Below are 56,206 nucleotides of genomic sequence, written 5' to 3' on the forward strand. Positions count from 1 at the left end.
GCTTCCACGCCGAAATCACAGTCTTCGAGAAAGGACTTGCCTCCCGCTCACAGCGCTAAACGCAACGGCGTTGACATCCTGGTTCGAGCACGATCTTGGCGCGGGGCGCGGGGCGCGGGGCGCGGGGCGCGGGGCGCGGGGCGCGGGGCGCGGGCGCGGGGCGCGGGGCGCGGGGCGCGGGGCGCGGGGCGCGGGGCGCGGGGCGTTCGGACAGAAAAAGCCGGCCGGAGACACCCTCGGGGTGCCTCCGGCCGGCTATGTCGGTTTGCGGATTTAGTTCGCCATCAGGTCGGCGCCGCGCCAGCTGAAATCGGGCTCCGTTGCGAACCGCTCGGTGATCTTCACGAGATCCTCCGCGTACTTGTTCGCGTGGTGCCCGCAGAACACCAACTCGCTCCCACCCGCCAGAGTGATCCGGAGCTTCCCGGCAGCATTGCAGCGGTCGCACCGTTCATCGGCGGCTGGGGGAGCCGCCGTCACGGGCGGCGGCGTGAGGGTCGGGGTCATCGCCTTCCTCCTCTGGTCGTCACCGATGAACAATCTCTTCGGTCGTTGCTCACCTATCGTGCAACACCCTTACTAGGCACTGCCTTCCCTGTGTGCCCGCGGGGGACCGAGGTCACACCTGGAAGGGACAGTGTGCCGTGCACCAAGGGTGCCACGTCAACGATCACATTCGTGCATCCGGACGATCACCATCTGGTGTTGCACACCAGGTGGTCAAAACGACACGTTCGGTTGACGAAACCCGCTCAGTCCAGGTAATCCCGGAGGACCTGCGACCGGGACGGGTGACGCAGCTTGGACATCGTCTTGGACTCGATCTGCCGAATCCGCTCCCGGGTCACCCCGTAGACCTGGCCGATCTCGTCGAGCGTCCGAGGTTGGCCGTCGGTCAGGCCGAAGCGCAGGCGTACCACACCCGCCTCACGCTCGGAGAGCGTCTGCAGCACCTGCTGGAGCTGGTCCTGCAGGAGCGAGAACGAAACCGCGTCGACCGCGACCACGGCCTCGGAATCCTCGATGAAGTCGCCGAGCTGGCTGTCGCCCTCGTCGCCGATGGTCTGGTCCAGTGAGATGGGCTCCCGAGCGTACTGCTGGATCTCCAGCACCTTCTCGGGTGTGATGTCCATCTCCTTGGCCAGCTCCTCCGGAGTGGGCTCGCGGCCCAGATCCTGGAGCAGCTCACGCTGTATGCGGCCGAGCTTGTTGATGACCTCGACCATGTGCACCGGGATGCGGATGGTGCGGGCCTGGTCGGCCATGGCGCGGGTGATGGCCTGCCGGATCCACCAGGTGGCGTACGTGGAGAACTTGTAGCCCTTGGTGTAGTCGAACTTCTCCACGGCCCGGATCAGACCGAGGTTGCCTTCCTGGATCAGGTCGAGGAAGGCCATGCCGCGGCCGGTGTAGCGCTTGGCCAGCGACACCACCAGCCGGAGGTTCGCCTCCAGGAGGTGGTTCTTGGCCCGCTCGCCGTCCCGGGAGATCCAGCCCAGGTCACGGACCATGTCCCGGACGAGCTTCTCCTCGCCCTCGTCGGCAGCCCGCAGCCGCTCGGCGGCGTAGAGCCCGGCCTCGATCCGCTTGGCCAGCTCCACCTCCTGCTCGGCGTTGAGCAGCGGAACCTTACCGATCTGCTTCAGGTACGCGCGGACGGAGTCGGCGGAGGCGGTCAGCTCGGCGTCGCGTCGCGCCTGCTTGAGGGCCTCGGACTCTTCGTCGTCCCACTCGAAGTCGTTGTCGGTCGCCGAGGCGGCGGCGTCGGTCTCGGCGGCCTGGGCCAGCTCGGCCGGCTCCTCGACCACCACGTCCTCGATCGCGGCGGCCAGCTCCTCCGGGTCGATGTCGCCCTCGGCGCCCTCGCCCTTGGCCTTGCCGCCAGCCTTGGTCGGCTTGGCTCCGGCAGCCGCGGCCACCGTCGCCTTGGTGGCTCGGGTCGACCGGGTCGCCTTCGTCGGCGTCGCCGCGGCGGCGGCGGTGCCGGTCGCCTTGCGGGCGGCCACCTTGCTCGGGGCCGACGTCGACGGGGCGTCGTCGGCGGCGGGCGCCTGCTTCGGGGCTGGCGCGGCGGCCTTCTTGGTGGTCTTGGCGGTGGTGGCCCGGGACGCTGGCGTGGTCGAGCGGGCCGCGGCGACGCGGCGGCGGGTGCTCGCCGAGCCGTCCACCACGACGGTCACTCCCGCCTCGGAGAGCGCCCGCAGGATCTTCTTGGCCTGGGCCGGAGTCACCTCGGCGGACTCGACGGTGCGCGCGAGCTGGGCCGACGTGAGCTGGCCACCAGCGCTCTGCGCGTGGGCGATCAGGGTGTCGGTGAGCGAGCGAACGTCGGCGCCGGGCTGGCGGGGTTCTGTCACGAATGACCTTCCGGAGGCGAAGAGCGGGCACGGCGGGTTCGTCCAGCGCAGCGAGGGTTACCGCGCCGGGCGATGTGGTTGAGGGACCCTCGTGTCACGGTCCGGCCGGTGGTCGGCGGTCCGTGCCGCGTGGGCAGGGGTGAATTGTAACGCCGTCTGCGGCGATCATCCTGCTCCGCACCGCGTACCGCCGGTGGGGACCGTCGGTGCGGCGGAGATGTGGGCTTCCCGGTAATGATAGCCGCGCGGCCGGCGAAGGGTGCCCGCCGTCGAGCCCGACGCCGGGCAGATCGTGTCCGAACTGCCGTTTGAGCAGCCGGTACGAGGTCAGCGTGGCGGTAGCGAGGGGGGCGCGTGTGGATCACCCAGGTCGTTGACGGTCCGGCCGGTGGCGTCCCCACCAGGTCGCGGTTGGGCAACGGTTGTGAGCCGAGCATGGCCGGGGCGGTAAGCATTTAAGCGACAATACCGGATCTAAAGGTGCATATCGGCGAAGGTTGGCCGGTCGGATCGCGTGGGCGGTGCGGGGGCACCCACCTCGCGGCGGATTCCGCGTACCAAAGATCCTGGGTCTGGTGCCGTCGTGCGGTGTCCGGAACGATGATCTTCGGAAGCCGGGTCGGTAGTTTTCACCATCCGCTTGCACCCGGAGCGCGGAAAGAGGCGAATCATGACTAACTCGGCGACGACACCATCGGACCTGCTGAGCATCGCGGTGGAGGTGGCTCGGGACGCGGCGGACACCGCGTACCGGATGCGCGCCGAGGGGGTCGTCGTCGCCGCCACCAAGAGCACCGTCACCGACGTGGTCACCGCCGCCGACCGGGCGGTCGAGCGGCAGATCCTCGACGCGCTGGCCGCGCTGCGCCCGGACGACTCGGTGCTCGGCGAGGAGTACGGCGAGGGGGCCTCCGGCGCGACGCGCAGCGGGGTGCGCTGGATCGTCGACCCGATCGACGGCACGGTGAACTACCTGTACGGGCTGCCGCACTCCGCGGTCTCACTGGCCGCCGAGGTGGACGGGGTGGTGGTCGCGGGCGTCGTGCGCAACGTGAGCACCGGCGAGCAGTGGACCGCGACGGCCGGCGGCGGCGCCTGGCGCGACGGTGTCCGGCTGCGCTGCTCCGGCGAGGTCGACCTGGGGCAGGCGCTGGTCGGCACCGGCTTCGGCTACGACGCCGCCCGGCGGGCGCACCAGGCGCAGGTGGTGGCCGGGCTGATCGCGCACGTACGGGACATTCGGCGGTTGGGCGCCGCCGCGCTGGACCTCTGCCTGGTCGCCGAGGGGCGGCTGGACGCGTACTTCGAGAAGGGTCTCGCGGCCTGGGACCTGGCGGCGGGCGGGCTGGTGGCGGCCGAGGCGGGGGTTCGGGTCGCCGGCCTGGCCGGTCGGCCGCCGGGGCCGGACCTGGTGGTCGCGGCCCCACCGGCGCTCTTCGCGCCGCTGCACGACCGGCTGGCCGCCCTGGACGCCGCCGGTGGACCCTGACCGTGCCGACCCGGGGCGGCGGTTCCTGACCTGTGGACCAGGTCGGTGCCCGGTCGCCGACCTGCCGCTGCGAAGGGCCGGTTACGCCGTCACTTGGCCGGTGGGGACGGGCAGGCGCCCTTGGGCGCCTCCGGCGGACCCGAGTCGCCGAGCGACTGGTTCACCTCGGTCGTGGTGGCGAGCTGCTGGAAGCGGTTGCCCAACACCACGTCCACCGTGTCGTCGGCACGGTTCGGGTCGTAGCCGGGGGTGGCGTTGTTGAGGAAGTACGCCTGGAGCAGGTGCGCGGAACCGACGCCCTTCGGGCCGTAGCGCAGCACCGCGACGCTGTCGACCCGCTTCTCGTTCCCGGTCTTCTTGACCTGGAACTGCCGATTGCTGAACTCGTCGGCGACGGTGTGCGCGAGGCCAGGTTGATCCGTGGCGTTGAACACGTTGATCTTGACGTCCTTGCGCTCGCGCAGGGTCAGGTCCGCCAGTGGCCAGCCCTCCGGGCAACCCGCCGCGGTGCCCGCGTTGCCCTGGCTGTCGCGGACCACGGCCACGACGACGAAGACCAAGGCGATGACCGCCAGCAGGCCGACGACGACGAGTGCTCGCACGCGCGCAAAACTCATCAGGGCACTCCCCGGACCTCAGGTGGGTGGCGACGGCCAGAAACGATCGCTCAGGCCGGCGGCCGTCGAATACGCCGCTGAGGTTAACGGTTGTCCGGCCGTCGCGTGGAAACAGCCCGACATGCCGGCGCGGCGACCGCGAACCGGGTACTACTACCCCTATCTTCGTGTCGCCTGAATCACATTGGGAACAACTTCGCGTGCGGGGGCGTACATCTCAGCCGCAAGGGCGGTATACATGCCTCGCCCAAGGGGGGGTAAGGTTCCGCGCTCGCAGGGGAGTCGCCCCGGCGAGCTCGACCCGTTCGGTCCTCGGGTCGGGTGCCCGACACAAGTGGTGGCCGGCCAGCGGAACCGAAACAGCGTCGTCCGGCGTTACAACCGGAAGCGACAACATCGATATGGGAGAGTGAAACCGATGGCCACCGACTACGACGCCCCGCGTCGCGACGAGGTCGACCTCGGCGAGGACAGCCTGGAAGAGCTCAAGGCACGGCGCGTCGACTCACAGTCGGGCGCGGTGGACGTCGACGAGGCCGAGGTGGCCGAGAGCTTCGAGCTGCCCGGTGCCGATCTGGCCGACGAGGAGCTCACGGTCAAGGTGCTTCCGATGCAGCAGGACGAGTTCCGGTGCGCCCGCTGCTTCCTGGTCCACCACCGTAGCCAGCTGGCGGTCGAGCGTAATGGCGAGCTGATCTGCCGCGAGTGCGTCTGACAAGCACGACACCGGCGGCGGCCTCCTGAACGGGGCCGCCGCTGCCGGTGTAGGCAAGCGGCAGCGGTGGGTACCTGCTTGACTCGTAGCGGGTAGCCACAGCACCGGGAGGTCCGATGAGCGATCGAGGCGGCACCACCGACGGCGGCACGGATGACCTCGGTGCCACCGGTGGCACGGATGACCTCGGTGCCACCGGCGGCACGGATGACCTCGGTGCCACCGTCGCGGCGTTGACCGCGGACGACATCGAGCCGGCCCGACGCCGCCAACTGCTGACCCGGATGGTCGGGCAGGCCCGTGCGCGTGGCATCACCGACCTGTTCAAGCCCCGCGCCGCCGTGCGCTGGATGGTCGACACCGTCACCGAGATCGCTCCGCACGTGCCGGTACGGGACCTGGACACTCTGCGCCGGCACTTCCCCGGCCTGGACGACGCCGCCCTGGCCGACAGGCTCATCCGCAACGCGTCGAGGACCACCGCCGCGATCGGCGCGGCCGGTGGGGGCGTCGCCGCCGTCGAGTGGGCGGTGGCCCCGACCCTGCTCTCCGCGCCGGTGCTGCTCGCCGCCGAGACCGTCGCCGTGGTGGCGGTGGAGCTGAAACTGGTCGGCGAGCTGCACGAGATCCACGGAGTGGCGCTACCGGCCGGCGGCAGCCAACGGGCGGTCACACTTGTGCACTCCTGGGCCACGCAACGCGGCGTCAACCCGATGCTGCCCGGCGTGGGAGTGGGGGCCGTGCTCGGCACCGCCGCCCGCAAGGAACTGCGGGACATGCTGCTGCGACGTTTCGGTCGCAACCTCACCACGCTCGGGCCGTTCCTGACCGGTGCCGCGGTGGCCAGCTTCCTCAACCGCCGGGCCACCCAGCAGATGGCCGACCAACTCCAGGTCGACCTGCGTCGGCGGGGCATCGCCCGGCCCGCCCCACCAGCGGCCCTCCCGGGCCCGCAAACCGGCACCTGACCGAGGCTGTGCCGTCGGACCGGCACCTGACCGGCCGTCGCCGTCGGGCCGGCCCTGAGCGGGCCGTCGCCGTTGGATCAGCCCGGCTCGCCCGCCGTCGGGTGGGAGGCCGCCAGGGCGTCCCGCGCGGTCAGCACCGCCTCGGCCAGCTCGACCGGGTGGCGGGTGCTCACCACCCAGAACGGGGTCGGATCGGCGGGGTCGTCGAGGATCACCTGCACGGCGCCGCCGATCCACGGCCGCTGCACCACGAAGGCGAGCGGGTCCGCGCCGACGCCGAGCACCTCACGTCGGCCGGCCACGTCCAGCGGCACCACGTCGGCCACGAAACGGACCGGCAGGCGGGCGTCGTCCACCCGCAGTTCGGAGTCGGCCACCCCGACCCGGATCCGGCCCAGCCACCACAGCCCGGCCGCGGTGAGCGGCACCAGCACGGCGAACGGCAGCCAGGCCCGGACGCCGGAGGCGCCCATCCAGATCTCGACGGCCAGCAGGGCGGCGGCCACCAACCCGGTCAGCCACAGCCACCAGGGCAGATCCAGCCGCTCGGCGTACGTCGGGCGGGCGGCGACCGGCGGCTGAGCGGCGGACGGGGAGGGCGACATGCTCACTCCTGCGAGGGTACGGCGCACGGCGGCTCGACGAACCGGCAGGATGGCAGGGTCACCCCGCGAACCGGACGGAAGAGGGGACCCGTGACCGACGTCGTACCCGTGCCCGTACAGCTGCTCGACCCGGAGCTGCCGCTGCCCACGTACTCCCATCCCGGCGACGCCGGGGCCGACCTGGTGGCGGCCGCGGACGTGGAGCTGCCACCGGGCGGCCGTGCCCTGGTGCCCACCGGCGTGGCCATCGCGTTGCCGGAGGGGTACGTGGGCCTGGTCCATCCCCGCTCCGGTCTGGCGGCCAGGCTCGGCGTGACGGTGCTCAACGCGCCCGGTACGGTCGACGCCGGCTACCGGGGTGAGATCCTGGTCAACCTGATCAATCATGATCGGGATGTGCCGGCGAAGATCTCCCGCGGCGACCGGATCGCGCAGCTCGTGGTCCAGCAGGTCGCACGGGCGCGGTTCGAGCCGGTGGTCGAGCTGCCCGCGTCCCGGCGCGGGACCGGTGGGCACGGGTCCACCGGTGGGCACGCCGGGCTGGTGCCGTCGCCGACGGGCCAGGACCGGGTCGAGCGGCGGCCGAACGAGCCGGGCCGCGGGCAGACGGAAGAGGTGGCAGGGTGAGTGTGAACAGCGGAGGGCAGGCGCAGTGATCTTCTCCCGAAAGCGGGCCGATGCCGAGCGGCAGACCCGTGACGAGCGAGCCGCCCAGGTCTCGGACCAGGGCGAGGCGGCGCCGACGCTGGAACGCGGCCCGTACGACATCTCCGAGAGCTACGACGACGTGCAGCGACTCGACCTGGGCAGCCTGCACATCCCGGCGATCACCGACGTCGAGGTGCGGGTGCAGGCCGACCCGCAGGGTGTGGTCCAGCAGGTGGTGCTTGTGCACGGCGACAACGCGCTCCAGTTGGGCGTCTTCGCCGCTCCCCGGTCCGAGGGGATCTGGGACGAGGTGCGCGAGGAGATCCGGCAGTCGCTGCTCCGCGACGGCGCGACCGCGCAGGAGGTCCTCGGGGAGTCCGGCCCGGAGTTGCACGCCCAGGTGACGACCCCGGACGGCGTGACGAACCTGCGGTTCGTGGGAATCGACGGGCCGCGCTGGATGGTCCGTGGCGTGTTCCAGGGCCCGGTGGCCACCGACCCGACCATGGCCGGGCCGCTCGTCGAGTGCCTGGACGGCCTGGTGGTCGACCGTGGGCAGGAGGCGAAGCCGGTCCGCGAGCCGTTGCCGCTGCGGCTGCCCCGGGAGATCTCCGACCAGGCCGAGGCCGAAGCGGGTGACGCCGCCGCCGCGCCGCGTCAGGTCTGACCCGCGCGCACCGGCCCGCCGGAACCAGCCCCGTCGGCGTACGCTGGCGGCACGGTTCCGGCGCCGCCGGGGCCGGCCGGGGACGGCGAGCGTGGAGAGGGTGACGCGGAGGTCATGACGACCGACGAGAGCCGGGTGTCGCTGCGGCGCATCCTGCAGCGGTTCACCGCCAGCGAGGCCGAGATCGACGCGCAGGAGCTGCGCCGGGAGAGCGCCGAGTGCGGCGGGATCCCCGCCCAGCAGTGCTCCCGGGGTCAGCTGGTGTCGGTCGCCGGTCGGCTGCGCACGGTGGTCTACACGCCGCGCACCAATCTGCCCACCCTCGAGGCCGACCTGTACGACGGCAGTGACGTGGTCACCCTGGTCTGGCTGGGTCGACGGCACATCGCCGGGATCGAGCCGGGCCGGCACCTGACCGCCCGGGGCCGGGTCGCGGTGCGCGACGACCGCAAGGTCATCTACAACCCCTACTACGAGCTGGACTCGCCCAAGTGACAGCACTGCGGACGGAAGGCCGGCGATGACGACGGGACAGGATCGGGCGGCACAGCCGGAGACCGACCCTCAGGACGAGGACCAGCTGCCGACGATCGCCGAGCAGATGGCTGACCAGCTCGGCGGCTGGCGCGGGCTGGTCGAGTCCAGCATCCCGGTCGTGGTCTTCGTCCTCGCCAACATCATCGGCGAGCTGCGGCCCGCGGTGATCGCCTCGGTGTCCGTCGCGGTGCTGATCGCCGGTGTGCGGCTGGCCCAGCGTCGGCCGATCCGGCACGCCGTCAACGGGCTCTTCGGCGTCGGCGTCGGCGCGGCCATCGCGTGGCGCACCGGCAACGAGCGTGACTTCTACCTTCCCGGCATCCTCTACGGCATCGGGTACGGCGTCGCCCTGCTCATCTCGGCCGCGATCCGACAGCCGCTGGTGGGCTGGATCTGGTCGGTGCTGGTGGCCAAGGGCCGTTCGGAGTGGCGGGCCGACCCGAAGCTGGTGCGGATCTTCACCCAGCTGACCGTGCTCTGGGGTGTGGTCTGGCTGGCGAAGGTGGGCGTGCAGGCCGGGCTCTACCTGGCCCACCAGGACACCGCGCTGGGCGTGGCCCGACTGGCGCTGGGCTATCCGCCGTACGCGCTGCTGTTGCTGATCACGGTCTGGACGGTGCGCCGGGTCACCCGGGAGTCGCCGCCGGCCCCGCTGCCCAGCGCCTGAGCGAGGCGCGGGCCAGCTGACCGCTCAGCGCGCCCGTCGGGCTCAGCGTGAGCCGCGGGTCCGTTCGACGCTGTCCGCGCCGAGGATCACCGCGCGGACCTCGTCCTCCACCTCGGCGGTGCAAACGAAGATCAGCTCGTCGCCGGCCTCGATCGGGTCGTCCGGGCTGGGCACCAGGACCCGCTTGCCGCGCAGGATCGCCACCAGGGCGGAGTCGCGGGGCAGCGGCACGGCGTGGATCGGCTGACCAACGTAGGGGGCGGTCGGCGGCAGGGTGATCTCGACGAGGTTCGCCTCGCCCTGCCGGAAGGTCATCAGCCGGACCAGGTCGCCGACGGTGACCGCCTCCTCGACGAGCGCGGCCATCACCCGCGGCTTGCTCACCGCGACGTCCACGCCCCACTGCTCGTTGAACAACCACTCGTTCTCGGCCCGGTTGACCCGGGCGACCACGCGGGGCACCGCGAACTCGGTCTTGGCCAACAGCGACAGCACCAGATTGGTCTTGTCGTCGCCGGTCGCCGCGACAACCACGTCACACCCGGCGATGTTCGCCTCCTCCAGGCTGGCCACTTCGCACGCGTCGGCCAGCACCCAATCGGCGGCCGGCACCCGGTCCGGACGCAGCATCTTGGGCTGGCGTTCGATGAGCATCACCTGGTGGCCGTTGTCGATCAGCTCCTGGGCGATCGAGCGGCCCACGTTGCCCGCGCCCGCGATGGCGACCCGCATGGCTCAGTGCCCTCCTTCCGGCGGCGTCGCCGCCACCGACGTGACCGTCGCCACGATGTCATCGCTGACCAGCATGAACACCTGGTCGCCCTCCTGCATGACTGTGGAGCCGGTGGGCAGCGTGCCGATGCCGAAGCGGATCAGGTAGGCCACCCGGGCCCCGGTCGTCTCCTCCAGCGCCCGCACCGGTCGGCCGATCCAGTCCTTGTGCACAGGCACCTCGACGATCGACACGGTGCTCGTGGGGTCGCGGAAGATCTCCACGTTGCCCTCCGGCACCAGGTGCCGCAGCATCCGGTCCGCCGTCCACCGTACGGTCGCCACGGTGGGGATGCCCAGCCGTTCGTAGACCTGCGCCCGGCGCTGGTCGTAGATGCGGGCGGCGACCCGGGACACGCCGAACGTCTCGCGGGCCAGCCGAGCCGAGATGATGTTGGAGTTGTCGCCGCTCGACACCGCCGCGAAGGCGTCCGCGCGCTCGATGCCGGCCTGCCGGAGCACCTCGCCGTCGAAACCAGCCCCGGTCACCGTGATTCCGGCGAAGTCGGGGCCGAGCCGGCGGAAGGCGTCGGCGTCCTGGTCGATCACCGCCACCGAGTGTCCTCGGGACTCCAGGCTGTGAGCGAGGGTCGACCCGACCCGACCACACCCCATGATCACGACGTGCACGCTGTCCCTCCCAAGGTGCGTACCGCTCCCGGTGCCGGTGGCCTTCCGAGTGCGAGCCTGCCACGTCCCGGCGGCCAGCGGGGACCGACCGTACCCCCGTCGTGTTGAGCAGCGACGATCGCCCACCCCCGTGCTCCCGCCATGGTGGTCGTAGTCTTGGCGTTCGTGGCCAGTCCCACCTCGCTGCTGAAGCGGCTTCTCCTCGGTCGACCGTTCCGGTCCGACCGGCTGCAGCACACCCTCCTGCCGAAGCGCATCGCGCTGCCCGTGTTCGCCTCCGACGCGCTGTCCAGCGTCGCGTACGCGCCTGACGAGATCCTGCTGACCCTCTCCATCGCCGGTGCCTCGGCGTTGCTGTTCTCGCCGTGGATCGCCCTGGCCGTGGTCGTGGTCATGCTCACCGTGGTGGCGAGCTACCGGCAGAACGTGCACGCCTACCCCTCCGGCGGCGGCGACTACGAGGTGGCCACGGTCAACCTGGGGCCGAAGTTCGGCGTCGGGGTGGCCAGCGCCCTGCTTGTCGACTACGTGCTCACGGTGGCGGTGTCGGTCTCCTCCGGGGTCGCCAACCTCGGCTCGGTGGTGCCGTTCGTGGCCACCCACAAGGTCCTCATCGCGGTGAGCGCGGTGATCCTGCTGACCGCGGTCAACCTGCGTGGGCTGCGCGAGTCGGGCACGGCGTTCGCCATTCCCACCTACGGCTTCGTGATCGTGATGCTCGGGATGCTGCTCACCGGGCTGTTCCGGGTCTTCGTGCTGGGCGACGAGCTCCGGGCGCCGAGCGCCGACCTGGTGATCCAGGCCGAGCACAGCGTGACCGGTTTCGCGTTGGTCTTCCTGCTGCTGCGGACGTTCAGCTCGGGCGCCGCCGCGCTGACCGGCGTGGAGGCGATCTCCAACGGGGTGCCGGCGTTCAAGGCGCCGAAGAGCCGCAACGCCGCCACCACCCTGCTGCTGCTCGGCACCATCTCGGTGAGCATGCTGGTGGGGATCATCTGGCTGGCCCGGCTGACCCACCTGCAGTTCGTCGAGGACCCGGCCCTCCAGATCGTGTCCGGCCCCGAGGGGTACGTGCAGAAGACGGTCACCACCCAGCTCGGCGAGACGGTCTTCGGTTCCGGGTCGGTCCTGCTCTACGTGCTGGCCGGGGTGACCGCCCTGATCCTGTTCCTGGCCGCGAACACCGCGTTCAACGGTTTCCCGGTGCTCGGCTCGATCCTGGCCCAGGACCGCTACCTGCCCCGCCAGTTCCACACCCGGGGCGACCGGCTGGCCTTCTCCAACGGCATCACCTTCCTCGCCCTCTTCGCGATCGTGCTGATCGTCGGCTTCCAGGCCGAGGTGACGAAGCTGATCCAGCTCTACATCGTCGGGGTCTTCGTCTCGTTCACCGTCTCCCAGGTCGGCATGATCCGGCACTGGAACCGGCACCTGCGCACCGAGCGGGACCCGGAGGCGCGCCGCCGGATGGTCCGCTCCCGGGCGATCAACACGTTCGGCGCGGGCCTGACCGGCGCGGTGCTGGTGATCGTCCTGATCACCAAGTTCCTGCTCGGCGCGTGGATCGCGATCGCCGCGATGGCGGTGATCTACGTGCTGATGCTGGCGATCCGCAGGCACTACGACCGGATCGCCGTCGAGCTGACCCCGCCGGACGAGGGCCGGGCCGTGCTGCCCGCCCGCAACCACGCGATCGTGCTGGTCAGCAAGGTGCACCAGCCGACGTTGCGGGCCATCGCCTACGCCCGCGCCACCCGACCGGACACGCTGACCGCGGTGACCGTCAACGTGGACGAGAAGGACACCCGGGACCTGCAGGCCGACTGGGAGCGCCGGGAGATGGCCATCCCGCTCACCGTGATCGACTCGCCGTACCGGGAGATCACCCGACCGATCCTGGACTTCGTCGCGTCCACCCGCCGCAAGTCGCCCCGGGACGTGGTCACCGTGTTCATTCCGGAGTACGTGGTCGGCCGTTGGTGGGAGAACCTGCTACACAACCAGAGCGCCCTGCGCCTCAAGGGCCGGCTGCTCTTCGAACCGGGGGTGATGGTGGTCAGCGTGCCGTGGCAGCTCGCGTCGACAGCGAGCAAGAACCTGGACCGGCTGGACGCCACGCTGTCCCGGACCCCGGCGCGGGGGCCGCGCAGCACCGGGTCGCCGCTGGTCGCCGTCCCGCCGGTGGCCTCCGCGCCGCCCGGCGAGGGTGAGCCCGGGAGCAGCGGAACGACGGAGAACACTCGTGACTGAGCCGGGCGGGACCGTTGCCGAGACGCCGTCGGCGGCTGCCGCGTCGTCTGCCGCGTCGTCTGCCGCGTCGTCTGCATCGTCGTCTGCCTTCGAGCGGGGCCTGGCCGAGGCGGACCGGGTCGAGCTGACCGTCGGCGCGGTCGCCCCCGGCGGGCACTGTGTCGCGCGGGTGGACGGGCAGGTGGTCTTCGTCCGGCACGCGCTGCCCGGCGAACGGGTCATCGTCGAGGTCACCGAGGTGCACCGGGGGTTCGTCCGGGCCGACGCGGTGACCGTGCTGGAACCCTCACCGGACCGGGTCGAGCCACCCTGCCCGTACGCGAAGCCGGGTGCCTGCGGGGGCTGCGACCTGCAGCACGTCGCCCCGGCCGCGCAACTGGCCTGGAAGACCGCCGTGATCCGCGAGCAGCTGGTCCGCCTCGGCGGGCTGACCGACGTCGAGCTGGACCGGCTCGGCGTCCGGGTCGAGGCGCTGCCCGGTGGGCTGCTCGGCTGGCGCTCCCGGGTCCGTTACGCGGTCGACGCCGCGGATCGGGCCGGCCTGCTCAAGCACCGCTCGCACGAGGTGGTGCCGATCGACCGCTGCCGGATCGCCCACCCGGCCATCCAGCAGCTGCCGGTGCTCATCCCCACCGGCGCGCTCTGGCCGGCCGCCGAGGCGGTGGAAACCGTCGCCAGCACCGGCGGGGACGTGACCGCCACGGAGATCCGCGACGGGGTGCCCACCCCGGTCAGTGGCCCGACCGAGGTCCGCGAGGTCGCCGCCGGACGGGACTGGACGCTGCCCGCGTCCGCGTTCTGGCAGGTGCACCCGGCCGCGGCGGACGTCCTCTCCACTGCGGTGCTGGAGTTGCTGGACCCGCAACCGGGCGAGATCGCCTGGGACCTCTACGGCGGCGCGGGCCTGTTCGCCGCGGCTCTCGCCAGCCGGGTCGCCGACGCCCGGATCACCCTTGTCGAGTCGAGCCGGGACGGAGTGGACGCGGCCCGGGCCAACCTGGCCGACCTACCCCAGATCGAGGTGGTCGCCGCCCGGGTGGAGACCGCGCTGACCCGCCGACGGATCACCGGCCCGGTCGACGTGGTGGTGCTCGACCCGCCGCGCTCCGGCGCGGGCGCCCAGGTGGTGCGGGACATCGTCGCCGCCGGCCCGCGGGCGGTCGCGTACGTGGCCTGTGACCCGGCCGCCTTCGCCCGGGACGTGCGCACCTTCGCCGACCTCGGTTGGCGGCTGGCGGCGCTGCGGGGCTTCGACCTCTTCCCGATGACGCAGCACGTCGAGCAGGTCGGGCTGCTGCTCCCGCCCGACGAGCGGTAGGACCCCGCCCGGCGTGCTGCTTTCGACGCCTGACCGGTTGCTCAGCTGCCAACTCCCCGCCCAGCCCGGGTGCCCCGGGCTCGGGCCAGGCTGCGGAGTACCGGGCGGCCGATAGACTCTCCGGTCATGAGCGTTGAAGAGGACACGGCCAACCACGGCCGGCTGCTGGGGACGGTTCGGGGCCCACAGGACGTCAAGCGGATGTCCGGCGAGGAGTTGGACGTCCTCGCCGCCGAGATCCGGGACTTCCTGATCACCAAGGTCTCCCGTACCGGCGGGCACGTCGGGCCCAACCTCGGTGTGGTCGAGCTGACGCTCGCCATGCATCGCGTCTTCGACTCCCCCCGGGACCGGCTCCTGTTCGACACCGGTCACCAGGCGTACGTACACAAGATCATTACCGGGCGTCAGGCCGGCTTCGACAAGCTCCGCCAGCGCGGTGGCCTCTCCGGCTACCCCAGTCAGGCGGAGAGCGAGCACGACCTCATCGAGAACTCGCACGCCTCCACCGCGCTGTCCTACGCCGACGGCCTCGCCAAGGCGTACGCCCTCCGGGGTGAGGCGCGCAGCGTCGTGGCCGTGGTCGGTGACGGCGCGCTGACCGGCGGCATGTGCTGGGAGGCGCTGAACAACATCGCCACCGCCGGCAACTCCCTCGTGATCGTGGTCAACGACAACGGCCGGTCCTACTCGCCGACCATCGGCGGGCTGGCCGACCACCTCTCCTCGCTGCGACTCAACCCCGGCTATGAGAAGGTCCTCGACACGGTCAAGGACGCCCTCGGCTCCACGCCGCTGGTCGGCAAGCCGATGTACGAGGTGCTGCACGCGGTCAAGAAGGGCATCAAGGACGCGGTCGCCCCGCAGGCCATGTTCGAGGACCTGGGCATCAAGTACGTGGGCCCGGTGGACGGGCACGACGTGCCGGCGGTCGAGGCGGCGCTGCGCGCGGCCAAGAACTTCGGCGGCCCGGTCATCGTGCACGCGGTCACCCGCAAGGGCTACGGCTACCGTCCCGCCGAGGAGGACGAGGCCGACTGCCTGCACGGCCCCGGCAGCGCCTTCGACGTGGAGACCGGCGCGCTGCTGGCCGCCCCGTCGGTGAAGTGGACGCACGTCTTCGCCGACGAGCTGCTGGCCATCGCCGACGAGCGCCCGGACGTGGTGGGCATCACCGCCGCGATGGCCGAGCCGACCGGCATCGCCAAGCTGGCCCGCAAGTACCCCGAGCGGGTGTACGACGTGGGCATCGCCGAGCAGCACGCAGCCACCTCGGCGGCCGGGTTGGCGCTCGGTGGCCTGCACCCGGTGGTCGCGGTCTACGCCACCTTCCTCAACCGCGCGTTCGACCAGGTCCTGCTGGACGTGGCGATGCACAAGCTGCCGGTGACCTTCGTGTTGGACCGGGCGGGCATCACCGGCCCGGACGGGCCCAGCCACTACGGCATCTGGGACATGTCGGTCTTCGGGGTGGTGCCGGGGCTGCGGATCGCCGCTCCCCGCGACGCCGCCACCCTGCGCGAGGAGCTGCGCGAGGCGGTGGCCGTCGACAACGGCCCGACTGTGGTGCGGTTCCCGACCGGCGCGGTCGCCGCGGACCTGCCGGCGCTGCGCCGGGTCGGCACGGTCGACGTGCTGGCCGAGTCCGCCCGTACCGACGTGCTGCTCGTCGCCATCGGCTCCTTCGGGCAGCTGGGCATGGAGGTGGCCGCCCGGGTCGCCGAGCAGGGGTACGGGGTCACCGTCGTCGACCCCCGCTGGGTGCGCCCGGTCCCGGCGGAGCTGGTCGACCTGGCCGCCCGCCACCGGCTCGTGGTCAGCGTCGAGGACGGCGTCCGGGTCGGCGGGGTAGGCGACGCGCTCGCCCAGGCGATGCGCGACGCCGACGTCCGGGTGCCGCTCAAGGACCTGGGTGTACCGGCCGACTGGCACCCGCACGGCACCCGCGCGCAGATCCTCGCCGACCTGGGCCTGACCGCCCAGGACGTGGCTCGCAACGTCACCGGCTGGATCTCCGGCCTGGACGCCACCCCGGACCGCCTCACCCCCAGCGACGCGGCCGCCCAGAACTGACGAGAACGAACGACGGCGGGCGTCCCTAGGGACGCCCGCCGTCGTTCGTTCTCGTCAGTTCTCCCTCGTCGATCAAGGACTTGTGGTGGGCGGTGCTTGACGATTCGCGCCTTTTGCGGGGCACCACAACTCCATGATCGACCCGGTCAAGGTGTGGCGCGGGGGTGGGCGGTCAGCGGGGGGAGATTGAGCGGTAGTGGGTTTTGTCGGTGTTGGCGAGGCTGTAGGTCTGGGAACGGGACGGGGTGGGGATGACCGCCAGACCGGGTCGTTCTACCAGCACGGGAGTGCCCGGCGGGACGGACAGGGAGCTGTCCCGGGTGGGCCGCCAGCTCAGCACCACCAACGGCTGACCGGGCACCGGCAGTTGGTACGCCTGCAACGGGGTGGCCCGGTCCGCGGGTGAGACGACGGGCGCGCTCCCGTCCGCCGGTCGGTAGATCACCGCAGTCATCGCGCCGGCGTCGGTGTCCCAGCTGAGTTGCTGCAACTCGGCCGGCTCGCCGCCGCCGAGAGCGACCTCGCCGAGTGAACGCACCGTGAGCTTCGCCATCGGCCAGGACGTCGGCACCGAACGCGGGGCGTCCCGGTCCCCGATCCGGCGCGGGATGCTGCCGAACGGGCCCCGATCGCCGGCCAGCACACAGGTGTCCAGGCCGGTGAGCGCCCGCCGGCCGGTGCCGGACTCGTCACGGACCAGCGGGTAACGCGGATCGACGGTGCCGGTGCCCAGGTCGAGCAGCCGGTCGGCGGCCCGCCCACGGGGCAACGACTCCGTGGTTCGCAGGGTCGCGGTCACGCCGACGGCCGAGCAGGTCGGCACGTTTACCGGTGCGCTGAGGCCGTCCGCGACGGTCAACGTCCGGTCCTGTGGCCCGAGGAGGGTCTGCACCCGGGCCGAGACCAGGTAACGACGGCCGCCGGCCGTCTGCACCGGCAGCACGTCGGAGTAGACGAGGTAACCCGGGTCGGTGTACTCGGTGGCGCGGGTCACCGCGTACCGGTCGCCCTCGCGGGTCAGTTGCAGCAGCCAGGACGCGCTCTCGCCGGGCACGTCGGCGGCCACCAGCGCCACCGGGGCGCCGTCGACCCGACCGGAGAAGAGGATGCCGGACGAGGGCAGGTGCGCGCGGTCGTCGGCCGGCGACCGCCAGCCCCGGACGGCCGTGGTGACCGCTGCCGTCGCCGCGGCGTCCCCGGAGAGGTCACCGCGGGGAGGCCACACCGCAAGCGTGCCGTCCAGGCTGTCGTACCCGACCCGCAGGTCCTGCGGCTTCCGCTCGGCTACCGGGCCGCAGGCCGTGCTGGCCAGCAGCGCGCTCAGCAGGACGGGAAGCACCCTGCCGTACCGACGGCCTGGAGTCACCTGGCCCGCCCCCGATCGCCTCGCCGTCGCTGTCGGAAAGCGCCATAGTACGAGATGTCCGGTGCGGAGCCTCCGTTGGCCGTCACCCAACCCACCACAATGGACACCACCGGGGCTTTGGGGCGTTTTGGTTGCTCCGGTAGACTCCGCCGACTGTGACGCCTGCCGAGTCCCGCGCCCTGCCCGCGCCGCACACGGAGGCGGCAGCCGACTCCGCCGAACTGGTGAGCTACCGCACACCGGTCGGCCTCTTCGCCGGCCCGCCCGCGCTGACCGCCCCCACCACGGAACCGGCCGAGCCCGAGGTACCGGCCGAGCCCGAGGTACCGGCCCAGCCCGAGGTACCGGCCCAGCCCGAGGTACCGGCCGAGCCCGAGGCACCGGTTGAGCCCGAGGCGCCGGCGCAGAGCGCGGTGCCGGCCGAGAGCGCGGCGCCGACGCGGGCGCGGTGGCGTCGGTGGACTCGGCGGCGGCAGCACCTGGCGGTGGGCGGGCTGTTTCTGCTCGCCGCGCTCTGGGTGACCAGCCGGATCTGGCTGGACCCGTCCGGTCGGGTGGCCTCGCTCTACACCGGTGACCCGGCCCAGGTGCAGTTCTTCCTCGCCCACTCGGTACGCGTGGTGCTGCACGGCGAGTACCCGTTCTACACCGAGCAGTTCAACTACCCGGACGGCGTCAACCTGATGGCCAACACGGCCGTGCTGGCGCTGGGTATCCCGATGGTCCCGGTGACGCTGCTCTTCGGGCCGGCGGTCTCCTTCGTGGTGCTGGTCACGCTGGGCCTCGCCGGCACCGCCATGGCCTGGTACCTCATGCTCTCCCGCCACCTGGTGCGTACCCCGCTCGCGGCGGCGGTGGGCGGCTGGTTCTGCGGGTTCTCGCCCGCGATGCTCTCCCACGCCAGTTGGCACCCGAACATCATCAGTCAGTTCCTGCTGCCGTTCATCGTGTGGCGGGTGCTGGTGCTCACCCGCTCCAAGAAGCCGGTTCGGGACGGGGCTCTGCTCGCCCTGCTGGTCGCCGCGCAGGCGTTCATCAACGAGGAGATCCTGCTCTTCACGGCGCTGGCCTGCGGCGTCTTCCTGCTGGCGGTGCTCGCCCAGGAGCCGGCCCGGTGGCGGGCGGCGTGGCGGCCCCTGGGCGTCGGCGTGGTGACCTGCGCGCTGCTGGCCGGGGCACTGTTGGCGTACCCGCTGTACGTGCAGTTCGCCGGGCCGATGGCCTACCACGGGCTCAGCGACGCGGTGCAGGACTACGGCAACGACATCGCCGCCTTCTTCGCCCCCGGCTCGCCCACCCTCGGCGGCAACCAGCGAGCCAACATCAACCTGGCGCCCAACTACTCCGAGGAGAACGCCTTCTTCGGCTGGAGCCTGTCGCTGCTCGCCATCGGCATCGTGGTCTGGCTGCGCCGGGAGTTGATCGTTCGGGCGCTCGCGGTGACCGGCCTGTTCTTCGCCGTGCTCTCCCTCGGCGAGCGGGTCTCCTGGTGGGACCGGGAGCTGGTCAGCGGGCCGTGGCAGTGGTTGGTCCACCTGCCGCTGCTCGACGCGGTGGTGCCGACCCGGTTCGGGCTGATCACCAGCGTGGTGATCGGTCTGCTGCTCGCGCTCGCCGTGGAGCGGGCCTGGGCGCTGCGTCCGGCCGACCGTCGCACCGTCCGGGTGCTCACCGCGGCGGGCCTGGCCTTCGCGCTGTTGCCGATCGCGCCGATGCCACTGCGCATGGTCTCCCGACCGCCGGTGCCGGACTTCATCACGGCGGACCGTTGGCGGGCGTACGTCGGACCGGACCAGACGTTGGTGCCGATCCCGGTGCCCAGCATGGGCAACACGCACGGCATGCGCTGGGCGGCGGCCACCAACCTCGACTTCAAGATCCCCGGTGGTTACTTCCTCGCGCCCCGCAACGGCAACACCGGTGACGCCGGCCGGTTCGGCGGTCGTCCCAGCGGGGTGGGTCAGATGCTGGAGGAGGTGGCGACCACCGGCCGTACGCCCAAGCTCGACGACCGGCAGCGGCGGCGCTTCACCGACGAACTGCGGCACTGGCGGGCGGCGATCCTGGTGCTGCCGGTGCGGCAGCAGAACGCCGAGCCACTGCGTCGTACGGTCGAGGAGCTGGTCGGCCCGGGCCGCCAGGAGTTGGATGTCTGGGTCTGGGACGTCCGGACGCTCAGCGACCGTTCGGTCTGATGACCACCGGGACGACGTCCCCGAACACCTCGTCGCCGGCGACGGTCGGCAGGTCCCGTCCGGCCTGGCTGCGGGACGCGCTTGTGGTGGCCGGCTATCTGGGCCTCGCCGTGCTGGTGACAAGTGGGCAGTGGGGTCGTCCGGAGCGGCTGTTCCACCAGGCGGGTGACCAGATCCTCTTCGAGTGGATGTTGGCCCACGCGGCGCATGCGGTGGTCGAGGGGGAGAACCCGCTCTACAGCGCCGGGTTGAACGCGCCCGACGGGGTCAACCTGATGGCGAACACCTCGGTGCTCGGCCTGGGTGTCCCGCTGACCCCGGTCACCCTGCTCTTCGGCTCGCAGGTGGCGTTCTGCGTGGCGGTCGTCTGCTGTCTCGCCGGGACCGCCGTCGCCTGGTACGTGCTGCTGCGCCGCCGGCTGGTCCGCACCCGGGCCGCGGCCGCGGTGGGTGGGCTGATCTGTGGCTTCGCCCCGGGCATGATCGCTCAGGCGGGCGCACATCTGCACATCGCCGCTCAGTTCCTGGTGCCCGCGATCCTCGCCCTGGTGTTCCGGCCCTCCGCGGGCGACGCGCGGCACGACGTCTGGCGGCCCGGCGCCGGCCTCGGGCTGCTGCTCGTCTGGCAGGTCTTCATCGGCGAGGAGGTGCTGGTCTTCCTGGCGCTCGCGGCCGGGGTCTTCGCGCTGGCCTACGCGCTCGCCGACCGGGTGGCCGCACGGCGGCTCGCGCCGGCCCTGGTCGGCCGGCTCGCGGTGGCGGCCGGCGTGGCGGTGGTGCCGCTGGCGTACCCGCTGTGGTTCCAGTTCCACGGCCCGCAGCACTACTCCGGGATGGCGTTCGCCACGCAGGGCTTCCAACTGGACGTCGCGTCGTTCACCGCGTCGGCCCGGCAGACCGTGCTGGGCGACGACTGGCTGCCCGGGTTGCTCTCGCCGAACCCGACCGAGGAGAACTCGTTCTTCGGCCCGGGCCTGCTGGTGCTCGCCGTGGTGATCGTGATCTGGCAGTGGCGACGACCACTGGTCCGGGCACTGGCCGCCGGTGGCGTGGTCTTCGCCCTGCTCTCGCTCGGCGACGAGCTGCGGCTGGACGGTGCGGCCACCGGCATTCCGGGGCCGTACCGGCTGGTGAGCGGGCTGCCGCTGCTCGACCTCGCGGTGCCGGCCCGGTTCGCGTTGGTCTGCGTACCGGTGCTGGGTGTGCTGGTGGCGCTGTCGCTGGACCGGGTCCGGGCCGCGCGCGGGCCGAACGTGGCGGCGGGCCAACCGGTGCGGCTGCTGTGGGCCGGCGCGGTCGCCGCCGCGTTGCTGCCCCTGCTGCCGACGCCGCTCCGCGTGGTGCCGGTCGCGCCGGTGCCGGCGTTCATCGCCGACGGCGGCTGGCGGCCGCTGGTGCCGCCCGGCCGGACGGTGGTCGCGGTGCCCCCGGTCACCGGCGCCGCGCGCAGCCCGGTGATGCTGTGGTCCGCCCGTACCGGTGTGGGGTTTTCCGCGCCAGGCGGTTACTTCATCGGCCCCAGCGGCCCGGACGACCCGGCGGCCCGCTGGGGCGCGCCGGACCGGCCCACGTCGGTGCTGCTCCGGCAGGTGGCCGAGACCGGCGCGGTGCCGGTGCTCGCCGACGCCGACCGCCGTCAGGCCGTCAAGGACCTGCGGCACTGGCGTGCCGCGATCGTCGTCCTCGGCCAACTGGAGCACGGTGACCCGGTCCGCCGCACCGTCGACGACCTGCTCGGCCCAGGCCGAGCGGTCGACGGCGGGTGGTTGTGGGACGTCCGGGACCGCGTCGGCTGAGCCGACCGATGGCGCGGTCGTCGACTACGCCACCAGGGCGCGGACGTCCCAGACCCAGACGTCGTCGACCCGCTGCGGTGGCCCGAGCAGGGCGGTGACCAGCTCACGGAGCACCGCCTCGCGGGGGTGCGCCCCGAGCACCACCACCGAGGCCCGCCAGAACCGCAGGTCCTCGACGATCTGACGGCGGTTCTCGTCGGTCAGCGCCGGAACCGTGCCACTGTCCATGGTGGAGTAGATGAGGGAGCTGGTTGGTCGGTTCGGCGCACCGAAGACCCCCTCACCCAGCTCGTTCGGGCCGATGAAGTAGCCGCCCGGAACGGGGAACTCCTGCCCGGTCAGCGCACTCCACCGCAGCGTCGGCAGACCGTGCACGTTGCTCGGGATCGGCACCGGCACCAGGGTCCGACCCGCCGGAACGTACGGCCGCCAACCGCCTGCGGTGATGAAGTGCGGCGGCGGGTCGATCTGCTGGGCGGGCAGCGGTCGGGGGAAGAGCGGCAGCACGGCGAGGGCCACCGCCGCGTACCCGACAGGTCGCAGCCACCGACGGCGCACCGCGCCCGGCGCGGCGGGCTCGGCCGGCTCGGCGGGCGTCGCCGGGGTCGCTTCGCCCGCGCGCTGGGCCGGCACCCGCGGCCGGTCGGCCACCGGGCGCCCCTGGCGGTACGCGGCGTCCCAGGTCAACGCGAGCAGTACGCCCACCGCGGCGGCGACCACGAGCGTCAACCGGGTCGGCATCATCATCTCGACCAGCGGCAGGTCGTCCGACACGTACGACCAGGGCCCCTTCACACCGGTCTCCACGCCGTTGAACCGCACCCACGGCCCGATCGCGGCCACGCTGAACACCACGATGAGCACCGCGACGATCCGGGTGGCCAGCGAGCGGCGGACGAGCAGCACCAGCGCCACCACCGAGAGCAGCACCAGCGGCCAACCGAACCAGGTGTTCTGCTCGGTCAGGCCGATCGTCTTCTCCACGGCCGGGTCACCGGCCCAGGTGTCCCGGGCGAAGGTGACGAAGGCGACCAGGTCCTCGCCCCAGTTGTGGAACACGCCGCCCTGCAGGCCCCGGTAGGACTGCGGGCCGTTGAACTGGAACCAGATCGGGTACGCGGTGAGCACCAGGGCCAGCCCGCCGGCGACGCCGAGCCCGGCCAGGAACGTGCCGGCGGCGGCCCGGGTGGCCCGCGGCCGCTGCACGGCGTACGCCAGCACGACGACCAGGCAGGCCAGCGCGGTGAGCAGCAACATCTCCTCGTTGATGAAGATCTGGTACGCCACCAGCGCACCGAGCACGAGCCCGTTGCGTCGCCACCGGCCCGGCTCGCCCAGGGTCAGCACCCGCACCACGATCAGCGGGAGCAGGAAGTTGGACACGAAGTTCGGTTGGCCGTTGGCGTGGTGGATGATTCCCGGCGCGAAACCGAGGAACGCGCCGCCGACGAACGCCGCCGCCCGGGAGCGCACCAGGTGGCGGGAGAGCATCCAGTACCCGGTGCCGGCGGTCGCCGCCAGTGCCGCGCCCAGGTAGAGCGCATACATCACCTGGGGGCCGAGCAGCATGGTCAGCGGGGCCAGCGGCAGGGTCACCCCGAGCAGCGAGGTGTTGGCCATCATGTTCACCCCGTCCGGGGCGTTCTGACGGGCCGTGAACAGTGGATTCTCCAGGTGCCGCACCGAGAACGCGCCGTGCGCGAACAGCCACTCGAACCAGCTGTGGTCGGTGGGCAGGTGCGAGGAGACCCGGCCGTTGACGTCACCCCAGTAGTTGAGGCAGACGAAGACGCCCAGCAGCACATAGGCTCCGAGGGCCAACAGGTCGGCTCGGGCCGGACGGCGTCGAGGCCGTCGTGTCGACTCGGCCTCGGCCGGGTCGGCGTCGGTCAGGGAATTCAGCGAAGGGTCTACCACCGGCACAGCCACGACGCGCCATCGTACAGGCGGGGTTCCGTCGCTTTTGCCGGGCCGGTGCGCTGACGGTCGGTTTGCCGGACGGTGACCTGTCGGCCAGCCTTACCTGGTGACGGAGGGACGGGCGTTGTCGATCATCGAGCTGGGCGAGGTTCGGGACGAGCCCGTGTCGGCGCCCCCGGTTCGTCGCCCGCGCGCCGCCGGTCGACCGCTGCGCAGCGCGGCGGTGCTGGTGCTCAGCCTGGTGCTGCTGGCCGGCGCCACGCCGACGGCGCAGCGAACGGTGAGCGTGGTGCCGGCGTCGCGGATGTCCACGGCGTACCTGGCCGGCGACGGCGTCTTCGTGGTCGACCCGCCGGCGCCCGAGGGGGACCGGTTCCTGACCGCGTACGCCCAGCCGTCGGCGACCGGCGTCGGGGTGCGGCGCCGGTGGCAGGCGCCACTGGCCCGCACCGGTAACTACCTCGACGTCCGGGTCGAACGGGGGCTGGTGTTGACCCTGGCGGTCAACGCCCCGAACCGGTTGTTCCAGACCACCGCCTTCGACGCCGTGACGGGCCGGCAACGCTGGCAGCGTCCCGGTGCTCTCCAGCCGGCAACCGGCGGTGGCCTGCTGGTGACCAACAGCCGGGAGGGCGGCTCGGGCAGGATGAGCGGCATCGAGCCCGACACCGGCCGGCTGCTCTGGTCGGTGCCGATCCCGTCATCCGCCAGCCCCTCCTACCACCTTGGCCCCGATGGTCAGGTCGACCGGTTCGTGCTCCTGCAGCCGACCGGTGAGGTGCAGGTGTACGACGCCGGCACCGGCCACCTGCTGCGCAGCGTCGACACGCTGCCCGCTGACCGGTCGGCGTACCAGCGGGCGCAGGTCGTCGACGACCTGCTGCTGCTCGTCCCGCCGGGCAGCACCCGGCTGGTGAGCTTCGGGCTGGCCGACCTGGAGCCACGGTGGACGGCCGAGGTGACGCTGGTGTCGCATGTGCTCGGCTGCGGCGGTCTGCTCTGCGCGGTACCGCAGACCGGCGGTCTGCAGGTGCTCGATCCGGCCACCGGCGCGGTGCGGTGGTCGGCGTCGGGCCAGGAAGTCCTGGCCGACGTCCGGAACCGTCGACTGCTGATGACCGTGCCCGGCCAGGGGTACACGGTGTGGGACGCGGCGAACGGGCAGGGCCGCGTCGAGTTGGGCGAGTGGAGCCTGCTGCCGGTGCTCCGACCGGACGATCCGCTGGTCGGTGTGCGGCGCGGCGACGACGGCCGGATGGTCGTCGCCGAGCTCGACCTGGTGGCCGGCCGAACACCGATCGTCGACGTGCTGCCCGGCATCGCCGGCAGTTGCCAGGCGTCCCTGCCGGTCCTGCTCTGCCAACGCCTCGACGGCACGACCGCGCTGTGGAGGTTGACGCGGTGACCGACTCGGTGATCGACCTCGGCGAGCTGCGGCACGGTCCGGACCCGGACCCGCTGCCCCGCCCACCCCGCGCTCATGGTCGCCCGCTGCGCTGCGCGCTGGTCGTGCTGCTCGCACTTGTCACGCTCGCCGCCGCGGCCGTGCCGCCACCCCGGCGGGCCCCGGTGACGCTGCCGGCCCGGCCGGGGTCCGACGTCCTGGTCGACGGTGACCTCTTCCTGGTCATGGAGCCGACCGACAGCGCGACACGGCAGGGGCGGCTGGCCGCGTATCGGCTGCCCGGCGGCGAGCCGGTCTGGCAGGCGCCGCTGTCGGTGGAGGCCCGCTACTGGGGAATGAAATCGCTGGCCGGGATGGTGCTGGTCACCGGGTTCGAGATCGGCCCGGAGGGTCGGGAGACACGCACCGTCGCACTGGACCGGGCGACCGGGGCGTACCGGTGGCAGCAGCCGGGCGTCACCTACGAGCTGACCGACGGCAACCTGCTGTTGCGGAACGGCGGCGAGACCGAACCGTCAAGTGTGCGCGCGGTCGATCCGTGCTGCGGCACCGTACGCTGGCAGCTACCCTCCACCACCGCCGAGATCAGCCTCCGGGACACCGGGCGCGGAGTGGACCGGATCGTGCTCTACCAGGCGAACGGGCTGGTCGAGGTACGCGACACCACTACCGGCGCGGTGCTGGCTCGTGCCGAGATGCGCCCACCCAGCGCGGCACGGCTGGGAATCGAGCTGATCGACGATCTCCTGCTTGCCATCGACAGAGGCTCGGGCACGATCAACGCCTACGGGCTGGACCGGTTGGAGCGGCGCTGGACACGCGCGAGCGGTCCGATCGAGTTCGCGCTGGACTGTGGGCCCGTCGTGTGTCTCCGCACCGGTGGCAACGAGCTACAGGCGCTCGACCCCGCGACCGGCGACGTGCGCTGGCGCAGTGACCGCTGGCTGTGGGGCTGGCCGTACGAGAGCCGGCTGATGGCCAACGTCAGCGGCTTCGGTCCGATGGAGCAGTACATCGTGCTCGACGCGCTGACCGGCCGGCAGTTGGCCGACCTGGGCCGGTGGGAGCTGTACCAACTCGGTGTCGGCGGCCGGCTGGTCGGCATCCGCCGGCATCCCGACGGAGGGGTGCTCATCGGCGAGTTGGACATCGCCGCCGGAGAGGTGCGCATCGTGGACGTGTTGCCCGACGCCTCCGGGGAGTGTCAGGCGACCACCGGTTACCTGGTGTGCAGCGCAACCGCGGCCGGCTCCTACCAGCTCTGGAGACTGGCCGACTGATCACCAGTTCGCCTGGGCGGGTGGCGGGGGCAGCGGCACCGACTCGGGTCGCAGCACGTACGCCACCCCGCCACTGCCGCGCTGCCAGACCGCCTCGAACCCCGGCCGGGGCACGGTACGACGGACCGCGTCGTCGTCCGGGGCGTACGGGTCGTTGAGCACCGGGTCGCCGTCGGCGGTGAAGCCGACCAGCACCATCAGGTGCCCGCCGGTGTCGTACCCGAGCCCCGGCACCTCGTCGGCCCGGAACGCGGCGGAGACGATCAGGGGGATGCCGGCCGCGACGAACGCCTCCGCCTCGGCCAGTGACCGCAGTCGGGTGACGAACGCGTCCACCCCGTGCAGACCGGCGTACGCGGTGTTGAAGGGCCAGTTGCCGGCCCCGGCGTACGCGTGGTCGTAGCAGTGTCGGGCGGCGTGCACCACCACCGGACGCGGGCCGGACGGCTCCACCCAGGCGTAGTGGTCCGGCGTCGGCTCGGCACCCCAGTAGGCGAGCACCATCGACGTGCAGGTGGGGCTGCACCAGGAGTCGCCGCCACCACCCCACTGCGGGTACTGGCCGGCGTGCAGCCGCTGGGAGTAGCGGGGCACGTCCAGCACGATGCCACGGGCGGCGCTCGAGGCGGGCTCGCGCTCGTAGCCGTGGTCGGTCGGGGTCGCCCCGGTGGCGACCGCGCCGATGCTGCGCAGCACCGGGCCGGTGCCGATGCTGTCCAGCACCGGGCCGGTCGGGCTGCCGACGGGCCGGCACAAGGTCACCCGCGCCTGCCAACCGGTGACCGTCGCTCCGGTCACGAGCAGGGTGTCCGTGTCGACCCGGGCGGCACTGTCGCGCTGCCCGGGCAGCGAGGTGCGTCGTACCGTGCGGTCGTCGGCGGCCCAGCGGGCCAGCCGGTACCAGTCGGTGCTGGGCGCGTCGTCGTGCCAGCCGCGCAGCTCGACCTCGATCCAACAGCCGTCCGGGGTGTCCGCCGTCCAGGACGGCACCACCTCGGCGACGGCGAAGCCGACAGGCACCGGCGGCGACGTCCAGGTGCCCCGCCGGGCGACGCCGTCGAGGGCGAGCCCTCGACCGCTGACGCGCAGGCCGTCGCCACTGCCGCTGGCCGTGTCGGCCGGCAGGTGGAAACCCCGGTAGGCGATGTCCCGTCGGGTGGGTGGTGCCGCAGTGGTCATTCCAGGTCCGTCCGTCGCTCGGTGCCGCCGGCCAGCATCGCGTACGCCGCGGTGGCCCGCAACGCCGGCCGGAGCGGGCGGCGAGGGACGATGGGTTGCCGGCCGGCACTAGGTTGTCGGTGGTCAGCAGCGAGGAGGCCGGGATGCGGGTACTGGTGGTCGAGGACGAACGTAACCTCGCCGACGCGATCGCACGCGGGTTGCGCAAGCGGGGGATGGCCGTCGACGTGGCGTACGACGGCGACGCCGGCCACGAGGCGGCGTTCGTCACCCGGTACGACGTGGTGGTGCTCGACCGCGACCTGCCCGGTGTCCACGGCGACCAGATCTGCGCCGACCTGGCCGCGTCCGGCGCGTTGACCCGGGTGCTGATGCTCACCGCCAGCGGCACGGTGGCCGACCGGGTGGAGGGGTTGCAGCTCGGCGCGGACGACTACCTGCCCAAACCGTTCGCCTTCGACGAGTTGGTCGCCCGGGTGCAGGCGCTGGGCCGGCGGGCCACCCCGGCCGCGCCGCCGGTGCTCGAACTGGCCGACCTGGTGCTCGACCCGGCCCGCCGGGTGGCCACCCGCGCCGGTGTGCCGGTGGACCTCACCAACAAGGAGTTCGGGGTGCTCTGCGAACTGCTCAAGGCGCGCGGCGCGGTGGTCTCCAGTGAGGAACTGCTGGAACGGGTCTGGGACGCGAACACCGACCCGTTCACCACAATCGTCCGGGTCACCGTGATGACGCTGCGCAAGAAGCTCGGTGACCCACCGCTGATCGAGACGGTGGTCGGAGCGGGCTACCGCACCGCCGAGGTAGGGGCATGAGCCGGCGGTTGCGGCCCACCCTGCGGTTGCGGCTGACCCTGCTCAACGGTGTGCTGCTCATCGGGGCCGGAGCGATCCTGGTGCTGCTGGCCTGGCTGCTGGTGCGCGACGCGTTGCGACCCACCGACGAGTTGGTGCCCGGCACGATGGTGTTGCTCTCCGACGGCCGGGAGATGGACGCCGCCCAGTGGCAGCGGCAGTTGGTCGACGCCGCCTCCGGGGAACTGCTGGCCAAGGGCCTGGTCGCGCTGTTGGCGATAAGCGTGGTCGGGGTGGCCGGCGCGTACGCGGTGGCCGGTCGGGCGCTGCGCCCACTGCACCAGGTCACGGCGACCGCGCAGCGGCTCGGTGAGGCGACCCTGGACCAGCGGATCGGCTACTCGGGCGCCGACGACGAGGTGGCCGAACTGGCCAAGACGTTCGACGCCATGCTGGACCGGATCGCGTCCGCGTTCGAGGCCCAGAAACGTTTCGTGGCGAACGCCTCGCACGAGCTTCGTACCCCGCTCGCCGTGATGCGGACGGAGATCGACGTGACGCTCAGCGACGACGACGCGGACGCGGCCGAGTACCGACGGATGGCGACAGTGGTCCGCGACGCCTCCGAGCGGGCCAACGGCCTGGTGGACGCGCTGCTGGTGCTGGCCCGCAGCGAGGCGCAGACCGGGCGGCAGCTGGGCCGGCGTACCGAGTGTGACCTCGCCGCCGGCACCGCCAACGCGCTGTCGGCAATGCGCCGCGAGGTGGAACGGATCGGCCTGCGGGTGCAGACGTCGCTGGAGTCCGCGCCGGTGGTCGGCGACCCGGGGCTGCTCGACCGACTGGCCGGAAACCTGATCGAGAACGCGGTCCGCTACAACCACCTGCACGGCCGGCTCTGGGTGCGTACCGGCACCGACGGCGACCGGTCCTGGCTGGTGGTGGGGAACACCGGTTTCGAGGTGGACCAGGCCGACGTGCCGGGACTGTTCGAGCCGTTCCGCCGTGGCGGCCGGGAACGCACCGGCGCCCGGGGCTCCGGCCTGGGGCTGTCCATCGTCCGGGCGGTCTGCGGCGCGCACGGCGGCACCGTACGGGTGGTCGCGCAGCCCGGCGGTGGCCTGGAGGTGACGGTGACCCTGCCGTCGGCGGACGCCCCGGCGCTGCCCGGCCCTGTGGTGACCGCCGACTGAACGGGGTTGCGCGCGCCGCTCGGCCGATGGCACGATCGCGTCGTCAGCTCGACATGGGAGGGGGTGCGTCGATGTCCACAAATGTTGGCTCCGCGCCCCGGGTCCGCGTCGGCTGACGTCCCGGAGGCGGAGCGCCCCCGCACGGGTCGGGCGCTGATCGCCCACTCGAAGGGAAAACCAGTTCCCTAAGTGGTGCGCCGCGCCCGACACGGGGCCGCACCACGTCACCACCGTGGAGGACCACTGTGAGTTCGACGATCCACAACATCAGCATCGACTGTTCCGACACGTACGCCCTCGCCGGCTTCTGGGCGCAGGTCTTCGACTGCCCCCGGCATCCCGACGACTTCCCCGGCGACCCGGAGGCGATGCTCCTGCCGCCAGGCGGCCCGGAGGTGCTGTTCATCGCGGTGCCCGAGGGCAAGACGGTGAAGAACCGGCTGCACCTGGACCTGCAACCGGCCGACCGGACCCGGGCCGAGGAGGTCGAGCGACTGCTCGGCATCGGCGCGACGCTCGTCGCCGATCACGTCGGCCCGACCGGCGGTGGTTGGGTGGTGCTCGCCGACCCGGAGGGCAACGAGTTCTGCGTCCTCGGCAACGCCGCCGAGCGGGCGGCCGCCGCGGCGGCGCGGGCCGCGGCGGCAGCGCTCGCCACGTCGGAGGTTGCCGAACCGGCCTGACCGCCGACGTACGGCACGGGGCCCCGGCCACCCTTGGGTGGCCGGGGCCCCGGTCACGTACGGATCAGGACTGCTGCTCGATCTGACCGCGGATCGTGGTGAACTCGGCCTTCGCCTGGTCACCGGACTTGAAGTACATCACGACCATGCCCAGGCTGCCCCGGTCGGACCAGACGCAGATGCCCAGCGGCACGGTCTCGGCCTTGCCGTCGCCGCAGCGCGCCTCACCGCCGAGCGGGCCGGCGTCGACGGTCGTCATCTTGGCCACCGTCAGCTGCTTGGACAGCCCGTCCACATAGGCGTCGAGCTCCTTCTTCGGGTCCGTCAGCAGCGCGGACACGCCCGCGATCATGATGAGGTCCTGCTTGGTCGGGTCGCCGTAGAAGGCGGCGACGGCGCTCGTCTCGTTCTGCGCCACCGTCTTCATCTCTTTGACCGCCTGGTCGGCGGCCGTCTGGAGCTCCGGGTTGGTGAGCTTCGGCCGGCCGGCGAGGGTGGCCGGCGCCACCACCCGGGTCTTGGTGGCGTCGAGCGCGTCGTTCACGGGCCCCTTGACGGCGAACCAGGTGATCGCCACGCCGCCGATGCAGAGCACCAGCACCACGGCCAACACGATCAGCACGATCTTGCCGACGTTCGACTTCTTCGCCGGGGGCGGGCCACCGGCCAGGTTCGGGTCACCGTACGGCTGACCCGGTTGCCCAGGCGGGAAACCAGGCTGCGCGGGCGGGAAACCAGGCTGCGCGGGCGGGAAGCCTGACTGCGCGGGCGGGAAACCAGGCTGCGCGGGCGGGAAGCCACCGGACTGCTGCGGCTGCCCCTGCTGCGGCGGCGGCCAACCGCCAGGCTGCTGACCCGGCTGCTGCGACGGGTCGGGGGAATCGTGCGGCGGGCCGTAGGGGTTGGCCGGCGGCTGGGACATCAGTCAGCTCCAAGATGGGTGTGCAAAACGCGTGATCCTAACCCGGCGGGAAGTCCACCGTTGCCCCCGCAGTGACCAGCGCCCGGCGACCGCCTGATCACAAACGGTCGCGGTGGCCGGCCCGTCCACGAGGGACGGACCGACCACCGCGACTGTGGCACTGTGCTCGGTCAGGCGGGCAGGCTCGCCGCACCGCGCGGCAGGAACCGCTGGCCGGTGACCCGCTCGGAGGTGCCGGTCCGATCCAGGTACGGCGTGACGCCGCCCAGGTGGAACGGCCAACCGGCGCCCAGGATCATGCACAGGTCGATGTCCTGCGCCTCGGCGACCACACCCTCGTCCAGCATCAGCCGGATCTCCTGCGCGAGCGCGTCGAGCGCGTTCTGGCGTACCTGCTCGGCGGTCAGCGGTTGGTCACCGACCACGAGCAGCTTGGCGACCTCCTCGTCGACCTGGTCGTCGACCACGATCGGCCGACCGGAGTCAGCGATCCGCTTGAGGTTCTCGCTGACCCCGAACCGGTCCGGGTACGCGGCGTGCAGGGTGCCGCCCACGTGGTACGCGACGGCCGGCCCGACCAACTGGAGCAGGGCGAGCGGACGCATCGGCAGGCCCAGCGGGTCCAGTGCGCTGTTCGCCACGTCCAGCGGGGTGCCGGCGTCGACGGCGGCGAAGACGGTGCCGAGGAAGCGGGTGAGCAGCCGGTTCACCACGAACGCCGGGGCGTCCTTGACCAGCACACTCGACTTCTTGAGCTGCTTACCCACGGCGAACGCGGTGGCCAGGGTGACGTCGTCGGTGCGCTCGCCCCGGACGATCTCCAGCAGCGGCAGCACCGCCACCGGGTTGAAGAAGTGGAAACCGACCACCCGCTCCGGGTGCTCCAACTCGGCGGCCATCTCGGTGATCGACAGCGAGCTGGTGTTGGTGGCGAGCACCGCCTCCGGAGAGACGATCTTCTCCAACTCGGCCCAGACCTGCTTCTTGACGCCCAGATCCTCGAAGACCGCCTCGATGACGAAGTCGGCGTCGGCGAAGGCGCTCTTGTCGACAGTGCCGCTGACCAGGCCGTACAGCTTGGCGGCGGTGCCCTTGTCCATCCGGCCCTTGACGACGGCCTTCTCGATCTGGGTGTGCACGTAGCCGACGCCCTTGTCCACCCGGGACTGGTCGAGGTCGGTCAGCACCACAGGCACCTGGAGTCGACGGGCGAACAACAGCGCCAACTGGCTGGCCATCAGGCCCGCGCCGACGATGCCCACCTTGGTGATCGTCCGCGCCAGGCCCTTGTCCGGTGCGCCGGCCGGGCGCTTGGCCCGCCGCTGCACCAGGTCGAACGCGTACAGGCCGCTGCGCAACTCTTCGGAGAAGACCAGGTCCGCGAGGGCCTCGTCCTCGGCGGCGGTGCCGGCCGCGAAGTCGCCGTCCTTCGCCGTCTCCAGCAGGTCGAGCGCCTTGTACGCGGCCGGGACCGCGCCGTGCAGCCGCTGGTTCAGCGTCTCCCGGGCGAAGTAGAGCACGCCCGCCCACATGTCCTTGTCGACCTCGGGTCGGGTCACGGTGACCTGACCCCGGACCACGCCGGCGGCCCACTCCAGGGACCGCTCCAGGAAGTCCGCGGGCTCCAACAGGATGTCCGCGATGCCCAGCTCGGCCGCCTGCTTCGGCTTGAGCATCTTGTTCTGCATCAGCGGGTTCTGGATGATCACCTGGGTCGCGGCGGGGATGCCGATCAGGTTCGGCAACAACTGGGTGCCGCCCCAGCCGGGCACCAGGCCGAGGGAGACCTCGGGCAGGGCCAGAGCCGCCGCGCCGCCGGAGAGCGTCCGGTAGTGGCAGTGCAGCGCCAGCTCCAGGCCACCGCCCATCGCCGCGCCGTTGACGAACGCGAACGTGGGGACGGTGCTGTCCTTGAGTCGGGCGAAGACCCGGTGGCCGAGCCGGCCGATCTCCAGCGCCTGCGCGCGGTCGGCGAGCTGCGGCAGGCCCACGATGTCCGCGCCCACGCAGAAGATGTACGGCTTGCCGGTGACCGCGATGAACGCCGGGTCCGCGGCGAGCGCAGCCGTGATCGCCTCGTCCAGGCTGGCCAACCCACCCGGGCCGAAGGTGTTCGGCTTGGTGTGGTCGAAACCGTTGTCCAGCGTGATCAGGGCGGCGGGCCGGTCCAGCCCCGGCACGTTCACCTGGCGCAGCAGCGCCCGGGTGACGACCTCGTTCGGTGCGGCCAGTGCGCTCACTTGTCGCCCTCCGTCCAGTGCGGGTTCTCCCAGATGACCGTGCCGCCCATGCCGATGCCGATGCACATCGCGGTCACCCCGTAGCGGACCTCGGGGTGCTCGGCGAACTGGCGGGCCAGCTGCGTCATCAGCCGCACGCCGGAGGAGGCCAGCGGGTGACCGATGGCGATCGCGCCGCCCCACGGGTTGACCCGCGGGTCGTCGTCGGCGATGCCGAAGTGGTCGAGGAAGGCGAGCACCTGCACGGCGAACGCCTCGTTCAGCTCGAACAGGCCGATGTCGTCGATGCTGAGCCCGGCCAGGCGCAGAGCCTTCTCCGTCGACGGGATCGGGCCGACGCCCATCACCTCCGGCTCGACGCCGACGAAGCCGAACGACACCAGCCGCATGGCGACCGGCAGGCCCAGCTCGCGGGCGGTGGCCTCGTCGGCCAGCAGACTCGCGGTGGCGCCGTCGTTCAGGCCGGCCGCGTTGCCCGCGGTGACCTTGCCGTGCGGGCGGAACGGGGTCTTCAGGGTGGCCAGCTTCTCCAGCGAGGTGTCCCGTGGGGCCTCGTCCACCGTCGCCAGACCCCAGCCGCCCTCCGCGTCGCGGATGGACATCGGCACCAGGTCGTCCTGGAGCTTGCCGTTGGCGTACGCCTTGGCGGTCTTCTGCTGCGAGGCGAGCGCGAACGCGTCGGTGCGTGCCTTGGTGATGTGCGGGACCAGGTCGTGCAGGTTCTCCGCGGTGGAGCCCATCACCAGCGCGGACGGGTCGACCAGCTTCTCGGCGATGATGCGCGGGTTGGGGTCGACGCCCTCACCCATCGGGTGGCGGCCCATGTGCTCGACCCCACCGGCGATCGCGACGTCGTACGCGCCCATGGCGATGCCGCTGGCCACGGTGGTGACGGCGGTCATCGCCCCCGCGCACATCCGGTCGATGGCGAAGCCGGGAACGGTCTTGGGCAGCCCGGCCAGCAGGGCGGCGGTGCGGCCGATGGTGAGGCCCTGGTCGCCGATCTGGGTGGTGGCCGCGATGGCGACCTCCTCGACCCGCTCCGGGGGCAGCTGCGGGTTGCGACGCAGCAGTTCCCGGATGCAGCGGATCACCAGGTCGTCGGCGCGGGTGTTGGCGTACATGCCACCCGCCTTGCCGAACGGGGTACGGACGCCGTCGACGAAGACGACGTCGCGAACTTCACGGGGCACTTGAGCCTCCTATTCGACCGTGATTCGGCAGTCGCGCCAGGCGGCACGGAGGACCGAACGATGGTCGCCGACACGGGCACGTTTCCCTCGGATGCTACTCGCCAGTAACCAACCCCGTCCCCACGGCCCGCTGTGGCCCACCCCACACCACAGCCCCCGTTCCCGCCGTTGATCATGAAGTTGTTGTCACGACACGCCGGCGCGGACGGCAATAACTTCATGATCAACGGCGGGAGCCGGCGGGGGCCGGCGGGGCCGGCGGGGGCCGGGGAGGTGGGGTGGGTGGGTTAGGGGAGGGTTGGGGTGGGGGTCAGGGCCTCGGCTAGGTCGGGGGTCAGGAGGGCGATCTGCCACTCGCGGGCATTGAGGCCGCGTAGGGTCTCCGCGACCGACCCTTCGGTGATCTCCTCCGGTGGGGTCCAGGCCAGCCGGCGAACCGAATCCGGAGTGATCAGGTTTTCCGGCGGAAGGTTGTGCTCACCGGCGATGCGGATCACGACCTCCCGGGAGCGGGCCAGCCGACCGGCCGCCACCGGGTCCCGTTCGGCCCACCGGTGCGGCGGGGGCGGGCCCTCCACGGCCGGCGAGACCGGCAGGGAGTCGTCCGGCAGCTGCCGGGCGTCGTCGAGCGCGGCGAGCCAGGTGCGGGCCAGCCGACGGACCGACCGACCACCGAAACCGGGCAGGGTCAACAGGGTCTTCTCGTCCTTCGGGTCCAGCTCGGCCGCGGCGATGATCGCCGAGTCGGGCAGCACCCGACCGGGAGCGGCGTCCCGCCGGGCCGCGATCTGGTCCCGGGCATACCACATCGAGCGGACCCGGGCCTGGGCCCGCGCTCCCCGCAGCCGGTGGATGCCCGAGGTGCGCCGCCACGGCTCCGCGCGGACCCGCGGCGGGCGTGCCCCGGTGCGGACCAGCGCGGCGAACTCCTCCGCGGCCCAGGCCGACTTGCCCTGCCGGGTCAGCTCGGCGTCGAGCGCGTCGCGCAGGTCGGTGAGCAGCTCCACGTCGAGGGCGGCGTACGTCAACCACGACTCGGGCAGCGGTCGGCTCGACCAGTCGGCGGCCGAGTGATGCTTCTCCAGCGTGAACCCGAGCAGCTGCTCGGTGAGCGCGGCCAGCCCGACGCGCTCGAAACCGGCCAGCCGAGCCGCCAGCTCGGTGTCGAACAGTCGGCGCGGACGCAACCCGACCTCGGCCAGGCAGGGCAGGTCCTGGCTGGCCGCGTGGAGGACCCACTCGGCCTCGCCGATCACCGCGTCCAGCGTGCTGAGGTCGGGCAGGGGCAGTGGGTCGATCAGCGCCGTGCCCGCACCGGCCCGGCGCAGTTGCACCAGGTATGCGCGCTGGCTGTAGCGATAGCCGGAAGCGCGCTCGGCGTCCAGGGCGACGGGGCCGGTGCCCGCCGCGAAGCGGGCCACGACCTCGGCGAGTTCGGCCGGGGCGGCCACCGGATCGGGGGTGCCGTCACGCGGGGCGATCAGCGGAACGGGCCCACCGTCGGCCGGGTCGGCCCCCTCGCCCGCCGGCTGCGGCTGGGCCGACGGCGGGTGCTGGGGTGCGTTTCCCGGAAGTTCCTCGGTGGGCCGACGGCGCAGGGGTGGTTCGTCGGTCACCTGCCAACCCTAGTGCGCGCGGAGATCCGGCGGGTGCAGCCGGTCCGGCGTGTGACGGCCAGGTGTCCACAAGATGTCCTCGGGCTCCCGCTTTCACCCCGTCGATCATGGAGTTGTGGTGCCCCGCAAATGCCGTACCGAGTCGCATCTCGCCCACCACAACCCCAAGATCGACGCAGACGGGGGTGGGAGCGGGGCGGGGTCAGGCTGCGCCGGCGGGGCGGCGGTCGGCGAGGGCGGTGACGCCGGGTGGGGGGAGGCCGGCGGTGGAGGCGAGCAGTGCGCACCAGCCGAGCAGGTGTGGGGTCAGGTCGTCGTCGATCGGCGTCCAGGACGCGCGGATCTCGATGTCACCGATGGTCGGTGGCCCGGCCAGATCGCCGAACCGGGTCGACATGGTCTGCGTCACCGTCCCGCCGATCGCCCGGTGGCCGGCGTCCTGCGCGTCCAACGCGTCGGTCAGCCACGTCCAGCCGACCCCGGGCAGCAGCGGGTCGGCGGCGAGGTCGACCTCCAACTCGGCGGTCACGTAGGTGACCAGCCGCAGGGTGCCCTGCCACGCCTCGTGCCCGTCCGGGTTGTGCAGCAGGATCAGCCGGCCGGTCGCCACCTCGTCGTCGTCGCGCAGCACGGTCGCGGCGAGCGCGAACGCGAACGGGGCCAGCCGCTGGGGGGCGCCGACCTCCTCGAGGGTGATCTCCGGCCGGGGGGCGGCCGACCGCAGCCCGGCGACCGCGCGGGCGAACGTCTCCGGGAGCGCGATCGGGGGGGCCATGTCGGCAGCCTATGCCGCCGTCCGTCGCCCGCTTCGACGGCGCGCCGACGCTCGTGAAGGGCGCCGGGCGTAAGGAACGGTGCCCTTCCTCTCACCCCCACCCGGTTGGGGGTGGCGGGCGTGGCACGATTGCGGCGATGACCACGGACACCACGGGCACTGCCGCCCGAGACGGAGATTCCCGCCCAGGCGGACCGGCCGACTCGCCCTTCATCCGGGCCTGCCGACGTCGGCCCGTCCCGCACACCCCGGTCTGGTTCATGCGCCAGGCCGGCCGATCCCTTCCGGAGTACCGGGAGATCCGGTCGAGCGTGCCGATGCTGGAGTCCTGCCGCCGTCCGGACCTGGTCACCGAGATCACCCTCCAGCCGGTGCGCCGGCACGGCGTGGACGCGGCCATCCTGTTCAGCGACATCGTGGTGCCCGTCGCCGCGGCCGGGATCGACCTGGACATCGTGCCGGGCACCGGCCCGGTGGTCGCCGAGCCGATCCGCACCGCCGCCGACGTGGAGCGGATCCGCCGGATCACCCGCGACGACGTCTCGTACGTCGACGAGGCCGTCCGGCAGTTGGTGGTCGAGCTGGGCGACACCCCGCTGATCGGCTTCGCCGGCGCGCCGTTCACGCTGGCCAGCTACCTGGTCGAGGGCGGGCCGTCGCGCACCCACGCGAAGACCAAGGCCCTGATGTATGGCGATCCCGAGCTGTGGCACGCGCTCTGCGGCCGGTTGGCCGAGGTGACGCTGGCCTTCCTGCGGGTGCAGATCGAGGCCGGCGTGTCCGCCGTGCAGCTGTTCGACTCGTGGGCGGGCGCGCTCTCCGAGGCCGACTACCGCCGTTTCGTGTTGCCGCACTCGACCGCCGTGCTGAGTGGGCTGGCCCACGCCGGGGTGCCCCGGATCCACTTCGGGGTGGGCACCGCCGAGTTGCTCGGCGCGATGGGCGAGGCCGGGGCGGACGTGGTCGGCGTCGACTGGCGTACGCCGCTGGACGTGGCCACCGGCCGGATCGGCGCGGACAAGGCGGTGCAGGGCAACCTGGACCCGTGCGTGCTGCTCGCGCCGTGGCCGGTCGTGGAGGCCGAGGTGCGCCGCATCCTGGAGCAGGGCCGGGCGGCCCCCGGGCACGTGTTCAACCTCGGGCACGGGGTGCTGCCGGAAACCGACCCGGAGGTGCTGACCCGGGTGGTCGCGCTGGTGCACGAGCTGTCCAGCCGCCGGGCCGACCAGGGCTGACCGGGAATGCGGCAGCCCTGGCGGGTGGCGGTGGTCGGCGGCGGGATCGCCGGGCTGGCGGCCGCGGTCCGCTTGCGCGACCGCGCACCGGCCGGCACCGAGATCACGGTGTACGAGCAGTCCGGCGCGCTGGGCGGAAAGCTGCGCACCGGGGAGCTGGCCGGCCAGCCTGTGGAGTTCGGCGCGGAGTCGTTCCTGATGCGCGACCCGACAGGCGCCGAGAGCGCGGCGGTGGCGTTGGCCCGCCGGCTCGGGCTGGCCGAGAGGATCGTGCACCCCACTGTGGGGCAGGCCGCGCTGGTCATCGACGGGGGGCTGCGCCCCATCCCGGGCGGCACCCTGGTGGGCGTACCCGGGGATCTGGATCGGGTGGCCACGGTCGCCCGCCCGGCCGCGGACGCCGACACCGACGGTGGTCGGCCGCTGGTCGGGCCCGACGCGGACGTCTCGGTGGGTGCGCTGGTCCGGTCCCGCTTCGGGGACGAGGTGGTGGAGCGACTTGTCGACCCGATGCTGGGCGGCGTGTACGCGGGCCGCGCCGATGATCTCTCCCTGGTCACGACGATGCCGGCGCTGGCCCGCACGGCCCGGGTGGAGCACACCCTGGTCGGCGCGGTCCGGGCCGCGCAGGCCGCCGCGCCGCGTGCGCCGGGCGCCCCGGTCTTCGGCACCCTGGCCGGTGGGCTGAGCACCCTTGTCGAGGCGGCGGTGACGGCCAGCGGAGCGACGGTACGGCGGGACGCCGCCGTGCGCGAGTTGACAGCGACCGGCACCGGTTGGCGGCTCACCGTCGGCCCGACCCGCGAACCCGAGTTGATCGACGTGGACGCCGTGGTGCTGGCGGTGCCGGCGCGACCGGCGGCCCGGCTGCTCGCCGGCCCCGCGCCGGCGGTGGCGACGGGCGTCGGCGCGCTCGATTACGCGAGCGTCGCGCTGGTCACCATGGTGCTGCCGCAGCCACGACTGCCCGAGCTGTCCGGCTTCCTGGTGCCGAGCACCGAGGGCCTGCTGATCAAGGCGGCGACCTTCTTCACCACCAAGTGGGGGCACCTGCGCCGGCCGGACGGGTTGGCGCTGGTGCGTGCCTCGGTGGGCCGGTACGGCGAGGAGGCGCACCTGCAGCGCCCCGACGCGGACCTGGCGACCACCGTGCACCGGGAGTTGTCGGCGGTGCTCGGCACCCCGCTGCCCGCCCCGGTCGACGGGCACGTGCAACGGTGGGGCGGTGCGCTGCCGCAGTACGCGCCGGGGCACGCCGACCGGCTCGCCGCCGCGCGGACGGCGCTGCGGGCCACGCACCCCACACTGGTCCTCGCCGGCGCCGGCTACGACGGCGTCGGCATTCCGGTCTGCGTCCGCTCCGGCGAGACGGCGGCCGAGGAGATCATCACAGCACTGGGAGGATCGGCGAGATGACCGAGCAGACCAACGCGGCCCGGTTGCGGGAGCTGAACGACAGCATCCGCTACACCATGTGGTCGGTGTTCCGGGCCAGCTCCCCGCTGCCGTCGCTGCGGGACAACGTCACGAGCGAGGTCGTGTCCCTCTTCGACGAGTTGGCCGGCAAGGACGTCGTGGTCCGAGGCGTCTACGACGTCTCCGGGCTGCGCGCCGACGCGGACGTGATGATCTGGTGGCACTCCGCGTCCCCTGACGCGCTCCAGGACGCGTACCTGCGGTTCCGCCGCACCACCCTGGGCCGGGCGCTGACTCCGGTGTGGTCGCAGATGGCGCTGCACCGGCCGGCGGAGTTCAACAAGAGCCACATCCCGGCGTTCCTGGCCGGCGAGGAGGCCCGCCCCTACATCTGTGTGTACCCGTTCGTCCGCTCCTACGAGTGGTACCTGCTGCCCGACGCCGAGCGACGCGAGATGCTGGCCGAGCACGGGAAGATGGCCCGCGGCTACCCGGACGTGCGGGCCAACACGGTCGCCTCGTTCGCGCTCGGCGACTACGAGTGGATGCTCGCCTTCGAGGCCGACGAACTGCACCGGATCGTCGATCTGATGCGGGACCTGCGCGCCTCCGGCGCCCGCCGGCACGTCCGCGAGGAGGTGCCGTTCTACACCGGGCGCCGCCGCTCGGTAGCCGAGATCGTCAACTGCCTGGTCTGACACCCGCCGGCCGGCGCCGCACCCCCGCCCGGGTGCGGCGCCGGACGGGGATCAACTGGTCGTCGTACAGGAGACCAGCGGAACCGGGTTGCTGCCGTTCCACGAGCCGAGGAAACCGAACGTGGTGCTCGCTCCGGCGGCGAGGTTGCCGTTGTTGTTGGTGCTACGTGCGGTGACAAGCGTGCCGCTGGTGCTGACCGTCGCGTTCCACGACGAGGTGACCTGCTGGCCGTTGCCGTAGTTCCAGCTCACCGACCAGCCCTTGGTGGGTGAACCGCCGGCGGTCACCTTCACGTCGGCCTGGAAGCCACCGGACCACTGACCGGTGACCTGGTACGTCGCCGTGCAGGCCCCAGCCGGCGGCGGGGTGGTCGGCGGCGGGTCGGTGGGCGGCGGGGTCGTCGACGGCGGGTCGGTGGGCGGGGTGGTCGATCCGCCGCCGAAGTCGACGTCACTGCACAGGTAGTACGACTGGTCCAGGTGGCTGGCCTGCCAGACGGTGTAGACGATGTGCCGTCCGGTGCGGCCCGGCGCGCTCACCGGGATCTGGATCGAGACACCACTGGGGTCCGGGCTCCACTGGGAGGCGGGGGTGTTGCCGATCTGGCCCGCCAACTCCAGGTTGCCCCAGCCGAGTGGTTGGGTGGCCGCGTTGAAGCCCTGCTTGGTCACGTACACCCGGATGTAGTCGGCGCCGTGCCGGGCCTGGTCGACGAAGCGGAGCCGGAAGTTGTTCGACACCGCTGTGGTCTTCCAGGCGCCGATGGTGTCCAGCGCGTTGTAGCGGGGGCTCTGGGTGCGTCCGCCGCTGCAGAGTTGGCCGTCGGGGACGGCGGCCTGGTGGTTGCCCCCCACACCCTCGCGGTACAGGCCGTTCCAGTTCCACATGGCGGCGGGGTCGGCCTGCCAGGCCTGCCAGCACATCGGGTCCTCGGTGGCCATCCGCGGGTTCTGGAAGTCGCTGCCCCAACGTTGCCAGCAGCCGTAGTTACGCGAGGCCGGGTCGACGACCGAACCGTGCGCCGAGGCGGACTCGGCCCGCATGGTGGTCAGTGCGGTCGTCGAGAGGAGCGTGATGGTCGCCGCGATGGCGAAGAGCCAGAGCACGCGTCGTGATCGGGTGAGAGTGGACATGGAGCCCCCGGGGGGATGAGGTCGGACGTCGACACCCGGATCGCCGGGAGTTGCCCACTCCCGTGCCGCATCGCTGGCTCCCGCGATGGCTCTACCCGGCACCATGCCAGGTGGATAGTCAGGCGTCAATGGCATCGCGCCGCATCGGCGTGTGCGGGATGCCGTCCTCGACGTACTCCGGGCCGCTCACCGCGAAGCCGTGCCGGCGGTAGAGCGCGACCAGGTGCGACTGGGCGTCCAGCACGCAGGGCCGGTTGCCGATCACCTCCAGCGCCGCCGTCATCAGCCGGCCGGCGTGCCCACCGCCGCGCGCTGTCGGGGCCACCACCACCCGACCGATCCGGGCGACGCCGTCCGGGTCGGCCAGGATCCGCAGGTACGCCAGCGGAGCGCCCCCGTCGGTGAGCCAGAGGTGCCGGGTGCCCGGTTCGACGTCGCGCCCGTCGAGTTCCGGGTACGGGCAGTTCTGCTCCACCACGAACACGTCGATGCGCAGCTTGAGCAGGTCGTGGAAGGTGCGGGCGTTCAGGTCGGCGAAGGAGGCCGTTCGCAGCTCGGTGGTCTGTTGGGGCATCCGCCGATGGTAGGTCGGGCGGGTTCAGCGGTGTGGGTGCGGTCAGGCCGGGCGGGCGCCGACGGCGTCGCGGATCTCGGCGCCCACCGCGCCCTCGACCGCGCGGGCGCAGTGTGCGCAGCAGAAGAAGCGGCCGTTGACCTCGACACCATGCCCGACGATCTTGACCTGGCAGTGCTCGCAGATCGGTGCCATGCGGTGGATCGCGCACTCGAACGAGTCGAAGGTGTGCACGTCGCCGCTGACGGTGTGCACCTCGAACGCCATCCAGTAGTCGTTGCCGCAGACCTCGCAGGTTGCCACCGAAAACCTCCGTTAAAAGGACAAGTGCCTACAGAATTCCCCAGGTTGTCGCGACGTGGGGCGGAACGTCGATGTCTGACCACGCCAGCGGCGTGTCGGCGTCGGCGTGTTGCCCGTTGTGCCGGGTGAACCGCCGCAACCCCGGAGGATCACCGTGATCAAGCGCAACAAGCTCTTCGGCAACCAGACCCGGGTCACCTTCTGCCTGCCCCGCGATGTCCCGCCCGGCCCGGTGAGCGTCGTCGGCTCCTTCAACGGCTGGCAGCCGGGTCGGCACGAGTTGGTGGCCCGCCGCGACGGCACCAGGACGGTGACCGTGAAGCTGCCCCCGGGGGAGTACCGGTTCCGTTACCTCGGCACCGGCGGCGTCTGGTTGGACGACGAGTCGGCCGACCAGGTCGACGACCGGGGCGGCCTGCTCCGGCTCTGAGAGGAAAACTGCCGCCATCGATGGATTTATCGATGGAAGTCTTTACTGTTAACAATGTTTAAATTACCTTGGGGGCACCTCACCGGACCTGGAGAAGGAGCTGCCCCGATGCGTCGAAGAATCACCGTCCCGCTGGTGGCGGCGGGCGCCGTCGCCGCCACCCTCACCGTCGCCGCCCCCGCGCAGGCGCACGGCTACGTCTCCGCCCCGCCGAGCCGGCAGGCGCTCTGCGCGCAGGGCCGGGTGCCCGACTGCGGGCAGATCAAGTACGAACCGCAGAGCGTCGAAGGGCCCAAGGGCCTCCGCAGCTGCAATGCCGGAATCGCCCAGTTCGCCGTCCTCAACGACGACAGCCGGGGCTGGCCGGCCACCTCGGTGGGCAGCTCGCTGACCTTCACCTGGGTCAACACCGCCCGGCACGCCACCAGCAACTGGGAGTACTGGATCGGCAACACCCGGGTCGGCGTGGTCAACGGCAACGGCCAGCAGCCGGGCGCCACGGTGTCGCACAACGTCAGTCTCGGCGGCTTCACCGGCCGGCAGAAGATCCTCGCGGTGTGGAACATCTCCGACACGGCGAACGCCTTCTACTCCTGCATCGACGTGCAGATCGGCGGCGGAGGGTCGAACCCGACCCCCACCCCCACCACCTCACCCACCCCCCGGCCCACCCCGACCACCACGCCGACCACCCCACCCGCGCAGGGCGGCACGTGGACGACGGGTCGGGCGTACCAGGTCGGCGACCAGGTCACCTACGGCGGAACGACGTACCGCTGCCGGCAGGCGCACACCGCGATCCCCGGCTGGGAGCCGCCGAACGTACCGGCGCTCTGGCTCCAGGTCTGACCGCACGGGTGCGGCCCCAGGTCGCACCCGTGTCGCCGCCCTCGCGTGAACGGAGCAACCGGCATGCCCCGCCGTACCCCGCTGGCGTCCCTCGTTGCCGCTCTGCTGCTCAGCGGAGCCTGCGCCGGACCGCCCACGTCGAACCCGTCGGCCCTGCCGCAGCCGGCCCCCGCGTCCCCGGCCGGCTCGTCGGCGGCCGGGGACGCGGCGGCCGGGCCCTCGGCGGTCGGGCCCTCGGCCGACGGGGATGCGATGAGCGGGGTCGACGTGGTGTTCCTGAGCACCATGGTCGGGCACAGTGAGCGCACCCTGCAGATCGTCCGGCTGGCCCGGGACCGGGTGCGCGACGAGGCGCTGCGCACCCTGGCCGCCGCCATCGAGTCGACCGAGGCCGACGAGTTGGCGGCGATGCGCGGCTGGTTGCCCACCGCCGGGCCGGGCGCCAGCGCGGCCGCACACCACCACCACGGGCACGGCGACGACGCCGCACTCGACCGGCTGCGGACCGCGCCGGACGCGGACGTCGACCAGGTGTTGCGCGAGGTGCTCGCCGACCACCAGCGATCGGCGGCCGACCTGGCCCGATCCCAGGTCGGCGTCGGCCGCAACGAGCGGGTCCGTGACCTGGCCCGGCGCATCGAGCAGTCCCGGGCCGCCGAGGTCGACCTGCTCAGGGGTACGCCCTGAGCGCGGTTACGCCCTGAACACCCGTGTCACTGGGGTTCCAGCTTGATGGAGACCGAGTTGACGCAGTGCCGGGTGTCCTTCGGGGTGAAGCCCTCGCCGTGGAAGACGTGCCCAAGGTGACTGTCGCAGCGGGCGCAGCGGATCTCCGTACGGGCCATGCCGAGGGTGCGGTCCTCGATTTCCTTGACCCGGCCCGGGATGGCGTCGTCGAAGCTCGGCCAGCCGCAGTGCGAGTCGAACTTGGTGTCGCTGGAGAACAGCTCCAGCCCGCAGGCGCGACAGTGGTAGACCCCCTGGGTCTTCGTGTCCACGTACTCGCCGGTCCACGGGCGTTCGGTGCCGGCCTCCCGCAGAACGTGGAACTCCTCGGGGGTCAGTCGGACCCGCCACTCTTCGTCGGTACGGGGCAGCTCGTTGTCGTCAAGACTCACCCTTCCACGGTACGTCGAACGTCGGGGGTGTGGCATAGGGTCGCGGGATGGGTGGCACCAAGGCTGCGGCCGTCGAGGTCGAGGTGGCCGGGCACACCGTCCGGCTGAGCAGTCCGGATCGGGTGATCTTCCCGCAGCGGGGGTTCACCAAGGCTGACGTCTTCCACTACTACCTCGCGGTCGGCGACGGGATCATGCGCGCCCTGCGGGACCGGCCGACCACCCTGCAACGCTTCCCCGAGGGCGTCGAGGGCGAGGCCTTCTTCCAGAAGCGGGTGCCCACCCGCGGGGTGCCACCCTGGGTGACGACCGCGCAGATCACCTTCCCGAGCGGTCGGACCGCGGCCGAGCTCTGCCCGGCCGACCTGGCGCACGTGGCCTGGGCGGCGCAGATGGGCACCATCGTCTTCCACCCCTGGCCGGTGCGGGCCGCCGACGTCGACCGCCCCGACGAGCTGCGCATCGACCTGGACCCGCAGCCCGGCACCGACTTCGCCGACGCGGCGCGGGCCGCCGGCGAGGTCCGCGCGCTCCTCGACGAGCTGGGCGCGACCGGCTGGCCGAAGACCTCCGGCGGCCGGGGCGTGCACGTCTACCTGCGCATCCAGCCCCGCTGGACGTTCACCGAGGTGCGGCGGGCCACCATCGCGCTGGCCCGGGAGGTGGAGCGCCGCCACCCCGACCTGGTCACCACCGCCTGGTGGAAGGAGGAGCGCGGCACCCGCGTCTTCGTCGACTTCAACCAGATGGCGCGCGACCGCACGATCGCCTGCGCGTACTCGCTGCGGGCCAACGCGCGGGCGACCGTCTCGACCCCGGTCACCTGGGACGAGCTGCCCGACGTCGACCCGGACGACTTCGACCTGCGCACCGTGCCGGCCCGGCTCGCCGAGCGCGGTGACCCGCACGCCGGCATCGACGACGCACCGTGGGACATCACCCCGCTGCTGGAGTGGGCCGACCGCGACGCCGCCGCCGGCCAGGGCGACCTGCCGTACCCGCCGGACCACCCGAAGATGCCCGGCGAACCCAAGCGGGTTCAGCCCAGCCGCGCCAAGCGCTCCCCGGAGGAGAGCGCCTGAGCGGTTGGATGCCGGGCTGCCCGGAGGCGACACCTCGTCGTCCCCGGGCAGCACGACGGTCCGCTACTGCTCTGGGTCGCAGGGGTTGAACATCTTGGGATGGACCGGGTCACCTGAGGCAACCCTGTCCGCGGTCTCCCAGAACCCCTTTGGCCAGTCACCCTCGGGGTCCATCTGCTGGAGCACCTTCCAGTTGTGGCTGCCGCGCAACGCGTCGGCCGCGCGTCGGAGAGCGGCGTCGTCGTTGCTCTTCTTCGCCCGCGTCCATTCGGTGATCCACGCGCAGCCGACCGGGCCGAGTACCTGGACGCCGAATTGGTAGGCGTCGTTGACGCCTTCGACGTTCAGCGTGGCGGGGTCGAAGCCCGGCGGGAGTGGCACGTCGGCGAGCACCGCTGCCGCCCGCTCGTCCACCCGCTCCGGCGTCACGATCTCCGCCGGGAGGGCGGCCAGCCAGGTGCGGGCGTCGACGCGGACCACGCTGGCGAGCACCCGGTCGAAATCGGCGCGGGTGTAGGCGCTCGCGGTGCGCACCTCGACCATCGACCCGTCGCGAGGCTGGAGAATGACCTCGAACTCGCGCTCGTTGTATCGGAACAGGTCGCCGGGCCAGCGGTCGACCTGCACCGACTCCGGCTTGCTGACCTGGAGCCGGTCCTTGTAGCGCCCGTCGTACTCGCTGGCCTCGTACCAGCTCATCCTGATGAGTCGCCCGCCGTTGCGGTAGGTGATGCTGCCTTCCCGCTTGGCGAACCCGTCGACGTCGGTTGCCTTCCAGCCGGGTTGGTCGATCAGCAGCCGCGGGTTCTCCTCGGCTGCCTTGAGCACCATCGCCGAGTAGGAGGTCGTTCCCGGAGTCGCGGCGGTCGACGGCGTTTCCGGGGACGCCGCTGGCTGATCGGGCTTCACCATTGCGATGCCGAAGGCGACGGCGAGGACGGCGGCAGCGACGCCCGCCGTGGCGAGGCCGCCCAGCACGCGGCGGCGCGGTCGGGGGCGCCGGCCCGGTGGCTCGGGAACGGATTCCAGGATCGGCGTGGACATGATCTCCTCCAGGAGGTCCTGTGCGGCCCCGTCGAGGCGCGCGACGACCTCGGGTCGGTACGGGTCGGCGTCGCGGACCCTCCGGTCGAGCTGTTCGTCGGTCATCTGCCCTCCTCGGGGGCGCGTACGGCCATGACGTCGGGTACATGTCCGCGTGGTCCGAGGTCGTCACCGACGATGTCTCGTAACCGGGCTCGGGCACGGGACAGTCGGGTCCGGACGGCGGCCGGGCTCACCTGGAGAACCGCGGCGATCTCGCGCGGCTCCAGCCCCTCCCAGAAGGTCAGCATCAGCACCTCCCGATCCATCTCGTTGAGCCGGGCCAGCGCGGCCCGGACGGTGAGCCGCTCGGGCACCTCGCTGCCGGGGTCGACGGCGAGGGCGTTCCGGAACCGTTGCCGCAGACGATCGCCCAGCCGTCCCCGGCGGGCCCCGCCGCGGTGGTGATTGGCCAGCACCCGCCGGGCCACGCCGTGCAGCCACAATCGAGCCTCGGCGTCCGCCGGCATCTCGCGGCTGCGCCGCCAGGCGACGAGAAAGGTCTCGGCGACGATGTCGGCGGCGTCCTCCGGCTGCTCGACGCGCCGCATCGCGTACGCCAGCAGTGGTTCGAAGTTGACCGCGTAGACGCGTCGGAAGCGTTCCTCGTGTTCAGTCCCGGAGCTCACGTCTACTCCATGTCCGGATCGACACCCGTCGTGACAGCCGAACAGTCAGAGGCAGGACCCCGGGTCCACCGCCGTGCCGATGATCGCGAACAGCATTCGGCGGAACGTGTCGATCTCGGCCTGGCTGAAACCGGCCATCGCGTTCCGCTCCGCCTCCTCGCTGGCGTGGGCGACCTGCGCCCGTACCTCCTCGCCAACTGTGGTGATCGCCGAAATGCGCAGCCGGCGGTCGCGGGGATCTGAGTGGCGTACGACGAGATTCTTCTGTTCGAGGCGGTCGAGTTGGGTCATCAGGGTGGTCTTGTCGAGCCCGAGCGTCCTGGCCAGCTCGACCTGGGTCAGCCCGGGCGTCTTGTCGAGCGCGCTCAACACGATGTAGTCCCGCAGGTGCAGGCCGTGCCTCTCGGCCTGTTCGCCGGTCACCACGTGCATCCGTTGGGCGGCGCGGTGCAACAGCCAGGTGATCTCGGAGTCGAGCGACGGCGCCGGTCCAGCGGTCATCGCGGCGCATCCAACAGCAGCGGGATTCCCTGGTAGGCGCGACCGTCGTGGGCGGGGACGACCTGCATCAGCTCGGTCAGGGCGGCCGATCGCAGGATGCCCTGTCGCACCTGTTCGGCGTCGCTGTCTGCGAGGGCACGTAGCAGCCAGGGGCGCTCCACCAGCTGGTGGACTCCGTCCAGTTGCCAGGTCAGGTCGCCGATGAACGCGTAGCGCTGCCCGGACGGGAGGGTCACGAACGCGACCACCGACCCCGTCGTGTGGCCGCCGGCCAGCGCCAGCACGAGTGATCCGTCGCCGTGGACGTCGAAGCTCGCGGAGAAGCCGAGGTGAGCGGGGCCGTCGAAGGAGTATTCGCGGATCTCGTGGCCGGGCGAGACGGCGCGGTAGACCTTTCCGTCGCCGTCGCTGGCGGCGTACGCAAGCTCGCCCCTGTTCATCCAGATCGGGAGGTCGAGCGAGTCCAGACCGCTGGCGTGGTCCCAGTGCGCGTGGGTCAGGAAGACCCCCGTGAGCCTGGTGCGGTCGTAACCGCTGTCGTCGAGCTGCTCGCGCACCGTCCGGGTGCTCTGGAAGGGGGCGCGGGCGAACCGCGGCTGCATGGCGACGTGCGCGGCGACGTTGGCCCCGAAGCCGGCGTCGATGAGGAAGTCGCCCTTCGGGTGCCGCACGAGGATGGCGGTGGCGACGAACTGCCGCTTGTCACGAAACGAGCCACCGCGAAGGGCAAATGCCGCTCGCGTCTCGTAGGTGCCGGTGGGGAGTTGATAGATCGCCATGTCGGGTGGCGGTGTCGCCTCGGGAAGGGCAGCCGTCCACGGCTCGGGGGGAGGAAGGGTCTTCACCGTCTGATCGTACGACGTCAGATCGTCTGATGCCAGACGAATTTGCCCTCACCGGGCGGGAAGGTGACTGGGGTTGTGCGGCGGGGCCCCGGCCTTCTGCCGCTCGGTGTCGACCTGCCGGCGGCCATTGTGGATCTTGTTCTACTAGTCTGTGTCACATGGCCTTGCGACCGGACGAGTTCTACGACCACGCGGTCACCGCCGCTGACGACGAGCGCCGCCTTCCCCTGGCCCGCATGACCGGGTGGGAGATCAGCCCGTTCGACCCGGACGGACTTCGAGTGGCGCCGCTGCGGCCGCCGGTGCTCCCGGAGCCGGCGCGGCACGGCGAGGATCCGTCGACCTGCGACACCTGCCGCAATCGGGACGAGGGGATCTGGTTCAACGAGCGTTGGCGGTTGATCCGGGTCCCGCGCGTGGGCGTCCCGCTGGTGCTCATGCTGTTGCCGCGCGACCACTACGACATGGCGGATCTCCCCGACGAGATGGCCTCCGAACTCGGGCTGTTGAGCACTCGGATCGTCCGCCACATACAGGCGCTGCCGCACATCTCGCGGGCTCACCTCTACCGCGTCGGAGATGGCGGCGCTCACCTGCACGTCTGGTTCTTCGCTCGGCCCGAGGGGCAGGCGCAGTTGTACGGGTCGTGGCTGGTCATCTGGGACGACCTGCTGCCGGAGTACCCAGCGGACGTGGCAGACGCCGACGCCGCGGCGGTCGTGGACGCGTTGATCGCCTCCCACGGAGGTCACCGGCTGTCGGACCCGGGGAATAGCCTGCCGGCATGACGAGTGCCGAGCTGGATGAGTTGGTCGTCGCGGACGCCGATGCCCTACGCGCGTGGTTGGCGGCCAACCACGGCACGTCGCCCGGCGTCTGGCTCGCCCTGACGAAGAAGGGTGGCACGGTCACGACGCTTACCTGGCAGCAGGCGGTCGACGAGGCCCTGTGCGTCGGCTGGATCGACGGGCAGGCCCGTAAGCGGGACGAGGAGTCGTCCTGGATCCGGTTCACCCCGCGTCGGCCCCGCAGTTCGTGGTCCCAGCGCAACGTCGGCCACGTCGCCCGGCTGGAGGAGCAGGGGCGGATGTTGCCCGCTGGTCGCGCCGCGGTGGAAGCCGCGAAGTCGGACGGGCGGTGGGTGGCCGCGTACGCCCCGCCGTCGGAGGCGGAGGTGCCGGCCGACCTCCTCGCCGCCATCGCCGCCGAGCCGGCCGCCCAGGCCATGTTCGACGTGCTCACCAAGACCAACCGGTTCGCCCTCATCCACCGTCTCAATGCCGTCAAGCGGGCACAGACCCGCGAGCGCAAGATCGGCGAATTCGTCGCCATGCTGGCCCGGCACGAGACGATCTACCCCCAGAAGGCGAGGCCGGAGCCGGGGTCGACGCTGCCGTGAGCGGGAGTCGGCGTGCGAGCGACCGATTGACTTTCGATAGGTAGCGAGCGAAACTCGATGCATGGTGACGGAGCATCGAGCGGTAGCCGCTCTCAGAGTCGTACTCGGGGTCCTGTTCGTGGTCCTGATCGGGTTCCAGACGTTCTCGCTGCCGGGGCAGTTCGCGCACATGGCCCAGGAGTCACCGGAGCACGCCTACCTCCGGTGGCCGTTGACCGCCGTGACGGTGTTCTGGGTGCTGTGCGTCCAGGTGGTGATCGTGTCGACGTGGCAGTTGCTCAACATGGTCAAGAACGACCGCATCTTCACCGAAGCCTCCCTGAAGTGGGTCGACCTGATCGTCTGGGCCGTCGGCGCGGGGTGGCTGGTGCTCGTGGGTGTCTTCCTCTACGTCGGCTTCAACGCGGACGACCCGGGCGCTCCGATCCTGCTGTTCCTGCTGACGATGGGTGTCACAGTGCTGGGGCTCCTCATGGTGGTGATGCGGGCGCTGCTGCGGCAGGCCACCACGCTGCGCACCGACATGGAAGCGGTGATCTGATGCCCATCGTCGTCCGCATCGACGTGGAGTTGGCCAAGCGCAAGATGAGCGTCGGAGAGTTCGCCGAGCGCGTCGGGCTCACACCAGCCAACGTGGCGGTGCTGAAGAACGGCCGCGCCAAGGCGGTCCGCTTCAGCACCCTCGAAGCGATGTGCCGAGTGCTCGACTGCCAGCCCGGCGACCTGCTGGAGTGGGTCGAGGAGGAAACCCCGTGAGGTACGGCAGTTAGGCGCTCGGGCGCGCTGGTCGGCCTGAGCTGACCCTTCTCGTAATAACGATCATGTAACGGGCGCGAACCTTTCCCGGTGGGTGGCCTGTCTTGATGGTCGTCGGCCCACCAGGGCCAGGGGAGGCGTCGGATGAAGCTGGTGTGGAGGCGGGCCCGCGAGGCACGAGGGTTGCTGGTCGCGGCGGTGATCGCTGCCCTCGTCGCCGTCGCGTTGGTCACTGGACTGTCCGACTACAACCGTCGGGCGGTGGACGCCGGGCAGCGGGCCCTGATCGCCGCCTCGCCCGCCGAGGAGCGCGGCCTGCTGGTCAGTGGCTCGGGTGGGCGGGACGCGGCCGAGTTCGCAAGCCGCGACAAGGCGGTCCGAGCCGAGTTCGCCACCGGGCTCGGCGGTGCCCCGGTCAGCGTCACCGCCGCCCGCTACGGCACCGGCCGGGAACTGACCGGCGACCTCGGGCAGATTCCGCGTACGGCCGACGAACCGGTCTTCGCGAGCCTGGCCACACTCCCCGACCTTGCCGGCCACGCGGAGCTGACCAGCGGAGCCTGGCCGCGCCCCGGGGCGAACCCCGTCCAGGTGAGCCTGCCCGAGCGGGTCGCCGGCGCCCTCGGCCTGACCATCGGCGAACGCGTCCCGGTGCGTGACCGGGCCACCGAACGACGGGGAGAATTGGTGCTCGCCGGCACCTGGCGGCCCCGCGACCCGACGGACGCGTACTGGCTGCTGGCACCCGGCGTGGGGGCGGGCAGCGCCGGTTCCGGCACCTCGTACGGGCCGTTCACGCTCGACCCGGCCGATTTCGCGGCCACCTTCCCGGGCTCGGTGTCGGCGTCCTGGCTGGCCCAACCGGACCTCGGTGGTGTCGACACCGCCGACCTGCCCGCCGTTCGGAAAGCCCTCACCGAAGCGATCTCGACCGCACCCGAGGCCGCCCAACTGGGCAGCTCCGGGCAGGCGTTGACGAAGATGCCGCAGTTGCTGGACCGGATCGCCCGCGCCGACCTGGTGGGTCGCTCGTCGCTGGCCACCCCGCTGCTGCTCATCCTGGTGCTCGGTGGGTACGCGCTGGTGTTGGTCGCCGCGCTGCTGCACGAGGACCGCCGCCCACAGACCGCGCTGCTGCGCGCCCGCGGCGCCGCCCGGCGGCAACTGGCCGGCCTGGCCGCCCGTGAGGCGACCCTGGTGGTCGCCCCGGCCGCCGTGCTCGGTCCGCTGATCGCCGGTGAGGCCCTGCGGTACGTCCGACCCGGCGGGTCGGGTGACCTCTCCACCGCCGGCGGCAACACCACACTGGTCTGGGCGGCGGCAGCGGCCACCGCGGCGGGTTGCCTCGTCGCCATGGTCCTTCCGACGCTGCGCGGCGCCGGTACGTACGTCGCCGACATGGCGGCCCGATCCCGGCCGAACCGGGCGGCGAGCGTCCAACGCGCCAGCGTCGACCTGGTGCTGGTGGCGCTCGCCGTGCTCGCCTGGGTGCAGCTGCGCCGGTACGCCTCCCCGCTGGCCGGGTCGGGCGGCCGGCTCGGTCTCGACCCGCTGCTGGTCGCCGCGCCGACGCTCGGCGTGCTGGCCGGTGCGGTGCTGGCGCTGCGGGTGCTCCCGCCGCTCACCCGGTTCGCGGAGCGCTTCGTCGACCGACGTCCCTGGACCGCCACCATGTTCGGCATGTGGCAGGCCGGCCGGCGTCCCCACGCCGGCCCGGTCCTGCTGCTCGCCCTCGCCGTCGGGGGCAGCACCCTGGCCTGGTCCCTGATCAGCACCGGCGAGCGGTCCCAGGTCGAGCAGGCCGGCCACACGGTCGGCGCCGACGTCCGGGTCACCGAACGGGCCGGCGCCGCCCCGCCCAACCGGGTCGGTCAACTCGCCGCGCTGCCGAGCGTGGACCGGGTGCTGCCGGCGTGGCGGGACGAGGTACGGGTCGGGCGGCAGAAACTGCCGGCGACCGTGATCGGCGTCGACCCGGCCAGTGCCCCGGGCGTCGTCCGGCTCGCCGACCGCCTCGGCGACGGATCGGCGTCGGAGCAGTACCAGCGCATGATCGATGAGCGCGGTGCCCCCGCCGGCGTCGAACTGCCCGCCGGGGCGCGCGCGATCACCGGCACGGTCCGTACCCCGGTGAGTAGCGCGGACCGGTCGCTGAAGATCGCGGTGACGCTGCTGGTCACCAGCTCCGACGGCCTGGCCCTGCGGCTGCCGGCGGTCGACGCCGACGGTGACGGCCGGGCCACCCGCTTCTCCGTGCAACTGCCCGACGTGGGCGGGGCGCGGCTGCGGCTGGCCGGGTTCGAAGCCGACGGGGGGCTGGAGGCCGGCAACGCCTACCGCCTCCAGTTGGACGGGTTGGCGGTGGTGAACGCCGACGGCACGGCCCGACCCACCGAACTGAGCGGTGACTGGGTGCTGACGGCCCCCGGCGTGAATCCCGCGCCGGTGCAGACCACCGGGGCCGGGTTCGCCTCGGTCCACGCCGTGGAGGTGATTCCCGGTGGGCAGTTCGCGTACCAGCCGCCCACCCGGTTCTCCATCGTGGCGGGCGGGAAGAGCAAGCCCGCTCCGGTGCTGATGACCCCCCAGGTACGCGAGGCCCTGAGCCTGAGCGTCGGCGACACCGTCGACCTCACGCTCTCCGGGGTGACGGTGCCGGTGCGCCTGGTCGGCGAGTTGAGCGCCGTGCCGACGACCGCCACAGCGGCCGGCGTGCTGCTGGACCTGCCCGCGGCGGTCGACGCGCTGATCCGAATCGACGGGACCGTACGCCCCGTACCGGAATGGTGGCTCGGTGCCGCCGACGCGACGGCCGCCGCCCAGGCAGCCAGCGAACTCCCGCGCGTCACCGTGCTCAACCGGGAGGCGGTGATCGAGGCGGCCGCCGACGACCCGTACTGGCGCGGCTCGCGTACCGGAATGCTCGCCGCCGCGCTCGGCGCGGTGCTGCTCGCCCTCGTCGGCCTGATCGTGGACGTGTGGGCCACCGCCCGGCGTCGGCTCGGCGAGTTCGCGGTCCTGCACACCCTCGGAGCGACGCCCCGGCTGATGGCCCGGGCGCTGCTGGCCGAACAGACGTTCCTCGCCGGCATCGGCGTGGGGGTCGGGTTGTTACTCGGCACCGCGGTCGGCGCGACGATGGCCCCACTTGTCATCCTCACCCCGGCCGCCGGTCGACCGACACCGCCGGCGGCGTTCGCGCTGCCCTGGGTGCCGATCGGCCTGACCGCGGTCGGTCTGCTGCTGGCGGCGCTCGCCTTCAGCGCGTTCATCGCCACCGGCATCCGTCAGCGGGTGGCGGCGGTGCAGCTGCGAATCGGGGGAGAACGATGAGCGTCGGGGCGGCCGTCCGGCGGGTCCGGACGTACGGGGGGCAGTTCCTGCTGCTGGCGGTGCTGACCCTGGTGGTCACGCTGCTGATCAGCGGAGTGCCCCGGCTGGTCAACCGGCTCGCCGAACAGGGGCTGCGAGCGCAACTCAACAGCGAGCCGGCCGCGCGCCGGGACCTCTCGTACAGCACAAGCGTGGCGCCCGCGACGTCGCGGCGGACGGCGATGGGTGACGCCGCCGAACGGTTCGACGCCCTGGCCGCGGAGATGCCGCCGCAGGTGCGCTCGGCCGTGGACGAGCGGTGGTACAGCGTCGAGACCGCGGCGGCCCGCGTGGTCGGACCGGACCTGGCGGCCGGCAACCTGCTCGTCGACCTGGGACTCCGGGCGATGCCCGGCGTGCAGGACGCGAGCACCCTCGTCGACGGGACGTGGCCGAGCGAGACGTACGTTCCCGAACGGCCGATCGAGGTGGCGCTCGACGTCGACGTGGCCCGCAAGCTCAACCTGCGCGCCGGCAGCCAACTGCGCATCGGCAACACCGATGACAAGGGCAGGCTCATCGACGGTGCCCCGCTGGTGGTGACCGGGCTGTTCCGCCCCGTCGACCGCGCCAACGGCATCTGGGACGGGCTGCCACAGCTGCTGCGGATCATCGAACCACAGGGTGATGGCCAGCCGTTCGTCATCGTCGGCGTCGTCGCGCAGTCGCCCCTCAACAAGCGGGCCGCCGAGGGTTGGCCGATCCAGTCCAACTGGCGTTACCGGCTGGGCGTCGACCGGATCGACACCCGCGAGCTGGACCAGCTGATCGACGGCCTGCAGGTGATGCAGCGCAACCGTCCGACTGACCTCACGTTGACCCAGGGCGTCGACGTTCCGTTGCGCGCGTTCGCCGCCCAGATCGATGCCGTCCGGACCCTGCTGGCGGTGATCGCGGCCGGTGTGCTGGCCACCCTGGCGGGGCTCATCGTGCTCGCGGCCAGTCTCGCCACCCGACGGCGTCGTTCGGAGTTCGCGCTGCTGCGCGCCCGTGGGGGCGGGGCCACCGCCGGCGCCCGGCGTAGCCTCGCCGAGTCGGTGCTGGTGGTGCCGATCGCCGCCGTGCTGGGCTGGTGGCTGGGCACCCTGTTCCCCGGTGCCCCGGATCCGACCACGCCGTACGTCATCGCGGTGACCGTGCTGGTCACGCTGGCGCTGCCGTTGGCGACGCTGGCCGTACCGGCTGGCGGGGCGGCACGCCGGGACCTGATCCGGGTGCGCCCGTCGGCCCGTCGGCTCACCGTCGAGGTCTCCCTGCTCTTCCTGGCCGGGCTCGCCGCGGTGCTGCTGCGTCGACGGGGCCTGACTCTCGGCGAGGTGGACCCACTGCTCGTGTCGGTGCCGGTGCTCCTCGCGGTCGCGGCGGCGGTGCTGGCGCTGCGGGCGTACCCCTGGCCGTTGTTGCTGGTCAGCCGGCTGGCCGCGCGCACCCGCGGCAGCGTGGCGTTCCTCGGCACGGCCCGCGCCGGCCGCGCGGCGGTCGCCGCCCCGCTGGTCGTGGTGGTGCTGGCGATCGGCACCGCGGCGTTCTGCGCGGTCGTGGCCGCCGGCGTCGACGCGAGCCGGGAGCGGGCCGCCGCGCAGATCGTGCCCGCCGACGCGGTGATCCGCGGGGAGCGCTTCGCCCCCGACACCATCGACGAGCTGGGACGTATGCCGGGAGTCCGGGCCGTCACCGGGGTGCTGTTCCAGGGAGATGAGCGGCTGGCGGCCGACGAGGTCGGCACCGACGCTGGGGCCGGGCAGACGAACGTGCTGCTTGTCGACGGCCCGGGGATGAACACGGTGGCCCGCGAATCGCATGTGGAGCAGCCGGTTCCGGCCGCGCTGCTCAGCGCCCGGCCCGGCCCGGGTCCGCTGCCGGCGATCGTCTCACCGGCGGTAGCCGCCGACCTGACCAAGGCCGGGCTGGCCGAC

At 72.2% G+C, this 56,206-nt stretch carries 52 protein-coding genes (1 of these 52 cut by a window edge); 30 read left to right on the forward strand and 22 right to left on the reverse strand.

All coding sequences use genetic code 11. The features are described from left to right. Positions 1-273: 273 nt before the first annotated feature. A complete protein-coding gene (locus ACLQ3B_RS31105) occupies positions 274-507 on the reverse strand; it encodes a DUF7455 domain-containing protein (protein ID WP_091402071.1) in 234 nt (77 codons plus the stop codon). A 245-nt stretch (positions 508-752) separates the two neighbouring features. After that, positions 753-2,357 carry an RNA polymerase sigma factor gene (locus ACLQ3B_RS31110; RefSeq protein WP_425784245.1) on the reverse strand — a complete coding sequence of 535 codons (1,605 nt, stop codon included), beginning with the start codon at positions 2,355-2,357 and terminating at the stop codon, positions 753-755. Between the two features lie 670 nt (positions 2,358-3,027). Here ACLQ3B_RS31110 and ACLQ3B_RS31115 point away from each other — a divergent pair. Continuing rightward, a complete protein-coding gene (locus tag ACLQ3B_RS31115; protein WP_425784246.1) occupies positions 3,028-3,846 on the forward strand; it encodes an inositol monophosphatase family protein in 819 nt (272 codons plus the stop codon). Between the two features lie 89 nt (positions 3,847-3,935). Here the strand turns inward: ACLQ3B_RS31115 and ACLQ3B_RS31120 are convergent, their stop codons facing one another. Beyond that, a complete protein-coding gene (locus ACLQ3B_RS31120) occupies positions 3,936-4,448 on the reverse strand; it encodes a LytR C-terminal domain-containing protein (protein ID WP_425784435.1) in 513 nt (170 codons plus the stop codon). A 433-nt stretch (positions 4,449-4,881) separates the two neighbouring features. Here ACLQ3B_RS31120 and ACLQ3B_RS31125 point away from each other — a divergent pair, with 433 nt between their 5' ends. Next, a complete protein-coding gene (locus ACLQ3B_RS31125) occupies positions 4,882-5,178 on the forward strand; it encodes a DUF4193 domain-containing protein (protein WP_007075406.1) in 297 nt (98 codons plus the stop codon). A 116-nt stretch (positions 5,179-5,294) separates the two neighbouring features. Beyond that, entirely contained in the window at positions 5,295-6,146 is an 852-nt protein-coding gene (locus tag ACLQ3B_RS31130) for a hypothetical protein (RefSeq protein WP_425784247.1), read from the forward strand. A gap of 77 nt (positions 6,147-6,223) precedes the next feature. Here ACLQ3B_RS31130 and ACLQ3B_RS31135 read toward each other — a convergent pair whose 3' ends face one another. After that, positions 6,224-6,751 carry a DUF3093 domain-containing protein gene (locus tag ACLQ3B_RS31135; protein WP_425784436.1) on the reverse strand — a complete coding sequence of 176 codons (528 nt, stop codon included), beginning with the start codon at positions 6,749-6,751 and terminating at the stop codon, positions 6,224-6,226. Positions 6,752-6,841: 90 nt separating this feature from the next. Between ACLQ3B_RS31135 and dut the strand changes: the two genes are divergently transcribed. The 4 genes from dut (at position 6,842) to ACLQ3B_RS31155 (ending at position 9,270) form a co-directional block, all read left to right on the forward strand. Further along, positions 6,842-7,378: a dUTP diphosphatase gene (gene dut, locus ACLQ3B_RS31140; protein ID WP_425784248.1), complete on the forward strand. Its 537-nt coding sequence runs from the start codon at positions 6,842-6,844 to the stop codon at positions 7,376-7,378. 25 nt (positions 7,379-7,403) lie between these two features. Further along, complete coding sequence (locus tag ACLQ3B_RS31145; protein WP_425784249.1) at positions 7,404-8,066, forward strand: DUF3710 domain-containing protein; 663 nt, start codon at positions 7,404-7,406, stop codon at positions 8,064-8,066. A 114-nt stretch (positions 8,067-8,180) separates the two neighbouring features. Further along, positions 8,181-8,561, forward strand: coding sequence for an OB-fold nucleic acid binding domain-containing protein (locus tag ACLQ3B_RS31150; protein ID WP_030489360.1), 381 nt, complete (start codon positions 8,181-8,183; stop codon positions 8,559-8,561). Positions 8,562-8,586: 25 nt separating this feature from the next. Continuing rightward, positions 8,587-9,270: a DUF3159 domain-containing protein gene (locus tag ACLQ3B_RS31155; RefSeq protein WP_425784250.1), complete on the forward strand. Its 684-nt coding sequence runs from the start codon at positions 8,587-8,589 to the stop codon at positions 9,268-9,270. A 42-nt stretch (positions 9,271-9,312) separates the two neighbouring features. On the opposite strand, the gene ACLQ3B_RS31160 is transcribed toward ACLQ3B_RS31155, so the two are convergent. Beyond that, positions 9,313-10,002, reverse strand: coding sequence for a potassium channel family protein (locus ACLQ3B_RS31160; protein WP_425784251.1), 690 nt, complete (start codon positions 10,000-10,002; stop codon positions 9,313-9,315). Positions 10,003-10,005: 3 nt separating this feature from the next. Further along, on the reverse strand, positions 10,006-10,671 hold the full coding sequence (locus ACLQ3B_RS31165) for a potassium channel family protein (protein ID WP_425784252.1): 666 nt from the start codon (positions 10,669-10,671) through the stop codon (positions 10,006-10,008). Positions 10,672-10,836: 165 nt separating this feature from the next. Here ACLQ3B_RS31165 and ACLQ3B_RS31170 point away from each other — a divergent pair, with 165 nt between their 5' ends. The 3 genes from ACLQ3B_RS31170 (at position 10,837) to dxs (ending at position 16,312) form a co-directional block, all read left to right on the forward strand. Continuing rightward, positions 10,837-12,921 (forward strand): APC family permease, encoded by a 2,085-nt coding sequence (locus ACLQ3B_RS31170; protein WP_425784437.1) that lies wholly within the window; start codon positions 10,837-10,839, stop codon positions 12,919-12,921. A gap of 100 nt (positions 12,922-13,021) precedes the next feature. Further along, positions 13,022-14,239, forward strand: a complete 1,218-nt coding sequence (locus tag ACLQ3B_RS31175; RefSeq protein WP_425784438.1) for a class I SAM-dependent RNA methyltransferase — start codon at positions 13,022-13,024, stop codon at positions 14,237-14,239. Between the two features lie 126 nt (positions 14,240-14,365). Continuing rightward, complete coding sequence (gene dxs, locus ACLQ3B_RS31180) at positions 14,366-16,312, forward strand: 1-deoxy-D-xylulose-5-phosphate synthase (RefSeq protein WP_425784253.1); 1,947 nt, start codon at positions 14,366-14,368, stop codon at positions 16,310-16,312. Between the two features lie 172 nt (positions 16,313-16,484). Here the strand turns inward: dxs and ACLQ3B_RS31185 are convergent, their stop codons facing one another. Then, positions 16,485-17,678 (reverse strand): hypothetical protein, encoded by a 1,194-nt coding sequence (locus ACLQ3B_RS31185; RefSeq protein WP_425784254.1) that lies wholly within the window; start codon positions 17,676-17,678, stop codon positions 16,485-16,487. A gap of 413 nt (positions 17,679-18,091) precedes the next feature. Between ACLQ3B_RS31185 and ACLQ3B_RS31190 the strand changes: the two genes are divergently transcribed. Then, complete coding sequence (locus ACLQ3B_RS31190) at positions 18,092-19,873, forward strand: hypothetical protein (protein ID WP_425784439.1); 1,782 nt, start codon at positions 18,092-18,094, stop codon at positions 19,871-19,873. Beyond that, a complete protein-coding gene (locus ACLQ3B_RS31195; RefSeq protein ID WP_425784255.1) occupies positions 19,873-21,669 on the forward strand; it encodes a hypothetical protein in 1,797 nt (598 codons plus the stop codon). The genes ACLQ3B_RS31190 and ACLQ3B_RS31195 overlap by 1 nt, the downstream gene beginning before the upstream one ends. A gap of 24 nt (positions 21,670-21,693) precedes the next feature. On the opposite strand, the gene ACLQ3B_RS31200 is transcribed toward ACLQ3B_RS31195, so the two are convergent. After that, a complete protein-coding gene (locus ACLQ3B_RS31200) occupies positions 21,694-23,586 on the reverse strand; it encodes a hypothetical protein (protein ID WP_425784440.1) in 1,893 nt (630 codons plus the stop codon). Between the two features lie 109 nt (positions 23,587-23,695). On the opposite strand from ACLQ3B_RS31200, the gene ACLQ3B_RS31205 reads away from it, so the two are divergent. Then, entirely contained in the window at positions 23,696-24,994 is a 1,299-nt protein-coding gene (locus ACLQ3B_RS31205) for a PQQ-binding-like beta-propeller repeat protein (protein ID WP_425784256.1), read from the forward strand. Then, on the forward strand, positions 24,991-26,274 hold the full coding sequence (locus ACLQ3B_RS31210; protein ID WP_425784257.1) for a PQQ-binding-like beta-propeller repeat protein: 1,284 nt from the start codon (positions 24,991-24,993) through the stop codon (positions 26,272-26,274). Before ACLQ3B_RS31205 ends, ACLQ3B_RS31210 begins: the two co-directional genes overlap by 4 nt. Here the strand turns inward: ACLQ3B_RS31210 and ACLQ3B_RS31215 are convergent, their stop codons facing one another. Then, on the reverse strand, positions 26,275-27,453 hold the full coding sequence (locus tag ACLQ3B_RS31215; protein ID WP_425784258.1) for a peptidase C39 family protein: 1,179 nt from the start codon (positions 27,451-27,453) through the stop codon (positions 26,275-26,277). Between the two features lie 143 nt (positions 27,454-27,596). Between ACLQ3B_RS31215 and ACLQ3B_RS31220 the strand changes: the two genes are divergently transcribed. The 3 genes from ACLQ3B_RS31220 to ACLQ3B_RS31230 all read left to right on the forward strand — a co-directional run bounded on the left by ACLQ3B_RS31220 (position 27,597) and on the right by ACLQ3B_RS31230 (position 30,120). Then, on the forward strand, positions 27,597-28,265 hold the full coding sequence (locus ACLQ3B_RS31220; protein ID WP_112586810.1) for a response regulator transcription factor: 669 nt from the start codon (positions 27,597-27,599) through the stop codon (positions 28,263-28,265). Further along, on the forward strand, positions 28,262-29,437 hold the full coding sequence (locus ACLQ3B_RS31225) for a sensor histidine kinase (protein ID WP_425784259.1): 1,176 nt from the start codon (positions 28,262-28,264) through the stop codon (positions 29,435-29,437). Before ACLQ3B_RS31220 ends, ACLQ3B_RS31225 begins: the two co-directional genes overlap by 4 nt. A gap of 245 nt (positions 29,438-29,682) precedes the next feature. Continuing rightward, positions 29,683-30,120, forward strand: a complete 438-nt coding sequence (locus ACLQ3B_RS31230; protein ID WP_425784260.1) for a VOC family protein — start codon at positions 29,683-29,685, stop codon at positions 30,118-30,120. A gap of 64 nt (positions 30,121-30,184) precedes the next feature. Here the strand turns inward: ACLQ3B_RS31230 and ACLQ3B_RS31235 are convergent, their stop codons facing one another. The 5 genes from ACLQ3B_RS31235 to ACLQ3B_RS31255 all read right to left on the reverse strand — a co-directional run bounded on the left by ACLQ3B_RS31235 (position 30,185) and on the right by ACLQ3B_RS31255 (position 36,866). Continuing rightward, complete coding sequence (locus ACLQ3B_RS31235) at positions 30,185-31,042, reverse strand: hypothetical protein (RefSeq protein WP_425784261.1); 858 nt, start codon at positions 31,040-31,042, stop codon at positions 30,185-30,187. A gap of 170 nt (positions 31,043-31,212) precedes the next feature. After that, complete coding sequence (locus ACLQ3B_RS31240; protein WP_425784262.1) at positions 31,213-33,282, reverse strand: 3-hydroxyacyl-CoA dehydrogenase NAD-binding domain-containing protein; 2,070 nt, start codon at positions 33,280-33,282, stop codon at positions 31,213-31,215. Next, entirely contained in the window at positions 33,279-34,475 is a 1,197-nt protein-coding gene (locus ACLQ3B_RS31245; RefSeq protein ID WP_425784263.1) for a thiolase family protein, read from the reverse strand. The genes ACLQ3B_RS31240 and ACLQ3B_RS31245 overlap by 4 nt, the downstream gene beginning before the upstream one ends. 287 nt (positions 34,476-34,762) lie before the next feature. Beyond that, positions 34,763-36,091: a ribonuclease D gene (locus ACLQ3B_RS31250; RefSeq protein ID WP_425784264.1), complete on the reverse strand. Its 1,329-nt coding sequence runs from the start codon at positions 36,089-36,091 to the stop codon at positions 34,763-34,765. 202 nt (positions 36,092-36,293) lie between these two features. After that, positions 36,294-36,866 (reverse strand): DUF3000 domain-containing protein, encoded by a 573-nt coding sequence (locus ACLQ3B_RS31255; RefSeq protein ID WP_425784265.1) that lies wholly within the window; start codon positions 36,864-36,866, stop codon positions 36,294-36,296. A 137-nt stretch (positions 36,867-37,003) separates the two neighbouring features. On the opposite strand from ACLQ3B_RS31255, the gene hemE reads away from it, so the two are divergent. Genes hemE through hemQ form a run of 3 tightly spaced genes read left to right on the forward strand, consistent with a single transcriptional unit; the run spans position 37,004 to position 40,215 of the window. Beyond that, positions 37,004-38,101, forward strand: a complete 1,098-nt coding sequence (gene hemE, locus ACLQ3B_RS31260; RefSeq protein ID WP_425784266.1) for a uroporphyrinogen decarboxylase — start codon at positions 37,004-37,006, stop codon at positions 38,099-38,101. Positions 38,102-38,107: 6 nt separating this feature from the next. After that, positions 38,108-39,517, forward strand: coding sequence for a protoporphyrinogen oxidase (gene hemG / locus ACLQ3B_RS31265; protein ID WP_425784267.1), 1,410 nt, complete (start codon positions 38,108-38,110; stop codon positions 39,515-39,517). After that, a complete protein-coding gene (gene hemQ / locus ACLQ3B_RS31270; protein WP_124815204.1) occupies positions 39,514-40,215 on the forward strand; it encodes a hydrogen peroxide-dependent heme synthase in 702 nt (233 codons plus the stop codon). Before hemG ends, hemQ begins: the two co-directional genes overlap by 4 nt. A 51-nt stretch (positions 40,216-40,266) precedes the next feature. On the opposite strand, the gene ACLQ3B_RS31275 is transcribed toward hemQ, so the two are convergent. The 3 genes from ACLQ3B_RS31275 to ACLQ3B_RS31285 form a co-directional block, all read right to left on the reverse strand. Next, positions 40,267-41,349 (reverse strand): lytic polysaccharide monooxygenase auxiliary activity family 9 protein, encoded by a 1,083-nt coding sequence (locus ACLQ3B_RS31275; RefSeq protein WP_425784268.1) that lies wholly within the window; start codon positions 41,347-41,349, stop codon positions 40,267-40,269. Positions 41,350-41,467: 118 nt separating this feature from the next. Next, positions 41,468-41,923, reverse strand: coding sequence for a GNAT family N-acetyltransferase (locus tag ACLQ3B_RS31280; RefSeq protein ID WP_425784269.1), 456 nt, complete (start codon positions 41,921-41,923; stop codon positions 41,468-41,470). A gap of 42 nt (positions 41,924-41,965) precedes the next feature. Further along, complete coding sequence (locus ACLQ3B_RS31285) at positions 41,966-42,226, reverse strand: Prokaryotic metallothionein (RefSeq protein ID WP_124815255.1); 261 nt, start codon at positions 42,224-42,226, stop codon at positions 41,966-41,968. Between the two features lie 154 nt (positions 42,227-42,380). Between ACLQ3B_RS31285 and ACLQ3B_RS31290 the strand changes: the two genes are divergently transcribed. The 3 genes from ACLQ3B_RS31290 (at position 42,381) to ACLQ3B_RS31300 (ending at position 44,192) form a co-directional block, all read left to right on the forward strand. Continuing rightward, positions 42,381-42,656: an isoamylase early set domain-containing protein gene (locus tag ACLQ3B_RS31290; RefSeq protein WP_425784270.1), complete on the forward strand. Its 276-nt coding sequence runs from the start codon at positions 42,381-42,383 to the stop codon at positions 42,654-42,656. Between the two features lie 108 nt (positions 42,657-42,764). Next, complete coding sequence (locus ACLQ3B_RS31295; RefSeq protein ID WP_425784271.1) at positions 42,765-43,505, forward strand: lytic polysaccharide monooxygenase; 741 nt, start codon at positions 42,765-42,767, stop codon at positions 43,503-43,505. Between the two features lie 63 nt (positions 43,506-43,568). Then, positions 43,569-44,192, forward strand: coding sequence for a DUF305 domain-containing protein (locus ACLQ3B_RS31300; RefSeq protein WP_425784272.1), 624 nt, complete (start codon positions 43,569-43,571; stop codon positions 44,190-44,192). Positions 44,193-44,218: 26 nt separating this feature from the next. Here ACLQ3B_RS31300 and msrB read toward each other — a convergent pair whose 3' ends face one another. Beyond that, positions 44,219-44,623, reverse strand: coding sequence for a peptide-methionine (R)-S-oxide reductase MsrB (gene msrB, locus ACLQ3B_RS31305; protein WP_425784273.1), 405 nt, complete (start codon positions 44,621-44,623; stop codon positions 44,219-44,221). Between the two features lie 47 nt (positions 44,624-44,670). Here msrB and ligD point away from each other — a divergent pair, with 47 nt between their 5' ends. Continuing rightward, a complete protein-coding gene (gene ligD / locus ACLQ3B_RS31310) occupies positions 44,671-45,705 on the forward strand; it encodes a non-homologous end-joining DNA ligase (protein ID WP_425784274.1) in 1,035 nt (344 codons plus the stop codon). A 63-nt stretch (positions 45,706-45,768) separates the two neighbouring features. Here ligD and ACLQ3B_RS31315 read toward each other — a convergent pair whose 3' ends face one another. The 4 genes from ACLQ3B_RS31315 to ACLQ3B_RS31330 are packed head-to-tail and all read right to left on the reverse strand — an operon-like array spanning position 45,769 to position 48,763. Further along, the gene (locus tag ACLQ3B_RS31315) at positions 45,769-46,854 is read right to left on the reverse strand and encodes a hypothetical protein (RefSeq protein ID WP_425784275.1); all 1,086 of its coding nucleotides are present in this window, start codon (positions 46,852-46,854) and stop codon (positions 45,769-45,771) included. Next, complete coding sequence (locus ACLQ3B_RS31320; RefSeq protein WP_425784276.1) at positions 46,851-47,417, reverse strand: RNA polymerase sigma factor; 567 nt, start codon at positions 47,415-47,417, stop codon at positions 46,851-46,853. Before ACLQ3B_RS31320 ends, ACLQ3B_RS31315 begins: the two co-directional genes overlap by 4 nt. 45 nt (positions 47,418-47,462) lie before the next feature. Further along, positions 47,463-47,918 (reverse strand): MarR family winged helix-turn-helix transcriptional regulator, encoded by a 456-nt coding sequence (locus ACLQ3B_RS31325; RefSeq protein WP_425784277.1) that lies wholly within the window; start codon positions 47,916-47,918, stop codon positions 47,463-47,465. Then, on the reverse strand, positions 47,915-48,763 hold the full coding sequence (locus ACLQ3B_RS31330; protein WP_425784278.1) for an MBL fold metallo-hydrolase: 849 nt from the start codon (positions 48,761-48,763) through the stop codon (positions 47,915-47,917). Before ACLQ3B_RS31330 ends, ACLQ3B_RS31325 begins: the two co-directional genes overlap by 4 nt. 158 nt (positions 48,764-48,921) lie before the next feature. Here ACLQ3B_RS31330 and ACLQ3B_RS31335 point away from each other — a divergent pair, with 158 nt between their 5' ends. From ACLQ3B_RS31335 to ACLQ3B_RS31360, 6 genes are all read left to right on the forward strand, one after another. After that, positions 48,922-49,551, forward strand: coding sequence for a hypothetical protein (locus ACLQ3B_RS31335; protein ID WP_425784279.1), 630 nt, complete (start codon positions 48,922-48,924; stop codon positions 49,549-49,551). Continuing rightward, positions 49,548-50,162 (forward strand): YdeI/OmpD-associated family protein, encoded by a 615-nt coding sequence (locus ACLQ3B_RS31340; RefSeq protein WP_425784280.1) that lies wholly within the window; start codon positions 49,548-49,550, stop codon positions 50,160-50,162. The genes ACLQ3B_RS31335 and ACLQ3B_RS31340 overlap by 4 nt, the downstream gene beginning before the upstream one ends. A gap of 61 nt (positions 50,163-50,223) precedes the next feature. After that, a complete protein-coding gene (locus ACLQ3B_RS31345) occupies positions 50,224-50,703 on the forward strand; it encodes a DUF2975 domain-containing protein (protein WP_425784281.1) in 480 nt (159 codons plus the stop codon). Further along, positions 50,703-50,918: a helix-turn-helix domain-containing protein gene (locus tag ACLQ3B_RS31350; RefSeq protein WP_030336216.1), complete on the forward strand. Its 216-nt coding sequence runs from the start codon at positions 50,703-50,705 to the stop codon at positions 50,916-50,918. Before ACLQ3B_RS31345 ends, ACLQ3B_RS31350 begins: the two co-directional genes overlap by 1 nt. A gap of 144 nt (positions 50,919-51,062) precedes the next feature. Continuing rightward, complete coding sequence (locus tag ACLQ3B_RS31355; RefSeq protein WP_425784282.1) at positions 51,063-54,251, forward strand: FtsX-like permease family protein; 3,189 nt, start codon at positions 51,063-51,065, stop codon at positions 54,249-54,251. Next, on the forward strand, positions 54,248-56,206 hold the 5' portion of the coding sequence (locus ACLQ3B_RS31360; RefSeq protein WP_425784283.1) for an FtsX-like permease family protein. The gene runs 750 nt beyond the window's last position; only the first 1,959 of its 2,709 coding nucleotides appear in the window; it begins with the start codon at positions 54,248-54,250; its stop codon lies beyond the right edge, outside the window. Before ACLQ3B_RS31355 ends, ACLQ3B_RS31360 begins: the two co-directional genes overlap by 4 nt.

The sequence above is a fragment of the Micromonospora sp. DT53 genome (genome assembly GCF_049841535.1).
In the GTDB taxonomy this organism is placed as follows: Bacteria; Actinomycetota; Actinomycetes; order Mycobacteriales; family Micromonosporaceae; genus Micromonospora.

Bases quoted from the DNA above. Each gene is read 5' to 3' on its own strand.
- ACLQ3B_RS31105 (WP_091402071.1), bottom strand. From the start codon at position 507: ATGACCCCGACCCTCACGCCGCCGCCCGTGACGGCGGCTCCCCCAGCC.
- ACLQ3B_RS31115 (WP_425784246.1), top strand. From the start codon at position 3,028: ATGACTAACTCGGCGACGACACCATCGGACCTGCTGAGCATCGCGGTG.
- ACLQ3B_RS31125 (WP_007075406.1), top strand. From the start codon at position 4,882: ATGGCCACCGACTACGACGCCCCGCGTCGCGACGAGGTCGACCTCGGC.
- ACLQ3B_RS31130 (WP_425784247.1), top strand. From the start codon at position 5,295: ATGAGCGATCGAGGCGGCACCACCGACGGCGGCACGGATGACCTCGGT.
- ACLQ3B_RS31135 (WP_425784436.1), bottom strand. From the start codon at position 6,751: ATGTCGCCCTCCCCGTCCGCCGCTCAGCCGCCGGTCGCCGCCCGCCCG.
- ACLQ3B_RS31150 (WP_030489360.1), top strand. From the start codon at position 8,181: ATGACGACCGACGAGAGCCGGGTGTCGCTGCGGCGCATCCTGCAGCGG.
- ACLQ3B_RS31155 (WP_425784250.1), top strand. From the start codon at position 8,587: ATGACGACGGGACAGGATCGGGCGGCACAGCCGGAGACCGACCCTCAG.
- ACLQ3B_RS31160 (WP_425784251.1), bottom strand. From the start codon at position 10,002: ATGCGGGTCGCCATCGCGGGCGCGGGCAACGTGGGCCGCTCGATCGCC.
- dxs (WP_425784253.1), top strand. From the start codon at position 14,366: ATGAGCGTTGAAGAGGACACGGCCAACCACGGCCGGCTGCTGGGGACG.
- ACLQ3B_RS31195 (WP_425784255.1), top strand. From the start codon at position 19,873: ATGACCACCGGGACGACGTCCCCGAACACCTCGTCGCCGGCGACGGTC.
- ACLQ3B_RS31215 (WP_425784258.1), bottom strand. From the start codon at position 27,453: ATGACCACTGCGGCACCACCCACCCGACGGGACATCGCCTACCGGGGT.
- ACLQ3B_RS31220 (WP_112586810.1), top strand. From the start codon at position 27,597: ATGCGGGTACTGGTGGTCGAGGACGAACGTAACCTCGCCGACGCGATC.
- ACLQ3B_RS31225 (WP_425784259.1), top strand. From the start codon at position 28,262: ATGAGCCGGCGGTTGCGGCCCACCCTGCGGTTGCGGCTGACCCTGCTC.
- ACLQ3B_RS31235 (WP_425784261.1), bottom strand. From the start codon at position 31,042: ATGTCCCAGCCGCCGGCCAACCCCTACGGCCCGCCGCACGATTCCCCC.
- ACLQ3B_RS31255 (WP_425784265.1), bottom strand. From the start codon at position 36,866: ATGGCCCCCCCGATCGCGCTCCCGGAGACGTTCGCCCGCGCGGTCGCC.
- hemE (WP_425784266.1), top strand. From the start codon at position 37,004: ATGACCACGGACACCACGGGCACTGCCGCCCGAGACGGAGATTCCCGC.
- hemG (WP_425784267.1), top strand. From the start codon at position 38,108: ATGCGGCAGCCCTGGCGGGTGGCGGTGGTCGGCGGCGGGATCGCCGGG.
- hemQ (WP_124815204.1), top strand. From the start codon at position 39,514: ATGACCGAGCAGACCAACGCGGCCCGGTTGCGGGAGCTGAACGACAGC.
- ACLQ3B_RS31275 (WP_425784268.1), bottom strand. From the start codon at position 41,349: ATGTCCACTCTCACCCGATCACGACGCGTGCTCTGGCTCTTCGCCATC.
- ACLQ3B_RS31280 (WP_425784269.1), bottom strand. From the start codon at position 41,923: ATGCCCCAACAGACCACCGAGCTGCGAACGGCCTCCTTCGCCGACCTG.
- ACLQ3B_RS31295 (WP_425784271.1), top strand. From the start codon at position 42,765: ATGCGTCGAAGAATCACCGTCCCGCTGGTGGCGGCGGGCGCCGTCGCC.
- ACLQ3B_RS31300 (WP_425784272.1), top strand. From the start codon at position 43,569: ATGCCCCGCCGTACCCCGCTGGCGTCCCTCGTTGCCGCTCTGCTGCTC.
- ligD (WP_425784274.1), top strand. From the start codon at position 44,671: ATGGGTGGCACCAAGGCTGCGGCCGTCGAGGTCGAGGTGGCCGGGCAC.
- ACLQ3B_RS31315 (WP_425784275.1), bottom strand. From the start codon at position 46,854: ATGACCGACGAACAGCTCGACCGGAGGGTCCGCGACGCCGACCCGTAC.
- ACLQ3B_RS31325 (WP_425784277.1), bottom strand. From the start codon at position 47,918: ATGACCGCTGGACCGGCGCCGTCGCTCGACTCCGAGATCACCTGGCTG.
- ACLQ3B_RS31335 (WP_425784279.1), top strand. From the start codon at position 48,922: ATGGCCTTGCGACCGGACGAGTTCTACGACCACGCGGTCACCGCCGCT.
- ACLQ3B_RS31340 (WP_425784280.1), top strand. From the start codon at position 49,548: ATGACGAGTGCCGAGCTGGATGAGTTGGTCGTCGCGGACGCCGATGCC.
- ACLQ3B_RS31345 (WP_425784281.1), top strand. From the start codon at position 50,224: ATGGTGACGGAGCATCGAGCGGTAGCCGCTCTCAGAGTCGTACTCGGG.
- ACLQ3B_RS31350 (WP_030336216.1), top strand. From the start codon at position 50,703: ATGCCCATCGTCGTCCGCATCGACGTGGAGTTGGCCAAGCGCAAGATG.
- ACLQ3B_RS31355 (WP_425784282.1), top strand. From the start codon at position 51,063: ATGAAGCTGGTGTGGAGGCGGGCCCGCGAGGCACGAGGGTTGCTGGTC.